Genomic DNA, 56,659 nt, shown 5'->3' with positions numbered 1-56,659 from the left:
CTATCGGCCAGACGGCGGTCGGCGGCGAGACGGTGCTTGCCGAGTTCGGCGGCAAGGAGACCGCGCCCGTGGTGCGCGTGTCGTAGACCGGTCCGATGACCCCACCCTACAGGAAATTCGAGCCACACGGATCCGGGGGACCCCGCATCCGCGAAATCCCCTTGCGGATGGTGTTCCCGAACCTGCTCACGGTTCTCGCCATCTGCGCTGGCCTGTCCGGCATCCGATTTGCCTTTGAAGGACGGTTCGAGACGGCGGTGGTGATGGTGCTGATCGCCGCGTTCCTCGACGGGTTGGACGGCCGGGTGGCACGCCTTCTCAAGGCGACCTCCAAATTCGGCGCACAGATGGATTCCATCGCTGACATCGTCAATTTCGGTGTCGCCCCGGCCTTGGTGCTCTACGCTTTCCTGCTCGACCGCGCGGGGTCGCCGGGCTGGATCGCGGCGCTGCTCTTCACCATTGCCTGCGGCATGCGGCTGGCCCGCTTCAACGTGCTGGAGGAGGCGCAGGACAGGCCGTCATGGCAGGCTGAGTATTTCGTCGGGGTTCCTGCTCCTGCGGGTGCCGCGGTGGTGATGCTGCCGCTGTACCTCTCCTTCATCGGCTTCGAGCCGACCCGCTACGGCGCTTTCCTCGCCACGGGCTTCACTGTCATCGTGGCCTTCCTGCTGGTCAGCCGCCTGCCGGTCTATTCGGGCAAGAGCCTCAAAGTGCCGGGCGACCGCATGCTGCTGGTTATCCTGGCCATCGTGCTCGTGTTCCTGCTGCTGGTCAGCTATCCGTGGTACACGCTCACCGCTTCGGTCATCGGCTATCTCGTTTTCCTGCCGCTCAGCGTTCTGGCCTATTCCCGCCGCGCCAAGCGGGAGGGAGAGACGGAACTGCCGCCGGATGTGGATGCCCGCATAAGCGAGTGACCGAAACTCACGAAGCGCTCACGGGCGGAATCGGCCGTGCGGGCTTCATTTTTCATAATCCGATGTTTGAAAATGCAGCTGCAGCGGTGCGAGCCCTGCCAGCGTGGCCAGAGCGTTTCCAGGAAACGTGGAAACGTTTTTCCGGTTCGGAAACACGACAAACCAAAGACTTGAAGCCGTTCAAGTGATTCCCTGAAACAACTGAACGGCTCCAAAAAAACTACGCCGCGTTTCCGGCTGCCAGATGCCGGATGGCAAGTTCGCGGGTGGCGCGATAATCCGTCTTGCCGGAACCCAGAACCGGAATCTCTTCTACTTTGACGATGTCTCCCGGCACCGCCAGTTCGGCCAGCCCCGCCTGCTTGCCGGGCTTGCGCAGGCTTTCCGGATCTGCCGCCGCCGCGGTGGTGACGAGCACGATACGCTCTCCGCGTTTGGCATGCGGCACGGACACCACCGCGTGGCTCTCTTCCGGCCACAGCGACTGCACCAGCATCTCGATGGCCCCCAGCGGCACCATCTCGCCGGCGATCTTGGCAAAGCGCGCTGCCCGCCCGGTGATGGTGATGAAGCCTTCGCGATCGACCTTCACGATGTCACCGGTGTCCTGCCATCCCGATGGCAGGGGCTGGATTTCACCCGGACGATCCGCCGACATGTATCCCATCATGACGTTCGGGCCGGAAAGAAACATTCTCCCGCCTTCGGCGATACCTTCCACGGGCTCGATACGCATCTTCATGCCGGGCAAAAGCCGCCCGACCGTGCCGTCGCGGTTATGGATAGCGGTGTTGACTGCGGCGACGGGCGCGGCTTCGGTAAGCCCGTACCCCTCTATGATCGCGGTGTCGAAGCGCTCGCGCCAGACGCGGCGGGTCTCCGGCTTCACCGCTTCCGCTCCCGCCACGACAAAGCGCAGGCTCGAGAAGTCGCCCTCTGAGGCGGTGCGCGCGTAGTGGGCGAGGAAGGTGTCGGTGCCGAACATGACGGTCGGCTTCAGCCGCCGGGCAACCTGCGGGATCAGCTTGTAATGCAGTGGCGAGGGATAGAGGAACAGTCGCATGCCGGCCACCAGAGGCAGGATGGTTCCCGCCGTCAGGCCGAAGGAATGGAACATCGGCAGGACGTTCAGCGCCACGTCCTCGGTGGTGATGGTAATGCGGGCTTCCGCCTGCATGGCGTTGGTGATCAGGTTGCGGCTGGAAAGGACCGCCGCTTTCGGCAGCCCTTCGGTGCCGGACGTGAACAGGATGGCCGCAGGCTTTCGTGCATCCTGCCTGCCAAGCGGATAACGCCAGAGCAGCGCAGCTGCGAGCTTGTCCATTGCGGTGATGCCGGCTTGCAGGTCTTCTAGCCACACCAGCTTCGCGCCCGCCTCTTCCACGGCATGGACGATGTCGCCGAGCGCCGCCTTTTCAACGAAGGTTCGCGACGACACCACGGTACGGATGACGGCCATGCCCACGGCGGCGGAGACATTAGCGGGGCCGGAGGTGTAGTTGATGAGCGCCGCCGTCCGCCCTGCGCTGGAAAGGCCGAGCAGGGTGAGCACCGCGCCAGTCGTGTTGGGCAGCATGATGCCGACAGCTTCGCCCGGTTCGGCGAGGGCTGAGAAGCGCTTGCCCAGAATATGCGCACCGCCAAGCAGCGCGCGATAGCTCAGGCTGCTGCCGGTGGCGTCTTCCACGGCGATGCGGCCGGGCCCGAAGCGCTCGGCGGCGTCGCGCACCGCCTGAAACACGGTAAGAGCCGGATCGGTGGCGGCAAGCCGGGCCTCCGCCATTCTGTCGAACAGGGCATGTGCGTTTCTGGTGGCGGGGCTGCCGTTGCGCGCGACCAGATCCTCGGCGGTCATCGGTTCGAGCACTGACATCGAAAGGCGGGGAAACCAGCGCCGCGGCGATGGGGATCTGCCATCGATCTGGAAGGGCAGGAGATTGGCGTTGCCGATGAAGATCGGCACGATGCGCGCGTCCGCCTGCATGGCGATGCGGATCACGGCCCGATAAAGCCGGAAGGAGCGGGTATCCGGCTCGACCGCCGCCGGAATGTAGACAGCCAGCCGCCCCTTGCCCCTGAGCACCCTTACCAGCCGGCGCGAAACGAAAACATGCTCGGCATTGAAGGCGATGGTGCGGGCGAGTTCCCGCCATGGTTCGAGCCACAGCGATCTGGCCGAATAGGGATCGAGAATGTGCAGCGTGTTTTCAGGCAGCAGCGACAGCATCAGTGCCGGGTCGAGGCGCGACTGGTGGGTAACCACATAGATGACGGGTGCTGTTGCCTCCGTGGCGATACTGATCCGCGAATCGGAGATGCGGTAGATGAGCTTCAGCGGTGCATAGAGGATGGCCTGCGAAAGGCTGAGCCCCAGCCGGAACTTCTCGACTATGGCAGTCAGGCCCCAGATCAGGGCAATGGCAGCCAGCAACGCGAGGATCAGGACCATATGCGGTGGTGCTCCGGCCTTTGTTCTTAGATCGCCCTGCGTCCATTCGGACGCACAAAGGACGATCTGAATTATAGATCGAGCATCGGTCCGAAAACCGGAGTCCACTTTTCGGACCGATGCTCCGAAAGATTGTCCGAGCCCGATTAAGCCCGGAAAGTAACCGAACCCCGGTTCACGTCAACATGCCTGTCTGGTCCTGCGATGAGGGCAGCAACAAGGGGAACACGCAAACCGCGATGCCCGGATGTACGTCGGATCGCAACGGAAGCGGATTATTCCGGCATGCGGTAGGAAACCCAGCGGTTGTGTCGTGCCTGATAGATTTCGCCGGTGCGGGTCAGTTCGGGGCTGGCAAGCCCCACGATGCGCTGGGCGATCTCTGACGGATGCGGCAGCGTGTTGGGGTCTTCGCCGGGAACGGCAAGGGCGCGCATGGCGGTGCGGGTGGCGCCGGGATCGACCGCGTTGACGCGCAGCGGATAGTTGCGCGTCTCATCCGCCCATGAACGGACCATGGCTTCGACGGCCGCCTTCGACGCTGCGTAAGGTCCCCAGAAAGCCCGCGCGGAATGGGCGGCCCCCGAGGACAGCACGATGGCGCGGCCTGCATCCGACTGGCGCAGCAGCGGGTCGACGGAGCGGATCAGGCGCCATGTGGATGTGACGTTGACGGCCATAACCTTGTCGAACACCTTTGCCTCGACATGGCCGAGCGGGGCGATGACGCCCAGCACGCCGGCGTTGGCCACCATGATGTCGAGCTTGCCCCAGCGCTCATGAAGAGCGCCGCCGAGGCGGTCGATGCCCTCCATGTCGGTGAGGTCGAGCGGCACCAGCGTGGCTTCGCCTTTGCCTGTGCGGGCGTTTTCGGCCTTGATCTCGTCGTCCAGTTCCTCAAGCCCGCCCACTGTGCGGGCCACGGCAACGACATGTGCGCCGCGCTTTGCCAGTTCGCGCGAAAGAAAATAGCCGATGCCGCGCGAAGCGCCCGTCACAAGAGCCAGACGGCCCGTCAGGTCGATGCTCATGCCTGTCCTCTGAATGCGTGTAAGGAAATCAGCCGTTACTGGCCAGCAGCGAAAGCGTGTGCACATTGCTTTCGCCATCCTGATCGACGAGGCGGGTGGGATACTCGCCCGTGAAATAATGATCGGTGAAGGCAGGAGCCTGCGGATCGCGTGGCTTGCCTCCTACGGCCCTGTAAAGCCCGTCAATGGACAGGAAAGCCAGCGAATCCGCGCCGATATAACGGCACATGGAGGCAAGGTCCTTGTGCTGATTGGCGAGCAGCTTTTCGGCATTCGGGGTGTCGATGCCGTAGAAATCCGGATGGTAGATCATCGGGCTCGCCACGCGGATATGAACCTCTCTGGCGCCCGCGTCGCGGATCATCTGCACGATCTTGACCGATGTCGTGCCGCGCACGATGGAATCGTCGACAAGCACCACGCGCTTGCCTTCGATCATGGCGCGGTTGGCGGAATGCTTCAGCTTGACGCCAAGCGCTCTGATCTGCTGCGTCGGTTCGATGAAGGTGCGGCCGACATAATGGTTGCGGATGATGCCGTATTCGAACGGGATGCCGCTGGCCTGCGCGAAGCCGAGCGCGGCCGGGGTGCCGCCATCAGGCACCGGCACAACCACGTCGGCTTCGACAGGTGCTTCCTCTGCCAGGTTCGTGCCCATGTTCTTGCGCGCCACATAGACGCTGCGGCCTCCGACCACGGAATCCGGCCGGGCGAAATAGACATATTCGAACAGGCACAGCCGTTCCGGCTGCGGATTTTCCGGCTTGATGCACTCGGTTGTGATCGATCCGTCCTTCTGGATTTCGCAGATGACGATTTCGCCGTTTTCCACGTCGCGGATATATTTCGCGCCGATGATGTCGAGAGCACAGGTTTCCGAACAGAAGATCGGTTTTCCGTCCAGTTCTCCCATCACCAGCGGACGGATGCCGACCGCATCGCGCGCGGCGATCAGCTTGGTGCGGGTCAGGGCGACCATAGCGTAGCCGCCCTCGGCCTGCCGGATGGCATCGACGAAACGCGCGCTGGAGGAGGTGTGACGCGAGCGGGCGATCATGTGAAGCACGACCTCGGTGTCGGAGGTCGCCTGAAAGATCGCGCCGGAAGCGATCAGCTGCTTGCGCAGGGTAATGCCGTTGGTGAAGTTGCCATTGTGGGCAATGGCGATGCCGCCAACTTCCAGCTCCGCGAACAGCGGCTGCACATTGCGCAGAATGGTTTCGCCGGTGGTGGAATAGCGCACATGGCCGATGGCGCGGTCGCCGGGCAGGCGGTGCAGGGTGGCGGCATCGGTGAAATGATCGCCGACAAGGCCCATATGGCGTTCGGAATGGAAGCGCCGGTTGTGGTAGGAGACGATACCTGCGGCTTCCTGCCCTCGGTGCTGGAGAGCATGCAGGCCAAGCGCGGTCAGCGCGGCGGCATCCTCGTGGCCAAGAATGCCGAATACGCCGCATTCTTCGTGCAAATGATCATCGTCTTCGGCGACGAAAGCGCCAAGTCCATCTGCCATAAGCTCAAGCTCCGCTAAAGCCGGTATATAGAACCTGGGCCGCTCCGGGGCAATGTGGAAGTTTGCCCCGCCTCCCGGCCGCTTTTCTCAATCAGTTGGCGTCTTCAGCAGGCGGCGCACCGGCGCCGTCGTCCTCGCCTGTGCCGGAGGCGGCAGGTGCTTCCGGGGAGGGCGCTGTTGCAGCGCCCGGTTCGGCTGCCTGTCCGTCACGGTGAAGACGCTTCAGTATAGCATTTTCCGGGTCTTCTGGCAGCAGGCTTTCGAGTTTGGCGCCAACAGATTCCAGCAAAGGCCGCGACTTGGCTTCGGCAATCCATGCCGGCGTGCGCTCGCCCGCAAGCCAGTTGAAGAACAGAAGGCCGACTGCGACCACCAGAATGCCGCGCGCCGCGCCGTAGAGGAAGCCCAGCGTGCGGTCGAGTGCGCCGATGCGCGAATCGATGATGAAATCCGCGATCTTCATGGTGATGAGGGTGACGAGGATCAGCGCGACCACGAACACGATCGCCGCCGCGGCTGCCATGGCAAACTTTTCGTTGTCGATATAGGGCTGCACATAGGGCAGAACGGGCTTGTAGAAGAAGAAGGCCGCCGCCGCCGCCGCTGCCCACGAGGCTATCGAAAGCACCTCGCGCGAGAAGCCGCGCACCATGGCCAGCATGGCGGAAACCAGAGTGAAGCCGACGAGAATTCCGTCAAGCAGCGTAATCGGCATGGTTCTCGCCCCACTTCATGGACCGTATCATTCATCGTCCGCAGCACGGCTGCGGCGTGAGCCGGCTATGCGTGCCACGAGGTCGGCAAGCTCGCCGGGCCGGAACGAACCGTCTCCCATGCCGCCGGAAACCTCCTCGCTGCCTCTGGATCTCGCCAGCGGCAGAACGGCATTTGCGAACCCCAGCTTTTCGGCTTCCTTGAGGCGCTGCTGCGCATGCGCAACCGGCCTTATGGCTCCCGAAAGGCTGATTTCGCCGAAATAGACGCAATCGGGCGGCAGGGCAAGACCGGTAAGGGAGGAAACCAGAGCTGCCGCCACGGCGAGGTCCGCCGCCGGCTCCGAGATGCGGTAGCCACCCGCGACATTGAGGTAGACATCGTGCTGCGAGAACCGCACACCGCAATGGGCTTCAAGCACGGCCAGCACCATCGACAGGCGCGCGTTGTCCCAGCCGATCACGGCGCGGCGCGGCGTGCCCAGCGGCGAGGGGGCGACCAGCGCCTGGATCTCGACCAGAACCGGCCGCGTTCCTTCCATGCCGGCAAACACGGCAGCACCCGGCGCCTTGGCATGGCGCTCGCCGAGGAACAGTTCGGAGGGGTTCGCCACCTCCCGCAGGCCCTTGTCGGACATCTCGAACACGCCGATCTCGTCGGTCGGCCCGAAACGGTTCTTCACCGTGCGCAGGATGCGGTAGTGATGGCCGCCTTCGCCTTCGAAATAAAGCACCCCGTCCACCATGTGCTCGACCACGCGTGGGCCGGCAATCTGCCCTTCCTTGGTGACGTGGCCGACCATGACGATGGCTGCCCCCGTCGACTTGGCGTAGCGGATCAGCGCCTGAGCCGAAGCGCGCACCTGCGTGACCGTGCCGGGGGCGGAATCGGCAAGGTCGGTCCACAGCGTCTGGATCGAATCGAGGATCACCAGATCCGGCCTCCGGCCGTCGGCGATGGTGGCCAGAATGTCCTCGACATTGGTCTCGGCGGCAAGCTCCACGGGAGCCTTGGCGACGCCAAGCCTTTGAGCGCGCAGCCGGATCTGGGCGACGGCTTCTTCGCCCGATACATAGACGATGCGGTGTCCCTGGCTGGCGAGTGCCGCCGCAGCCTGCGTCAGCAATGTCGATTTCCCGATGCCGGGATCGCCGCCCACCAGCAGGGCCGAACCGCGCACGAAGCCGCCGCCGGTGGCGCGATCAAGCTCGCCGATGCCGGAAACGATTCGCGGAGCATCCTCGATGTCACCGTCGAGCGAGGTGAGGGTGACGGCGCGCCCCTTGCGCGTGCTGCGCAGGGATGCAGGTCCCGCGCCGATGCCGCCCGCCGTACCTTCCTCGATCAGCGTGTTCCATTCGCCGCAGGAATCGCATTTGCCGGCCCAGCGCTGGTGCACCGCGCCGCAATTCTGGCAGATGAACTGGGTGCGCGGCGCCTTAGCCATGCGGAGCGCTCCCTTTCAGGAGGCCACAGCCTGTTGCCGCCGGATGGAGAGCGTGCAGCAAAATCCTACTCGAACCTCTCCGGCAGGTGGCTTTCTTCCGCCAGATCGAAGAAGCGGGTGAACTGACCTTCGAAGCCCAGCGAAACCGTGCCCGTTGGTCCGTGACGCTGCTTGGCGATGATCACCTCCGCCTTGCCGCGCACCTCGTTCATGGCGCCTTCCCACTTGATGTATTCCTCGGTGCCGAGCTTAGGTTCCTGATTTTTCAGGTAATATTCTTCACGGTACACGAACATCACAACGTCCGCGTCCTGCTCAATCGAGCCCGATTCGCGCAGGTCCGAAAGCTGCGGGCGCTTGTCGTCGCGGTTTTCAACCTGACGCGAGAGCTGTGAGAGCGCGATGATGGGAACGTTGAGCTCCTTGGCCAGCGCCTTCAGGCCGGTGGTGATTTCCGTCACTTCCTGCACGCGGTTCTGGCTGGCCTTGGCGGAAGAGCCCTGCATCAGCTGAATATAGTCGATGATGATGACATCGAGGCCGCGCTGGCGCTTGAGCCGGCGCGCGCGCGCGGCAAGCTGAGCGATGGAAATGCCGCCGGTGGAATCGATGAACAACGGAATGCGCTGCAGCGTCTGGGTGCAGTTGACCAGCTTGTCGAAATCGGCCTCGGTCAGATCACCGCGGCGGATCTTGGAGGAGGGCACTTCCGCCTGCTCGGAAATGATACGCGTCGCGAGCTGCTCGGCCGACATTTCGAGGGAAAAGAAGCCGATCACGCCACCGTTCTTGGCCTTGAACGAGCCATCCGCCTGCTGCTCGGGCTGATAGGCATCGGCAATATTGAAGGCGATGTTGGTGACAAGCGAGGTCTTGCCCATACCCGGGCGGCCGGCGAGCACGATCAGGTCGGACTGCTGAAGGCCGCCCATGCGCTTGTCGAGGTCGCGCAGTCCTGTCGCGACACCGGAGAGCCCGCCATCTCGCATATAGGCGGCGCTGGCCATGTCGATGGCCGTCTTCAGGGCGGTTGAGAAATCCTCGAAGCCACCATCGTAACGGCCGGTTTCGGCCAGTTCGAACAGGCGTCGTTCCGCCTCCTCGATCTGGGAGGACGGCGACATGTCCACCGGCGCGTCATAAGCGACGTTGACCATGTCTTCGCCGACAGTGATCAGGGCGCGGCGCGTGGCCAGATCATAGATGGCGCGGCCATAATCTGCAGCGTTGATGACGGTCACCGCTTCCGCAGCCAGCCGGGCGAGGTACTGAACCACCGTCATGTCGCCCACCTTCTCGTCGGCGGGCAGGAAGGTCTTCATCGTCACCGGGTTGGCCATCTTGCCCATCCGGATGAGTTCGGATGCGACCTCGAAGATCTTGCGGTGCAGGGGTTCGTAGAAGTGGTTCGCTTTCAGGAAATCCGAAACGCGATAAAATGCGTCGTTGTTGACGAGCATGGCGCCAAGCAAAGCCTGCTCGGCCTCAATGTTATTGGGTGCCTCGCGATAGAGCGGCGTGTCCGCCGCAGCCAGTTTGCGTGCTGCCTCTGCCATGATTCCCTCGGGTTGCCGATGCCTGTGGTTAGCAGACGAAGGATCGCCTGAGTCCATCTCTTCCCGACAATCTGTCCGCTACGCCCGTGATCCACAGCCTGCACGCGCCATCCACAGGGGAGGCCGGCGAAAGGCGGATTTCCGGCAGAATCAGGTTGACTCGGGAACGAGATGGAAATTTTAACAGCCGCCGCCGAACGTATCAAGAACATGCCGCTCAGTCGGTAAGGGCATCGCCCCAGTCGGCGCGCTTCGCTCTTTTGAAAGTCTCGCCGTTGCGTTTGGTGAACAGCCTTGTCGCGGCAATGCCGTCCGGGCAGCACAGCTTCAGCTCGACCTTTCCGGAGCCTGCCCTCTGCGGCGCAAGAACGCGCATCCTCTGTGATTCATCATCGGGCCTGTGACGGGAAACGGCAATATAGGCGAATTTCTCGTCTTCCCACGGAACCTCCGCATCCTTGGCGAGGCGGTGAATGCGCGAACGCGCGACGCGGCGTGAAAAATGGCACCAGTCGGGCGAGGTGAGCGGGCACGGAGCGGCATGGACGCAGGGGGCCAGAACATGTGCGCCGGCCTCGATCAGCCGCGCGCGGCAGGCGAGGATGCGCTGCCATCCGGCCGGAGTGCCGGGCTCGACGATCAGCAGCGTATCGGCTGCGAGCCTCCAGAGCTGGTCGACCAGAGACACGCGGGCAACCGGTTCGAGTTCGTCCAGAACATAGACGCAGGTTACAAGATCGGCAGGCGCAAGATCGCTGAGGTTCCGGGTCGCGTCACCGCTTTTCCATTCGCTTTGAAAGGGCAGGTGGCCGGCGAGATTCTGGCCGATTCGTCGTGCCGGGTCGCTGGCCTCAAGAAGCGTCGCGTGGTTCAGCTCAGGCCATGTATCGGCTGCTGCCCACAGCGCCGTTCCGGGGCCGGAACCGATGTCGAGCAACGAGGCGGGGGACCAGTCGGGACGGGCCTCTGCTACGGCATCGAGGCTGGCCCACACGGCGGCATAGGTGGCTGGCAGGCGGGTCGCCAGATAGGCTTTCACCGCGAGATCTTCCGACATATGCAGGCGACCGTCACGCAGTTCCGCACGGTAGCGCTCGGAAAGCCGGCGCGCCGCCTGTTTCAGCACATCGATTGGCGTGTCTTCAAGAAGCGCATCGACGGCAGCTCTGAGTTGCGAAGGCAGTTGCACGCTCAGGCTCCGCGGGGCGCAAGCAGGATCAGCGAGGCTCCCGCAAGGCAGATGAGTGCGCCCGCGACATCCCATTTGTCTGGCCGCAGCCCTTCCGCGAACCACAGCCAGCCGAGCGAAGCCGCGATGTAGATACCGCCGTAGGCCGCATAGGTGCGCCCTGCCGCTTCGCTTTCCACCTGCGCGAGCAGCCACGCAAACAGGGCAAGGGAGAGGATTCCCGGAACCAGCCAGAGCGCGGATTTGCCAAGCTTCCACCACGCCCAGAAAGCGAAGCAGCCGGCGATCTCGGCAAGGGCGGCGGCGGCGTAGATCACATAGATCATGGAGGAATTCCGATGATGGGTGTCAGCCCCTATTCATCGCAATTCCTCCATTTTACAACCCCGCTAAAGGATGACTGCGCAGGGGGCCGGGTTATTTTCCGCCGGAAACGCGGCGTTTTGCCGTTGGCTTTGCTGCCGGCTTCTTTGCTGGTGCATCCGGGCTATGCGCCTTTTCGTGCATTTCCAGCGCCTTTTCGCACTTGGACATGTAATCGCGAGTGATCGGCAGGGCATCGTTCCTGCGGGTGAGCTGGATCTGGAAATTGACCAGATCCTGCCAGCGGAACGAGGCTTCCGAGCCCGAAAGATAAAACTCCCACATGCGGCAGAAGCGCTCGTCGTAGATGTCCTTCACCTTGTCGCGATTGGCGAGGAAACGCTCGCGCCAGTGCTTGAGTGTCTCGGCATAGTGCAGGCGCAGGATCTCAACATCGGTGATCGCCAGTCCGGACTTTTCGATCGCGGGCATGATCTCGGACAGAGCGGGAATGTAGCCTCCGGGGAAAATGTGCTTGCGGATGAAGGCATTCGTCGTTGTCGGCGGGGCCGTGCGCCCGATCGTGTGCAGCAGCATCACGCCGTCCGGCTTCAGCAATGTGGCGCATTTGTCGAAGAATGTCTGGTACTGGGTGATGCCGACATGCTCGAACATGCCGACCGAGACGATGCGGTCGAACCGTTCGGACAGATCGCGATAGTCGCGGATTTCGAAATGCACATGCTGGTCGAGCCCCTCCGCCTGCGCCCGCTCCGTGGCCACCTGATGCTGCTCATGGGACAGCGTGACGCCAAGCACATCCGTTTCGAAGGCTTTGGCGATATAGAGGCTGAGGCCTCCCCAGCCGCAACCGATGTCGAGCACCGTCTGGCCGGGCTTTATGCGCAGCTTGGCCGCGATGTGCCGCTTCTTGGCGAGTTGTGCCTCTTCGAGAGACATGTCCGGCCGCTCGAAATAGGCGCAGGAATACTGCATGTCGTCGTCGAGGAAGAGTTTGTAGAGCTCGCCTGAAAGATCGTAGTGATGTTCGACATTCTTCCTGGAGCGGCGGTGCGTGTTGAATTGCTGCAAGGGCCGGAAGGCGAGACGCGCGGTGTTGAGCAGCTTGCCCCAGTTCGAATCGGTCCAGGAGATGCCCATGTTCTGGTAGACCAGATGCAGGAAGCTCAGCACGTCGCCTTCGACGAAATCGAGTTCCTGCTCCATGAAGGCTTCCGGAATGGCGAGTGACGGATGCAGCGCGATAGCGCGTTCTGCCCGTCTGGTGTGGATGACCACATGGGTCTTGGGGCCGGTTCCGTCGCCGAAGGTCCGGGTTGCGCCGTTGGGTCCGGTCACGGTCAGAGTCCCGGTGTGGACGATCTTGTCGATTATGCGTTGCAGAAGAATATTCATCGCCAGCCTCTTCCTGCGCGAATCCTGCGGCCGGAAACTGGCGCGGGAGATCGCTCTTTGCCAAAGAGTTGGACAGCTTCATCGCTACACTGGAACGATGGAACGGTCCAAGACAGCACTGATATGCAATCTTGCAGAAATGATTCCGGTTTGAAAAGTTCCAATGTGGCACAAAAAAACCCGGGCAGAGCCCGGGTTCTTGGTCCAGATTGAGCTGGAAGGCGAAGCTTACGCTTCTTCCTCGCCCTCTTCGAACTCTTCGTTCGGGTCGAAGAAGTTGTCCGGACGGGCATTTTCGTTGATGTCGTCGCCATAGATGGCTTCGGCAGTTGTCAGCAGCTCGCCGCGGGACTGACGCTCGGCTTCGTCGGTCGAACGAGCGATGTTGAGCGTGATCGTGACCTCGACTTCCGGGTGCAGCGCGATGGCGATGTTGGTCAGACCGATGGTCTTGATCGGATGGTTGAGCTCGACCTGGTTGCGGGCGACGTTGAAGCCTTCGTCAGCGAGGAAGTCGGCGATGTCGCGGGTCGAAACCGAACCGTAGAGCTGGCCCGTTTCACCGGCGGAGCGCACGACGATGAAGGTGGTGCCGTCGAGCTTCTCGGCAACGGCCTCGGCTTCGGTCTTGCGCTCGAGGTTGCGGGCTTCCAGCGTGACGCGCTGGGCTTCGAACTTCTTCTTGTTGGCTTCGTTGGCGCGCAGGGCCTTGCCCTTCGGCAGAAGGAAGTTGCGTGCGAAACCGTCCTTGACCTTGACGGTGTCGCCCATCTGGCCGAGGCGCGCGATGCGTTCGAGGAGAATGACGTCCATGTGCTGTCCTTTCAGACGTGTGATCAGGGCCGGGGAACGGCCGATTGAATCAGGGACAGTCAGGGAAAGCCGGTGGTGCCTCGGCACCTTGTTCGCTGTCCTGCCTGTCCAAGGCAGTTAGGGACCGAAACGGACCCAACCCGGGATTTTCATGCGTCTCAAACGTGCCCGTCACGAATGAGAGGAGCGGACGGAGAACCGTCCGCTCCAAAAGTTTTTAGCGTACCAGATAAGGCAGCAGGCCGAGGAAGCGGGCGCGCTTGATTGCCTTAGCGAGCTCGCGCTGCTTCTTCTGGCTGACGGCGGTGATGCGCGAAGGCACGATCTTACCGCGCTCGGAAATGTAGCGCTGCAGCAGACGCACGTCCTTGTAGTCGATCTTCGGAGCATTGGCGCCGGAGAACGGGCAGGTCTTGCGGCGGCGATGGAACGGACGCCGGGTCGGGATCTGGTTGATGTCGACCATCGTTTACTCTCCTTCGCCTTCGCGGGGGCGACGCGGGCCACGGTCGCCACGATCACCGCCACGGTCGCGATCACCACCACGGTCACGGTCGCCAAAGCGGGGACGGTCACCGAAATTGCCGCGCTCGGAGCGCTCTTCGCGCTTCTGCATCATGGCGGAGGCGCCTTCCTCGTGCTGCTCGACCTTGATGGTCATGAAGCGCAGGATGTCTTCCGACAGGCCCATCTGGCGCTCCAGCTCGTTCAGAGCTGCGGGCGGGCAGGTGAGATCCATCAGCGTGTAATACGCCTTGCGGTTCTTGTTGATGCGGTAGGTGAGGGACTTCAGTCCCCAGTTCTCAACCCGGCCAACCGAGCCGCCGCCTTCGGAGATGATGCCCTTGAAACGTTCAACGAGCTCATCGACCTGCTGCTGCGACAGATCCTGCCGGGCAAGAAACACATGTTCGTAAAGAGCCATAGTCTTGCCTTTCTTCGTTTCTCTCCCGGTTCCCGACGGCTAAGCCTCTGCAACTTCTCTTGACCCGGAACGGGGAAGAAAGGAGCATGGACGAGACGGTCGAGAGCGGAGACACGGGAGGCAGAAGCGCTTCAGGCTTCCTGTCGATGGCTCTCACGAACCAGCGGCCCTCCGTTCAGCCCCCAATCGGGACCGGCAGATTGAGCGCGTCTATAAAGCAAAACGGCGCGAACACAACCCCGGCCGTTCGTTATCAGGCATGAAATGCCGTCAAATCAGCCTTGTCAGCCCTGCAGAGCCCCGATCCATGGATGCCCGGGATGAACCAGATCGAGGCATCGCTTCAGCCATTCCTTTTCGGAGGCGTTCATCCGGGGCAGGGCTCTCGCAAAGTCCGCTTCATCCTTTGCCCGCATGTGCTTTGCCTTGAACAGCAGCACGATTGACGGCTTCAGATAGGGCACGCCATCCGGTGTGATTGCGAAAACCTCACTGCGTGGGCGGCTGATGCGCGCATCGCGCCGGCAGACCCACATGTCAGCGTCACCCGGTTCCAGCATCATGTCGGTGCGCCAGCAGTGTTCTGCTGTGTCCAGACACCATATCTGGAACACGTCCGGCCCTGGCTCCCGATGCGCAGGCAGAAGCTCGACGATTCCGCTCGACGCGGTGCAGAACTGCAACGGGAACAGCGCCTTGCGAAATATCGGCAAATCGCTGCGGATGATCGTGAACTCTATATCTTCATGGTCCCGGGTCTGCCGGCCATGCCACAGATCCAGCGCCCATCCCCCGGCTATGCACCATGGGGCTTTCACATTTCGGAGTTTTTCCGCAAGTTCATGCGGTTTCCACGCTTGCCATGCGTCGTGGGGAGGCAGATCCGGGGTGGTCACCCGGTACGGATCCTGAACAGCAGCCGGCCGATCGACAGCACCATATAGGCGCCGAAGAACAGGGCGAGCGACCAACCGAAGCCGGGCGGGCCGAACAGATCCATGCCGATACCGATGGCCTGCGGCCCCAGCACCATGCCGATGCCGTAGCACAGCACGAAGGCGGCGTTGGCGGATGCCAGTTCATGGCCTGAAAGCTGCGAGCCGAGGTGGGCGAGGCCCACCGTGTAGAGCGCGGCGACAACGCCACCCCACAGGAAGAGCAGCCCGGCCATGAGGTGCCAGTTCTGCGCGAACAGCGGCATGAAGGCCGTTCCCACCATGCCGACGCTGGCGCACAGCAAAAGCAGGTAACGACGGTCCGACACCTTGTCGCTGAGCATGCCGATCGGGATCTGCAAAAGCACGTTGCCAAGGCCGATCATGGTCAGGAGCAGTGCCGCATCGGCCTCGGAATATCCGATCCGGCTTCCGTAAACCGGGAAAAGGGCAAAGCCGCCTGTTTCGACCGCGCCGAACACCAGAACCGCTGCTGTGGCCGTGGGCACCAGCCAGATGTAGCGCAGGAAACCGGTTTTCGTCTCACCATCGCGGTGAATGGGCGGGCTTTCGTTGCGCGCGGCAATGATCGGGATGGCGGCGAGTGCGACAAGCGCCACTGTTGTTCCGAACGGCATGAAGCCGGTGCTTCCCAGCTTGGAGAAAATCCACGGGCCGGCGGCGAAGCCGAGGGAAAGCACGGTGGCGTAGATGCCCAGCACCAGACCACGCCGGTGCGGCGGGGCGGAAGTGCTGATCCAGAATTCGGAAAGGATGAAAAGCACCGTGAGCGAAAGGTGCAGCAGCGCGCGCAGCGGAAACCACATCCAGAAATAGGGCACGAAATAAAAGCCGGTGAAGGCAAGCGCGCCCGTGGTGATCATGGCGAGCATCGTCCAGGCCACGCCTAATCGGGCGGCAAGCGGTGTGGCCAGCGGCGCCGCTGCAATGGAGGCGATGCCGGCGATAGCCGTGTTAAGCCCGATCATCGAGGCCGAATAGCCTCTCGTTTCCAGAATGACCGACAGAAGCGGCATTCCAAGGCCGATGGCGATGCCGACAACGCTGATTGCCGAGATCGCGGCGATCATTGGAAGCCATTGCACCCGCTCGTCGTCGCGGGTTTCCACCTGTGCGGTCATTGCAGGATCATCCTGCATGCAGGCAGCGGGCTGCATCCGGACAGGATAGGGAAGCAGTGAAACGGCAACGCAGGCACCCCGGTCAAAGCAGATCGCGCACGAAGCGATTGTTGAGCATTCGGTAGAAAGGCACGGGCCCGCCAGGGCTCAGTCGCGGGTCGCCGGCCAGCCTTTGCTGCACCTCTCCCAGAATCGTGCGGGTGATGGCCGGCACATCCGCCGCGCGCGCTTCATCGAGCGAAAGCCAGACAAGCTCTTCCAGTTCGTTGGTCGGTCCGCCTTGCGGAAGCTCCACGGCCACGTCATCGCGAAAGGCTGCCAGAAAGCGCGTGTCGAAACGGCGGACCCTTCCGGGCGGCGTGATGGCGCGCGCCACAAAGCGAAGCCCGGTGAGAGAAGGCATGACACCGTGTTCGGCAAAGCCTTGCCAGTCCGGGCGTGACGTGGAGAACGAACCCTTGTTGCCGATCAGCAGCCCGGCTTCCTCGTAAGTCTCGCGGATCGCCGACAAGGCGATGGCGCGTGCGCGCGTTGGCGTGGTGCGGCTTGCGCGAATTGTCAGCTTGGCTTCTTCCTCGGGATGCAGCCCGTCGGCGACAACGACGCGGCCGTCGCTGGGATCAGTGCGTCCGCCCGGGAAGACGAATTTCCCCGGCATGAAGACGTGGCTGGAGTGGCGCCTGCCCATCAGCACGCGGAATTCTCCGCCCTGCCGGTCGAGAAGAAGAAGGGTGGCCGCGTCACGCGGGCGCAGGGGAGGCGCCTTCGTTTCCATCTCGGCACCTTCCACCTTGTCGACTTCAGCTTTGCTCATGCCCTGCATGCAACGCACCTAGCCGAAAGCCGCCCATTGCGAAAGAGTCGTTTTCGCATTTGCCATTGCACCAGTCGACGGACCTGACGGACCGAAGGCCCTAATGTTCCGGATGCGGCTCAAGCTGGTCCGGCTCATCGCCAAAGCCATGCATGTAAAAGGCCCATTGCAGCCCGATGACCGCGCCCTTGATCGGCTGCAGGAACAACAGGGCGAGGATCAGGGTGAGCGGCGCCCAGACGGCGAAATGCGCCCACATCGGCCACACATAGCGCATTTCAACCGCCATGAAGCCGGCGATGACGATATGGCCGACCACCACGATATCGAGATAGGCCGGCAGGTCGTCCGCCCGGTGATGGCTGATTTCCTCGCCACAGACCGAGCATGTGTCGACGGATTTCACATAAGCGCGAAAAAGCTTGCCTTCGCCGCAGGCGGGGCATCGGCCAAGAAAACCCCGCTTCATCGCTTCGCCAACCGGCCGTGTCGGCCGTTGCGGCTTGCTGTCGCCGCCGAAAACCTGCTGTTCGGTGCTGCCTGTCGTCATGTCATCGTCTCCTGCCGCGCGAACCTGATCTGTTTTTCAGGGCGCGGATACGGCCTTTCGCCTTGTGATACGACCGGGTGGAGCCTGACAGAGGCTTGGGTTCGCTCAACATCTCGAAGCGCATGGCTCCGGCCATTGGCGCTACATCGACGAGACGGACCTCGACATTGTCCGCGAGCTGATAACCTTTGCCGCTTCGTTCTCCAAACAGCGATCGTGCCGTTTCGTCGTATATATAGTAATCCCCTCCCAGGGACGACACCGGGATGAAACCATCTGCGCCAAATTGCGGCAACTGGACAAAAAGTCCCGCTTTCGTGACGCCCGAAATGCGGGCCTGAAAACTCTCGTTGATATGTTCCGCCAGATGCGCCGCAATCAGGCGATCCACGGTTTCGCGCTCTGCCGCCATGGCCCGCCGCTCTGCGGTGGAGATGAGGGCGGCGATCTCGGCAAGCTGCGACTCCTCGTCACGGGTGAGCCCGCCCTGTCCAAGCCCAAGCGCGCCGATCAACGCACGATGCACGATCAGATCGGCATAGCGGCGGATCGGAGAGGTGAAATGCGCGTATCGTTTCAGGTTGAGGCCGAAATGGCCGATATTGTCCTGCGTGTATATGGCCTGGCTTTGCGTGCGCAGCACGACTTCGTTGACCAGCGCGTCGTTGTCGGTCCCGCGCACCTGCTCCAGAAGCCCGTTGAACTGGGAGGGGCGCATCTGCGCACCGCGCGCCAGTGACAGTCCGATGCTTTGCAGGAATTCGCGCAGCGCCTCCTGCTTGGCGAGCGAGGGCCCGTCATGGGTGCGGTAGATCAGCGGCTGCTTTTTGCCCTCAAGCGTTTCCGCCGCGGACACATTGGCCTGGATCATGAACTCCTCGATCAGCTTGTGAGCGTCGAGGCGCTCCGGCACGATCACGCGGTCGACGGTGCCGTCTTCCTTGAGGATGATCTTGCGCTCCGGGAGGTCGAGTTCGAGCGGCTGGCGATGTTCGCGACCTCGCTTCAGCACCGCATAGGCTTCCCAGAGCGGCTTCAGCACCGTGTCGAGCAGCGGCCCGGTCTTGTCATCCGGCGTGCCGTCAATGGCCGCCTGAGCCTGCGGATAGGCGAGCTTCGCCGCCGATTTCATCATCACGCGATGGAAGGAATGGCGTATCTTGCGGCCTTCGGCCGAAAAGGTCATGCGAACCGCCATTGCAGGCCGCTCCTCGCCCTCACGCAGCGAGCACAGGTCGTTGGAGATGCGCTCGGGCAGCATGGGCACGACCCGATCCGGGAAATAGACCGAATTGCCGCGCTTCAGGGCCTCGCGGTCGAGCGCGGAGCCCGGCGTCACATAGGCCGCCACATCTGCGATCGCCACGGTGACGATCACCCCGCCGGGGTTCTTCTCGTCGCTGTCAGGTTCGGCGAAAACCGCATCGTCATGGTCCTTTGCATCGGCCGGATCGATGGTGACGAGCGGGAGGGCGCGCCAGTCTTCGCGGCCTTCGGTCCGCACCTCCTGCAGCGCCTGCGTTTCAGCCAGCACGTCTGCCGGGAAGATATGGGGAATGTCATGGGCGTGGATGGCGATCATCGAGACCGCCTTCTCGTTCAGCGGCGAGCCCAGAACGGAGATGACCTTTGCCTTGGGCAGGCCATAGCGCGGCGTGCGTGAAGGCTCGACCTCAACCAGATCGCCATTGTTGGCGCCGTTGCGGAATTCCTTGTCGACGATGAGTTCCGGCTGGCGCCGTTCGACCGGCTCGATGCGGAACGTACCATCGGAAAGCGTGCGGAAGATGCCGAGCACGGCCTGCGCGCGCTTCTCGAATATCTTGATGATCCGCGCGGTATAGGCCGGGCCTTCCTCCTTGCCGGTTGAGAAGGTCTTGGCCAGCACACGGTCGCCGATGCCGGGAGCCGGCCCGCCGCGCGGCGGCTTTATGGCAACCGTGGGAGAATTCCCGTTTTCGTCCTGCTCGGCCGGTCGGGCCAGAAGGCCGCCATCTTCATCGCGTGCGAAGATGTCGAGAACGGCGATGGTGGGAAGATTGCCGGGGCGCGACAGCCGCTTGCGCTTCTTTTCCAGAAGCCCTTCGTCTTCGAGGTCGCGCAGCATATCCTTCAGCCATACGCGGTCGTCGCCACGCAGGGCAAACGCCTTTGCGATCTCGCGCTTGCCGGAACGGTCGGGGTTCTCGGCGATGTAGCGAAGGATTTCGTCACGCGAGGGGCGATACTGGTCCTTTGTCCCGCGCCGCGTGTCACCGGCGCGGGGATCGCCGTGGTTTCTTCCGGAGATCCCTCGCGCCAAGCTTCTATTCCTTCTTCTTTGCTGCGGTTTTTTTGGCCGCCGTAGTCTTCTTTGCTGCCGCCGCAGGCTTCTTCGGTGCCGCCGCCTTGCGGGCCGGTTTCTTCGCTCCGCCGCCCTTGGCTTCCTTTTCAGCGATCAGCACAAGCGCTTCTTCCAGCGTGATCGCCTGAGGGTCCTTGCCCTTGGGCAGGGTGGCATTGATCTTGCCGAAGTTCACATAGGGCCCGTAGCGGCCGTCGCGAACCGTGATCTTGCCGCCGCCATCGGGATGGTCGCCCAGTTCCTTGAGCGCTGCCGCCGCGGCACCGCCGCGTGCGCCACGCCCCTTGGACTGCTTTTCCGCCAAAACGGTGACGGCGCGGTTGAGGCCGATGGTGAACACGTCCTCGATGGACTCCACATTGGCGTAGGTGCCATCATGCAGGACGAAAGGCCCATAGCGCCCGAGACCTGCCGAGATCATCTTTCCGGTCTCGGGATGGTTGCCGACCTCGCGCGGCAGTGCCAGAAGCGCCAGAGCCTTCTCAAGGTCGATCGACGGAGCCGACCAACCCTTTGGGAGGCTGGAGCGCTTGGCTTCCTTGCCGTCGCCGCGCTGTACATAGGGACCGAAACGGCCGGTGCGCAGGGTGACTTCTTCCTGCGTCTCGGGATCAGTGCCCAAAACCTTGTTGCCGTTCTCCATCCCGCCGGCATCAGTGTCGCCTTCGCCATTTTCACCGAACTGGCGCGTATAGCCGCATTCGGGATAGTTCGAGCAGCCGACGAATGCGCCATATCTGCCGAGTTTCAGCGACAGGTTGCCGGTGCCGCATTTCGGGCAGATGCGCGGGTCCGATCCGTCCTCGCGTGCCGGGAACAGCAACGGGGCGAGATCGTCGTTGAGCGCGTCGATGACATCCGAAACGCGCAGTTCCTTGATATCGTCGACCGAGGCCGAAAAGTCGTTCCAGAAGTCGCGCAGAACATCCTTCCACTCGAGCTTTCCGTCGGAAATCTCGTCCAGCTTCTCTTCCAGCGAGGCCGTGAAGTCGTATTCGACATATTTGTCGAAGAAGCTTTCAAGGAAGGCAGTGACGATGCGGCCCTTCGAGTGCGGGATCAGCCGGCGCTTGTCGATGGTGACATATTCGCGGTCTTCCAGCGTCTTCAGCGTGGCCGCATAGGTGGAAGGGCGGCCGATGCCGAGCTCTTCCAGCTTCTTGATGAGCGCGGCTTCCGAATAGCGCGGTGGCGGCTCGGTCGAGTGCTGCGTGGCGTTGATCGCATCGCGCGCCATCTCCTCGCCGGAGCGGATTTCGGGCAGGCGACGATTGTCCTCGTCTTCCGAATCCTCTTCCTTCTGATCTGTGTAGGCCGCGATGAAGCCGTCGAAGCGGATGACGGAGCCGACAGCACGAAGACCGGCGGTCTTCGCTCCGTTGACCGCCTCGATCTCGACGGTGGTGCGCTCGATCTCGGCCGGATTCATCTGGCTGGCGATGGCGCGCTTCCAGACCAGTTCGTAAAGGCGGGCCTGATCCGCATCCAGATATTGGCGCACGGAGGCCGGCGTGCGGAAGAAGTCGGTCGGGCGGATCGCCTCGTGCGCTTCCTGCGCGTTCTTGGCCTTGGTTGTGTAGTAGCGCGGCTTCTCCGGCAGGTACCTGTCGCCGAATTCCTTGCCGATGGCGGCGCGGGCGGCCGAGATCGCCTCGGGGGCCATCTGCACGCCGTCGGTTCTCATATAGGTAATGAGACCGGCCGTTTCGCCGCCTATGTCCATGCCTTCATACAGGCGCTGTGCGACCTGCATGGTGCGGTTGGCGGAAAAGCCGAGGCGCGAGGACGCCGCCTGCTGCAGCGTCGATGTGGTGAAAGGTGGGGCGGGGTTGCGCTTTGTCGGCTTGGCTTCCACCGAAACCGCGTTGAAACGCGCGCCTTCCAGCATCGCCTTGATGCCGTCGGCCTGTTCCTTGTTCTTGATGTCGAGCTTCTGCAACTTCTTGCCGTCGAAGGCGGTCAGACGTGCCTCGAAACTGTCCTTGCGCGGCGTGTCGAGAATGGCCGCGATATTCCAGTATTCCTCGCGCACGAAACGCTCGATCTCGGCTTCGCGGTCGCAGACGAGCCGCAGCGCCACCGACTGGACGCGGCCGGCCGAACGGGCGCCGGGCAGCTTGCGCCACAGCACGGGAGAGAGCGTGAAGCCAACCAGATAGTCGAGTGCGCGCCGTGCCAGATAGGCGTCCACCAGCGGCGTGTCGATCTGGCGCGGATTGGCCATGGCATCGAGCACGGACTGCTTGGTGATGGCGTTGAAGACTACCCGGCTGACAGGCTTGTCCTTCAGCACCTTCTTCGCCCGCAGAACATCGAGCACATGCCAGGAAATGGCTTCGCCCTCGCGATCCGGGTCGGTTGCGAGGATCAGGCCATCGGCGTCCTTGACCGCCTTGGCGATGTCGGCGAGGCGCTTGGCGGAGGCACCATCCACTGTCCAGGACATGGCGAAGTCCTCGTCCGGGCGAACTGATCCGTCCTTGGCGGGAAGGTCGCGGACATGGCCAAAGGAAGCCAGAACCTTATAGTTGCGACCAAGATATTTGTTGATTGTCTTCGCCTTTGCGGGCGACTCGACGACGACGACGTCCATATTTACCGTGTATGCTGGGTCTGCGGCGGGGAATGTTTCCTGTGACCGCGACGGGAAAATCTTCAGGTACCGTCAAATGGCCGTGCTTTTGCGCCGGGTCAAGGGGCAGGGCAAAAACCTGAGCTTTAATGTTATGCAACTTATGAGTGATTATAAATTTGTATTGCACTTTTTAATATAGGTGACATAAGATTGGAACATCTTGGCAACCCGGACTGGGTACCGGATTACTCATGGGGCCCCCGAACGAGACCGCGTGGTTCATTCGGCGGGGAGGAGTGTGATTTTCGATGGCCAACATGTACAGCAGGCGACGGACCGAAACCCTCGATTATCTGCAATCCATGCTTGGTCAACTTCGCGCCATGGCAGAAGCTGAACGCTGTGACATGCTGACTTATCTTATCGAGATGGCGTATCTGGAGGCGAGCGACATTATACGTGGCGAACGTCCTGCAAATGTGCATCAGGCCAGACGCACGGATGCCCTGTAGGCTCCGTGCATCACGCAGCCGGCGACGGTGAACGAGCCCCATCGCACAAGCGACCGCAGGAAGGGTGTGCGGGCTTTGGCGTAGTCGGTCCTGTTCACTCGGTCGCTTCACCCGGCGCGATGTCGTGCGCCTCCGGATTTCAGTCTGCCTTCACGATGTGCCAGACGTCGTTCACGCCGTCGCCGGTCGTGTCGCCGGGCTTCTGGTCCCTTGCGAAGGTATAGACAGGCTTGCCTTCATAGGCCCACATTCGCGACCCGTCGGTGCGTTCGACAATGGTCCAGTCGCCCTGCGGCTGTGCATCCGCGGCTGTCGGAAGCGGCGGCCAATTGGTTGCGCACGCATCATAGCAGTTCGATACGCCGTTGCTATCCTTGTCGTAGGTGTAAAGCGTCATGCCGTTGGCGTCCGTATATATCTTTGCGCCGCCGGCTTCGGCCTCCTTCCAGGCTTCCGCTGCGAGCGATACAGCCGTTCCGGAAAACAAAACGGCCAGCGTGAATGCGAATGATCGTGCGAATGCCTGCGTCGTCATGGCAAATCCTCCCTGAGCCAAAAGTTTCGCTATGAGATAGAAGCGGATGCGCGATTGGGTCGCACCCGTCTTTACCAACGTGGAGGTAAACTGCTTTGTTCCGGCCTGCCTTCCGGTACATAACCACGCAATGGTGATTGGAGGAGCGGGCAGCCGGCCGCTATAGGGCGGCGAAATCGCGGGAATGCAGGATATGGCACTGGACATCGGATATGTGAGCGCGGTCGGGGCCGGTGCGCTGTCTTTTCTCTCGCCATGTGTCCTGCCGCTGGTGCCACCCTATCTGTGCTACATGGCCGGCGTTTCGGTCGACGATTTCCGCGGCGATCAGGCCGTGGCTGCCAAAGCTGGTGCGCGTGCACCGTTGCTGGCGGCATCGCTGGCTTTCGTGCTGGGCTTTTCAACCGTCTTCGTCGCCCTTGGGGCCGGCGCTTCGACGATCGGCCGCCTGCTCAGGGTGTGGCAGGAGCCGCTGGCCATGGCCGCCGGCGTGCTGATCATCATCATGGGCCTGAACTTCCTCGGCCTTATCCGCATTCCGCTGTTGTCGCGCGAGGCGCGCTTCCAGAGTCAGGGCAAGCCCGCCAGCGCCATTGCCGCCTATGTCATGGGGCTGGCGTTCGCCTTCGGATGGACACCATGCATCGGTCCGGTGCTGGGGCCGATCCTCACCCTTGCCGGGGGACGCGACACCGTGGGCGAGGGCGCCTTGCTGCTTGCCGCCTATTCGCTTGGCCTTGGCATCCCCTTCCTCATCGCTGCGATGTTCTCGGGCGCATTCATGCGCTTTCTCGGGCGCTTCAGGGTGCATCTCGGCCGGGTCGAGAAGGTCATCGGCGCGCTGCTGGTGATCGCGGGCATCTTCTTCCTTACCGGCGGTGTGCAGACGTTGGCGTTCTGGCTGCTGGAAACCTTTCCTGTTCTGGGCAGGCTGGGTTGATATTTGCAGGGGCGATGCTTTAAGTGTCGCGCTCTGTAGCCAATACTTGACCCGAATGCATTGGCATCAGCGCTTCACCAGCGTTCCACAGTCTCGTTTCTGCAATCAGCATGCGGTTGTTCCAGATGAACCAGCGAACCTGCCTCTCGATCATCCTCGCAGCCGGCGAGGGAACGCGCATGAAGAGCACCTTGCCAAAGGTGCTTCACGGAATCGCCGGCCTGCCGCTGGTCGCGCATGTCGCAAAGGCCGCGCAGAGTGCCGGTGCCGGGAATCTGGCGCTGGTCGTTGGGCACGGCGGCGAGAAGGTGCGCTCTGCGGCCGAAAGCTTTGCGCCGGAAGCCGAAATCTTCGAGCAGACCGAACGTCTCGGCACCGCCCATGCGGTGCTGGCCGCCCGCAAGGCGATAGAGCGCGGCCATGACGATGTGCTGGTGATGTTTGGTGATACGCCGCTCATCGATGCCACCGCCCTTGCCACCGCCCGCCAGCGGCTGGCCGATGGAGCCGCCGTCGTCGTTCTTGGCTTCCGCACCGAAAATCCGACCGGTTACGGCCGTCTCATCGAAAGCGAGGGCAAGCTGCTCGCCATCCGTGAGGAAAAGGACGCCAGCGACGATGAGCGCCGCATCACCTTCTGCAACAGCGGGCTGATGGCCATTTCCGGCCGCCATGCGCTCGAACTTCTGGATGGGGTCGGCAACGCCAATTCCAAGGGTGAATACTATCTCACCGACATCGTGGAGATCGCCGGAGCCCGGGGGCTTCCGGTGGTTGCCACCGAAGCGAGCTTTGAAAACGCGCTCGGCATCAATAACCGTGCTGAACTGGCGGAAGCAGAAGCCATCTGGCAGAAACATCGTCGCCGCGAAACCATGCTTGCAGGCGTGACCCTGATCGCGCCGGATACGGTTTTCTTCTCGCATGATACGCTGATCGAGGCCGATGCGCTGGTGGAGCCCAATGTCTGGTTCGGGCCGGGTGTCCATGTCGCGTCGGGGGCCACCATCCGTGCCTTCAGCCATCTGGAGGGCGCGAAGGTTGCTTCCGGTGCTGAGGTCGGCCCGTTTGCCCGCCTGCGCGCCGGCACCGATCTGAAGGAAAAAGCCAAGGTCGGCAATTTCTGCGAGGTCAAGAAGGCCGTCGTGGAAAAGGGTGCGAAGGTGAATCACCTTACCTATATAGGCGATGCGCATATCGGCGCGGGCGCCAATATCGGTGCCGGAACCATCACCTGCAACTATGACGGCTATTCGAAATTCCTCACCGAGATTGGCGAAGGCGCCTTCATCGGCTCCAACTCCTCGCTGGTCGCCCCGATCTCCATCGGCAATGGCGCTTATGTGGCTTCCGGTTCGGTCATCACCGAAAGCGTGCCCGACGATGCGCTGGCCTTTGGCCGCGCCCGCCAGAAAACGTTGCCGGACAAGGCGCGCGAACTGCGCGAGCGCCGGGCCGATGCAGCAAGGAAGAAATAACAAACGCCGCCTGCATGTTGCTACGCGGCGCAACGCAATTTGATTTTCCGTCTGCAGCGGGCGTCTCTAGAAGGCGGCCGGGGCCATCAGGATCAGGGACAGAGCATATATGTGCGGCATAGTTGCAATCGTGGGCAAAACGTCGGTGGCTCCGCTGATCGTGGATGCGCTGAAGCGTCTGGAATATCGGGGCTACGATTCCGCCGGGGTTGCCACCATCGAGCACGGTGCGCTGGCGCGTCGCCGCGCCGAGGGCAAGCTCGTCAATCTGGAAAACCGCCTGAAGAATGAGCCGCTGGACGGAACCATCGGCATCGGCCACACCCGCTGGGCAACGCATGGCGTTCCCAACGAGACCAATGCCCATCCCCATTTTTCCGGCGACGTCGCGGTGGTTCACAACGGCATCATCGAGAATTTCGCTGAACTGCGCGATGAACTTGCCGCAGATGGCTACGAGTTCACCTCGCAGACCGACACGGAAGTGGTGGCGCATCTGGTCGCGCGCGAGCTGAAGCGCGGTGCCGCGCCCGTCGATGCTGCCCATGCTGCCGTCAAGCGGCTGCAGGGTGCCTTTGCACTGGCCATCATGTTCAGGAACGATGAGGATCTGGTGGTCGGCGCCCGCAATGGCCCGCCGCTGGCCGTCGGCCATGGCGATGGCGAGATGTTCCTTGGGTCAGACGCCATCGCGCTGGCGCCGTTCACCAATTCCATCACCTATCTGGAGGATGGCGACTGGGCGGTCGTGCGTCATGGCGGCGTGTCCATCTTCGACATCGACGGCCAGCCGGTCGAGCGCCGCCGCCAGCAGTCGATGGGCGCTGCCTATCTGGTGGACAAGGGCAATCACCGCCATTTCATGGAAAAGGAAATCCATGAGCAGCCGGAAGTGATCTCGCACACGCTGGCGCATTATCTCGATTTCGCCAACGGCACCGCCAGGGATCTCGACCTGCCGTTCGACTTCAACGCCATCGACCGGCTTGCCATCTCGGCCTGCGGCACGGCCTATCTTGCCGGTCTCGTCGGCAAATACTGGTTCGAGCGCTATGCGCGGCTGCCGGTGGATATCGATATCGCCTCGGAGTTCCGCTACCGCGAAATGCCGCTGTCGGCGCGCGATGCGGCGCTCTTTATTTCCCAGTCGGGCGAAACCGCCGATACGCTGGCCTCGCTGCGCTACTGCCGCAAGGCCGGCATGAGCATCGGCGCCGTTGTCAACGTGCGGGAATCGACCATCGCACGCGAATCGGACGTGGTGCTGCCGACGCTGGCCGGCCCTGAGATCGGTGTCGCCTCCACCAAGGCCTTCACCTGCCAGCTTTCGGTGCTGGCTTCGCTGGCCGTCCGCGCCGCTGCTGATCGCGGCAAGGTCTCGGCCGAGGAAGAAAAGGCGCTGGTGCGCGCGCTTTCGGAAACGCCGCGCTATACCAATCAGGTTCTCCAGAAGGTCGAGCACCAGATCGAGAAACTGGCGCGCGAACTGTCTCACTACAAGCATGTGCTCTATCTCGGCCGCGACACCAATTTCCCGCTGGCCATGGAAGGAGCGCTGAAGCTCAAGGAAATCTCCTACATCCATGCCGAGGGCTACGCGGCCGGCGAACTCAAGCACGGCCCCATCGCCCTTATCGACGAAAAGATGCCGGTGGTGGTGATCGCGCCGCATGACCGTATCTTCGAAAAGACGGTCTCCAACATGCAGGAGGTCGCCGCGCGGGGCGGCAGGATCATCCTCATCACCGACGCAAAAGGCGCGGCAAACGCCACGGTGGAAACGATGGAGACCATCGTGCTGCCGGATGTGCCGGAGATCATCTCGCCGATCGTCTATGCGGTGCCGATCCAGTTGCTGGCCTATTACACGGCCGTGTTCATGGGCACCGATGTCGACCAGCCGCGCAATCTCGCCAAGTCGGTGACGGTGGAATAGGATTCTGCATCGGCTGGCCGGCAAGTTCGGTGTTCCAAAGCAGCTTTCACTCGCTTAATGTTGCGGCGCAACGAAGCGAGTGAGCATGTCGGACATTATAAGAACATCGGCAATGACACGGCTCAGGAACTATTTCCTGACCGGATTCATCGTCTGCGCCCCGCTGGCGATCACCGCCTATCTGACATGGTCATTCGTGGGCTGGGTCGATTCATGGGTAAAGCCCTATATTCCGACCCGCTACAGCCCCGACACCTATCTGCCCTTCGCGGTGCCCGGTTTCGGGCTCATCGTGGCGCTGGTGCTCATCACGCTGATCGGCTTTCTTGCCGCCAACATCGTCGGCCGCGCCATCGTCAATTTCGGCGAGCGGCTGCTTGGCCGCATGCCGCTGGTGCGCGGCATCTATCGCTCGCTGAAGCAGATTTTCGAAACGGTGCTGTCCAATCACGGCGACATGTTCAAGCATGTCGGCATGGTCGAATATCCGCGCAAGGACGTGTGGTCGCTGGTGTTTTTGTCCGGTGAGAAGGAAACAGAGATCAACGAGAAGCTGGATGTCGAGGGCGATCCGCTGATCGGCGTGTTCATGCCCTGCACGCCCAACCCGACCACCGGCTTCCTGATGTATGTGCGCAAGTCCGAGATCGTCATGCTGGACATGACCATCGAGGAAGGCGCGCGCCTGATCGTTTCGGCCGGTCTCGTCGCGCCAAAGGTGAAGCGCAGGCACGGCCCCGAGGCGGAAGCCGTCACAATCGCCAATCCGAAGCTGGAAGAGGTTCAGCCGGCGCGCAGCAAGCGCACTGCCTCGTCCTTGCCGAACACATAAAGCAGAAGCCTGAGAGCTTCGCCGCGCGGGGTCTGCAATTCGGGATCTGTGGCGAGGATCAGCCGGGCATCGTCGCGCGCGGCTTCGAGCAGATCGGCATGGGTGTCGATGCGCGCGATCCGGAATCCCGGGGTGCCCGACTGGCGGGTGCCGAGCAATTCACCTTCGCCGCGCAGTTTCAGGTCTTCCTCGGCAATGAGGAAGCCATCCTCGGTCTCGCGCATCACTGAAAGCCGGCGCTTGGCCGTTTCCCCCAGCGGGTCCTTGTAGAGAAGCACGCAGGAAGAAGGCTTCGATCCGCGCCCCACGCGCCCGCGCAACTGGTGAAGCTGGGCAAGGCCGAAGCGCTCGGCGTGCTCGATGACGATAATGGTGGCGTCGGGAACATCGACGCCCACCTCGATCACCGTGGTGGCGATCAGAACCCGCGTCTCGCCGTCCTTGAAAGCACGCATCGCCTCGTCCTTTTCCGCACCCTTCATGCGGCCGTGGACAAGGCCGACACGGTCGCCGAAGACAGGCTGAAGGGAAGCGAAGCGGTCTTCCGCCGACATCAGCTTCACCTCTTCCGATTCCTCCACCAGTGGGCAGATCCAGTAGACTTTCTGTCCTTCCGCGACCGCATCGCGGATGCGCCCGACCAGTTCCGAAAGCCGCTCCAGCGGCAGCGTAACGGTACGGATCGGCTGGCGGCCGGCTGGCTTCTCCGTGAGGCGCGAGACGTCCATGTCGCCGAAGGCGGTCAGCACCAGCGTGCGCGGAATGGGCGTCGCCGTCATCACCAGCATGTCGGGCGCATCGCCCTTAGCCGTCATCGCCAGCCGCTGATGCACCCCGAAACGGTGCTGCTCATCGACCACGGCCAGCACGAGGTTGTTGAAGCTCACGCTCTCCTGAAACAGCGCATGAGTGCCGATGACCATGTTGATGCCGCCATCGGCCAGTCCCTCAAGCACCTCCCTGCGCTCGCGGCCCTTTTCGCGGCCGGTCAGCACAGCGACCTTCAGCCCGACGCCTTCGGCCAGCGGCGCGATGGTGGCGAAATGCTGGCGGGCGAGGATTTCCGTCGGCGCCATGAGCGCCGCCTGCCCGCCGGCCTCTACTGCGCGCGCCATGGCCAGCAGTGCCACCACCGTCTTGCCGGAGCCCACATCGCCCTGAAGCAGGCGCAGCATGCGCTCAGGCTCTGCCAGATCGGCATGGATTTCGGCAAGTGCGGCTTCCTGCGCGCCGGTCAGCGCATAGGGCAGGGCGGCCCGCAATGCCTGCACCAGCCGCCCGTCGCCGGTGAGGGGGCGGCCCGAGAGCTTGCGGACCCGTGCCCGCACCAGCGCAAGCGAAACCTGTCCGGCCAGAAACTCGTCATAGGCGAGCCTGCGCCAGGCGGCGCTGTCGGGGGCGGCGTCTATGGGCGAGTCCGGGTTGTGGATACGCTCCAGCGCTGCGTCGAAGCCGGGGAAGGACTGGCGGCGCAGGAACGCGGCGTCCTGCCATTCCGGCATTGCCGGCACGCGCTCCAGCGCCTGCCCGATGGCACGGCGCAGCACCTTGCCCGACAGACCGGCGGTGAGCGGATAGACCGGCTCGACCAGCGGCAGGCCGGCGGCATCCTCCGCAAGCGCGATGTGATCGGGATGCACCATGGAGGGGCGGCCGTTGAACCACTCCATGCGCCCGGAAACGATCACCTGCGCGCCTTCCGGCATCTGCTTTTCCAGATAAGCGGCATGGGCGTGAAAGAAGGTCAGGGTGATGTCGCTGGTGTCGTCATGGGCATAGACCCGGTAGGGCACCGAACGGTTGCCGCGCGGCGGCGGCTGGTGTCCGTCGACGGTGAGATCAAGCGTCACGATGGCGCCGGGAGCTGCATTGGCGATGCCCGGCCTGCTGCGCCTGTCGATCACCGAGTTCGGCAGCACGAACAGCAGATCGGCGGCGCGTGCTTCACGGTCACCCAGATCGACCGGCAGCACGCGTTCGATCAGCGCCGCCACCTTGGGGCCGACGCCGGCCAGCGACGTGATGGGCGCAAACAGTGGATCGAGCAGGGAAGGGCGCATGCGCGCAGATTAGAAACTCCGCTCCGCGTTGCAAGGCTGACACCGCCTTCTATCCACGCTATATGCGCCACAACCTGAAAAAGGAGCTGCCATGACCGGAACGACGAGAACAAGCGAAGGGCTGGATACCCGCCGTCGCAAGCTGCTGTTTCGTTCCTGGCATCGCGGCATGCGTGAGATGGACCTGATCCTCGGCAGCTTCGCCGATGCGGAAATCGAGCGCCTGAGCGAAGACGAACTCGACCAGTTCGAGCGGGTGCTGGAAATCAACGATACCGAGCTGCTGCCATGGATCACCGGGCAGACGCCGATCCCGACCGGTATTGATCTGCCCCTGCTGGGGCGGGTTCTTGAATGGCGCGGCAGGGTTGCGTCCCAGACCGTCTGAACTATCTGAGTTCCGCACGCCGCAACCATCCCCCCGGACAAAGTCGCAAGCCATGAGCCTCATTCCGAAAATCGGCCTGCCAAAAAGCGGCATCGGTTCCTTCGTCATCGATGGCGTGGCCGATGGCTATGAGGCATTTGCGCTGGCGCAGTCTGCCCGTGAAATCGCGCCTGAGCGGCCGCTGATCTTCGTTGCCCGCGACGGCCAGCGCCTGCCGGCCATCATCGAGGCGCTGGCTTTTGCCGAGCCGGGCCTGCCGGTTCTGGAACTGCCGGCATGGGATTGCCTGCCCTATGACCGCGTCTCGCCGGGTTCGGATGCCGCCGCACGACGGCTGGATGCGCTGGGAGCCATGGCAGCGCTTGGCAAAAACCCGCACCGGGCCGTCATCCTCACAACCGCCAACGCCTTGTTGCAGCGCGTGCCGCCGGCCGAACTGATCGAGGCGCAGACCTTCAGCGCCAAGCCCGGCAATCAGGTCGATATGGACAAGCTGGCCAGACGGCTGGAAATGTCCGGTTTCGAGCGTGTCGCAACGGTGCGCGAAGTGGGCGAGTTCGCCGTGCGCGGCGGCATCCTCGACCTGTTCGCGCCGGGTGCGGAAGAGGCGCTGCGTCTCGATTTCTTCGGCGATACGCTGGAATCGATCCGCGCCTTCGATGTCGCCAGCCAGCGCACCACCGGCCAGCGCAACGCGCTGACCCTGCAGGCGATGAGCGAGGTTGCCCTTACACCGGAAACGATCAGCCGCTTCCGCCGCGCCTATATCGAAGCCTTCGGCGCGCCCTCGCGCGATGATGCGCTTTACGCGGCGGTGAGCGAAGGCCGTCGTTTCGCCGGCATGGAGCACTGGCTGCCCTTCTTCTACGAGCAGCTCGATACCGTGTTCGACTATCTGCCGGATGCGCCGGTCGTCTTCGACCATCTGGCTCATGAGGCGCTGTCGGAGCGTCACGTCCTGATCCTCGACCACTACGAATCGCGCAAACAGCAATCAGAAGGCGCGCTGAAGGACGCGGTGCCCTACAAGCCGGTGGCGCCGCAACTGCTTTATCTGTCGCCGGACGAGGTGAAGGCTGCAACCGGCACGCGCACGGCCATCGAGTTCACGCCTTTCACCGCACCCGAGGCGGGTGACAGGAAGGTGTTCCATGCCGGTGCGAAGGCCGGCCGCAGCTTTGCCGAGGAACGCGCCGACCCCAACGCCAATGTCTTCACCGAGGCGGTGAAGCATATTGCCGACGAGCGCGCCGCCGGTCGCCGTGTCGTCATTGCAGGCTGGACGGAAGGTTCGCTCGACCGTCTGGGACAGATTCTGGCCGAGCATCACCTGGGCAATCTCAGGCGGGCCGCCACGCTGGCCGAAACCGAAAAGCTGGAGAAAGGGCAGGCGGCACTTGCCGTTCTGCAACTTGAAACCGGCTTCGAGACCGACGGCATGGTCGTCGTGGCCGAGCAGGACATTCTCGGCGACCGGCTGGTGCGCCGCTCGAAGAAACGCAAACGCGCCGCCGATTTCATTTCCGAAGCCGCATCGCTGTCGGCCGGCGACATCGTCGTTCATGCCGATCACGGCATTGGCCGTTTCATCGGCCTGAAGACCATTCAGGCCGTTGGCGCACCGCATGATTGCCTTGAAATTCACTATGCCGGCGATGACCGCCTGTTCCTGCCGGTGGAGAACATCGAGCTTCTGTCGCGCTATGGCTCGGATTCGGCCGAGGCGACGCTGGACAAGCTCGGCGGCGGCGCATGGCAGGCCCGCAAGGCCCGGCTGAAGAAGCGCCTGCTCGACATGGCGGGCGACCTCATACGCATCGCGGCCGAGCGTCAGATGCGTGCTGCGCCCACCATGATCCCGGCCGAAGGCATCTATGGCGAGTTTGCCGCGCGCTTCCCTTATGAGGAAACCGACGACCAGCAAAGCGCCATCGATGCGGTGACCGAAGATCTGTCGGCAGGGCGGCCCATGGACCGTCTGATCTGCGGCGACGTCGGCTTCGGCAAGACCGAGGTGGCTTTGCGGGCCGCCTTCATTGCCGCCATGGAAGGGTTTCAGGTCGCGGTCGTTGTGCCGACAACGCTCCTGTCGCGCCAGCATTACAAGACCTTCTCGCAGCGCTTCGCCGGCCTTCCGGTCCGGGTTCGGCAGGCCTCGCGGCTGGTCGGCACGAAGGAGCTGGCGGAAACGAAGAAGGGGCTGGAGGACGGCACCGTCGATATCGTCGTCGGCACCCATGCGCTGCTGGGCTCTTCGATAAAGTTCCGCAATCTCGGCCTGCTGATCGTCGACGAGGAACAGCATTTCGGCGTCAAGCACAAGGAGCGGCTGAAGGATTTGAAGAGCGATGTGCATGTGCTGACGCTGTCGGCCACTCCGATCCCGCGCACTCTGCAACTGGCGCTGACGGGGGTGCGCGAACTGTCGCTGATCGCAACGCCCCCGGTTGATCGCATGGCGGTGCGCACCTTTATCTCGCCCTTCGATCCGCTGGTCATCCGCGAAACCCTGCTGCGCGAGCGCTATCGCGGCGGCCAGAGTTTCTATGTCGTGCCGCGCATCAGCGACCTTTCCGAGATCGAGGAATTCCTGAAGGCGGAAGTGCCGGAACTGAAGGTGGCCGTGGCGCATGGCCAGATGCCGCCGGGCCGTCTCGACGACATCATGAACGCCTTTTACGAAGGCCAGTATGATGTGCTGTTGTCCACCACCATCGTGGAATCCGGTCTCGATATTCCGACCGCCAACACCATGATCGTGCACCGCGCCGACATGTTCGGTCTCGCCCAGCTCTATCAGCTTCGCGGCCGGGTCGGCCGCTCCAAGGTGCGCGCCTATGCGCTGTTCACGCTGCCGGCCAAGCGCAAGCTGACCGACACGGCGGATCGCCGCCTCAAGGTGCTGCAATCGCTGGATTCGCTGGGCGCAGGCTTCCAGCTGGCCAGCCATGACCTCGATATTCGCGGTGCCGGCAACCTTTTGGGCGAGGAGCAGTCGGGCCACATCAAGGAGGTCGGCTTCGAGCTTTACCAGCAGATGCTGGAGGAGGCCGTGGCCGAGGTGAAGGATTCGGGCAGCGTCGCGGCAGACACCGGCTGGTCGCCGCAGATTGCGGTTGGCACGGCTGTGATGATCCCCGAAAGCTATGTACCCGACCTGCAATTGCGTCTGGCGCTTTATCGCCGCCTTGGCGATCTGGAGACGCCGGAAGAAATCGACGCCTTCGGGGCCGAACTCATCGACCGTTTCGGCGCTCTGCCTGACGAGGTGAAGCACCTGCTCAAGATCGTCTTCATCAAGGCGCTGTGCCGCAAGGCCAATGTCGAGAAGCTGGATGCGGGGCCGAAGGGCGTGGTCATCCAGTTCCGCAACAAGCAGTTTTCCAATCCGGCCGGACTGGTGCAGTTCATCGGCGAGCAGGGCATTCTGGCGAAGATCAGGCCCGACCAGAGCGTGGTCTTCATCCGTGACTGGCCGAACGCCGACAAGCGTCTGGCGGGTTCGGCGGTGCTGATGACCCAGCTTGCAAAACTGGCCGCTGCCTGAGGTTGCTCTGGATCGGGCGGAAAAATTGCCCTAACTCTGCAAGCTGATACCGGAGGCAACAGTGCCGGCCGGTTGCGGGCGGAGGCCTGATTGTTCCGAAATCTCGATTTCAGTTCCTGGCAGAGCGTTCTGTTCACCGTGGTCGGCCTGGCGCTGTTCACGCTCATCAGCATGGGCATCAGGCTCATCATGATGTTCACCATCCAGCAGCGGCGTGAACGCATGAACCGCCAGATCAACGAGCGGCTGCGCACGCTGATCGCTGCCTACAAGGTGCTGGGCGGGTCCTTTACGGGCGACCTGACGGTCGATCCGCGCCACATGCGGGATCTGCGCCGGCAGGACCCGCTTGCCCTCGATCCGCCGGATGCTGACGATGAGGACCCGGAAGAGGTCCGGACCGTCAGCGTCGTTGTTCCGGGAGCGGAGCAGGGTTCGGACCGCAGCCGGCGCATCCGCGATGCGGTGGAGGCGGCACTCTCCGACATCATTCTGCTCGGCACCGAAGAGCAGGTGCGGCTGGCCGAGAGGGCAGCCCGCGAACTGGTCGCCGGCCATCCCGTGCATACGCACGAGCTTGTCGTCTCGCTGCGCGATTTCATCCGCGAAGCGCTCGATATCGGACCTATACCCGCCGACCTTTCCCTGCCCATGCAGGGCCCGACCCGCCCCTCGGGCGCTGGCGGGCGCGGCAAGGGCGAAGGTGGACAAGGCCAGCGTTCCGGTGGTGGTGGAGGTGGCGGAATGGGGGGTGGCGGAATGGGCGGCGGCGGGATGGGAATGGGCGGTGGCATGGGCAGCCTCGATGACACGCCCGGCTCCGGTCACCGCTCCTGAAAGTCTGCCGCTGCCAACCGATAGCTCCCGCGATCAGCCCGCGTCGTTCAGTTCCCCGCGCGCTTTTGCGGCAGAGACCTGCCGGATGGCGTCGGCGAGCGTGTCTGCTTCCTGAGCGCCCACGATCGCATAGCGCCTCTCCAGCAGGAAGCACGGCACGCCGGTAACGCCCATCTGCGCCGCGGTGGCGATCTCCTTGCGAACTTCCTCCAGTCCGGTATCCGTCGGCAACAGGGCTTCGACCACGGACGCATCCATGCCGGCCTCGCGCGACGCTTCGACCAGAACAGCCCGGTCGCCTATATTCGCGCCCTTCTCGAAATAGAGGCTGAACAGAAGCGCGACCAGCCTGCCCTGAACGGCGGCACCGCTGGCGCCGGCCCAGCGGATGAGGCGATGCGCATCCAGCGTGTTGGGAGCGACGGTGATGGCGTCGAAATCGAAGGCGATGCCTTCAGCACGGCCCAGCGGTTCGATGCGGCCGTGGATCTCGCGGATCTTATCCTCGCTGCCGAATTTGCCCAGCATGTAGGCCTTGCGATCAAGACCTTCGGCCGGAACCGTGGGATCAAGCTGGTAAGGCCGCCAGTTGACCTGCACCTCGACGCCTGCCGCCGCGACGGCCTTCTGCAGTCGCTTCATGCCGATGAAACACCATGGACATACGACGTCCGAAACGACATCGATGGTCAGGGGGGCGGTGGGGGTCATGGCCTGCTCCTTTTCGCGGGCTGTCAGTTCGGTTTAACCCACCATGTCGGCAGCTGGAAACCAAACAGCGGCTCCTTGCCGGGATGAGCGAGCTTGTTCCAGTAGGCGATCCATTGCTGCGGATTGTGCTGCATCGGCACCATGTAGTTGCCGGAGATCAACAGCCGGTCGAGCACCCGCACGGCGGCGACAAAGTCGTCCTTCTCGCGCGCATTCAGCATCGCGGTGATGGCGGCATCGACAGCTGGATCGGACACGCCGGCCAGATTGAACGAACCCTCGATATCTGCCGCCTCCGAGCCCCAGCGCCCGATCTGCTCGATGCCGGGCGACAGCGAATTGTTGAAGCCGCTGGAACCGATCAGCACCTCGAAATCGAAACGCTGCTTGCGCGACTGGATCTGGTCGCCGTCGAGCGCGCGGATGGTCACGGCAATGCCGAGCTTGCCCAGCGTGCGCTGGTAAAGGGCCGCCAGCCGCTCCTCGTCCTGCGATGCGGTGAGGATTTCGAAGCCGAAGGGCTGGCTGTCCGGATCGAGCATGACGCCATTCTCGATCCTGAAGCCGGCGCTTTTGAGAAGGTCGAGAGCAGCCTTGAGGGCCGCGCGGTCCTGTCCCGATCCGTCATTGACCGGAGGCCGCCATGTGCCGTCCATGACATCGGCCGGAACCCGGCCGGGGAAGGGGGCAAGCAATGCCTTCTCCTTCTCGCTGGCCGGGTGGCCGAGCGCGGAAAGCTCCGAGCCCTGCCAGTAGCTTGTGGTGCGGGCAAGCTTGCCTCCGAACATGTTCTTGTTGGCCCACTCGAAATCGTAGAGCATGCCAAGCGCGCGCCGCACGGCCGGGTCGGCGAATTTGTAGAGCCGCGTGTTGAACAGGAATCCGGTCACCACCGGCGGAATGCCGAGATTGAAGGCCTCGACGGTAATCCTGCCGTCCTTTGCGGCGGCGAAATTGAACTCGCGCTCGACCTGCAGCGGCCCCATGCCCGTATAGAGCGGCCCGGCATAGGCGGTGCAGATACCCTTCTTGAAGGCTTCGAACTGGGCCGTGGCGTTGAGGAAATATTCGATGGTGATCTTGTCGAAATTATCGAAGCCGCGTTTGGTCGGAATATTGCGGCCCCAGTAATTGTCGTTGCGGCGGAACACGATGCGCTGGCCCGGCACCACCTGCTCGATGACATAGGGCCCGGAGCCGGTCACCGGTTTCAGCGTGCCACGATCGAAACTCTCCTTGTCGAAGAAGTGTTTCGGCACGATCGGCGTGGCGGCGATGATCAGCGGGAATTCGCGGTCGGCATGCTCGTTGAAGGTAAAACGCACGCTGCGCTCGCCGGTCTTTTCCAGCTTTTCCACGCGCTTCATGCGGTCGGAATAGGGTGGGCGGCCCTTGTCGGTGAACACGTCGTAGGTGAACAGCACGTCCTCGGGCGTAACAGGTTCTCCGTCCGACCACTTCGCCTGCGGGTTGATGTGGAACTCGATCCATTTGCGGTCTTCGTCCATCTCCACGCTTTCGGCCAGCAGGCCGTACAGGCTGAAGGCCTCGTCCATATTGCGCTGCATCAGCGATTCGAAGACGAAATTGCCGAAGATGGTGTCGATGACGCCGCGCGCCGTGGTGCGCAGGCTTTTCAGGATGAACGGATTGAGATTGTCGAAAGTGCCGACCACGCAATAGGTAACCTCGCCACCTTTCGGCGCATCGGGATTGGCATAGCCGAAATGCGTGAAGTCGCGGGGCAGGGCCGGTTCGCCCTGCATGGAAATGGCGTGGCGCGGCTCTGCCCCTGTATGCTGGGCCACCATATGCTGGGCCCCGGCATTCTGGGGCGCTATCGACAGCAGCGAAAGGGCGGCGGTCAGCCAGAAAGCGGTGCGGCTCATGACGGGTCTCTGTGCAAGGCTTGATGATTCGGTGGCCAAGTTACCACGCGATGCGCAAATACGGTGGTCACAGTCAAGAAATGCGTTGCGCAGGCTGGATTCGGCGAAGCCGGCGGTGTAACACGCGGCCGAGCCATCCTGTTGCCGCATTTGCGCAACAGGTAACGTTGCGGTGCGGCGTGGGCCAGCGCCGCGGGCACAAAGTCGAGAGGAAGCGCACCTAATGTCCAGCCTGAAATCCAAAGCATACCGTCTGTCGGTCATGGCCGCTGGCGTGGCCGGGTTCCTCGCAGCCGGGTTGCCGCAGGCTTCGGCACAGCAGATTCCGCAGGGCTGGTTCAAGGCCTGTTCCAAGCAGGAAGATGTCGATATCTGCAACGTGCAGAACATCGTGACCGCCGGCAATGGACAGCTCGTCACCGGCGTCAGCATGATCGACCTGCGCGGCAAGGTAAACCGCAAGGTCTTCCAGGTCACCGTGCCGAGCGGCCGTCTCGTGCCTCCGGGCATCGCCCTCCAGGTCGATGGCGGCAAGGCGCAGAAGCTTGATTACGTGATCTGTTTCCCGGACCGCTGCGTGGCCGAGGTTCCGATGACCGATCAGCTCGTTGCGTCGTTCAAGAAAGGCTCGGTTATTCAGCTGACCTCTGTCAATTTCCAGAATCAGCCGAACCCGATCCAGATTTCGCTGGAAGGCTTCACCGGCGCCTTCGACGGCCCGGCTCTTCAGCAGTCGGATCTGGAAGATCGCCAGAAGAAGCTTCAGGAGTTCGTGAGCAAGAACAACGAGGACTTCGCCAAGAAGCTCAAGGAAGAGCAGGAAAAGGCGAAGGCCGGCGGTAACTGATCGCAATTCTCCCCGAAATTCAAAAAGGCCCCGCTTGTCGGGGCCTTTTTCATATCCTCATAAGCCGGCTTCGTTCACGCGGGCGTCATGGTGTCCGCATAGATCACACCCGACACGTTTGGCCTCTACACGTTCGGCGGAGTGATTCTGATGCGAATGTTCTGGAAAAGCCTGCTGCTCGGTTGCACCTGCCTGATTTCTGCTAATGCAAGTGCGGTGGCAGAAAACCGGGTCGACCAGATCCTTCAGCGCTTCGAGCAGGCCAACCTCTGGCGCGATCATGTGATGATTGTGGCACACCGGGCAGGGGGCCTGCGCTCAGCCAAGGCGCTTTACCCAGAAAACTCGCTGGCGGCGCTGGAAGCGTCGATCGCCGATGGCGCCGAAATGGTGGAGGTCGATGTCCGACGCTCGGCTGACGGCATTTTCATCGTCATGCACGACAGTTGGCTCGACCGCACCACGACCTGCAAGGGCGAGGTCGCCCCGCGCACGCTGGCGGAGTTGCGGCAATGCCGCCTCGTGGTCGAGGGAACCGGAGCCGCAACAGCGGAACATGTGCCGACGCTGACCGAATTCCTGATGGCCGCAAAGGGACGCATTCTGGTCAATATCGACAACAAGCTCGACAGGCAGGCATTTCCCGAAATGGTTGCCGTTGCACGCGGGCTCGGTGTGGCGCACCAGATCGTCATCAAGGAAAACCTGTGGAACGAACAGCGCCTTGCCGGGGCGCAGGATATGGTCCGTCAACTGGGCGGCGACGTGCATTTCATGCCCATCATCGCCGATGATGCCGTGCACGAACCGGCTTTTGCCGAGACGGTCCATTCAGGCCTGCCATCGAATGCGATGGAACTGATCAACTGGCGCAATGGCGCGGATATGCTGACGCCCGCCGGCGGTCCCCTGTTCTCGAACCGCATGCGCGCGGCGGCGGTTCGCGGGAACTGGCATATCTGGGCGAACACCTATGCCATCGTCAACAAGCCGGGCGGTTTCCTGTCCGGGGGACGCGGCGATGAGCTGGCCACGCTGGCCGGAATGCCGGCGGAAAGCTGGGGCTTCTGGGCCGAGCGCGGCGCCACCATCATCCAAACCGACGAGCCCGGTCTCGCCATCGAATGGCTGGCCGCGAACGGCTATCGCATCCCTTATGATGGCAAAGGCGACGGCCCCGAGGAAACCGAGCGGACGGCGCGGATCAACTGAGTTTCGTCACAGGATCCGGCCTGAGCACGGGATCCAGCCTGAGAGGGGCGCAAACAAAAAGGCCGCCCGAAGGCGGCCTTTTCGATATCTGAAACCGGAAGCGGATCAGCGCTTCGAGAACTGGAAGGAGCGGCGAGCCTTGGCGCGGCCGTACTTCTTGCGTTCCACCACGCGGCTGTCGCGGGTGAGGAAACCACCCTTCTTCAGCACGCCGCGCAGCGTCGGCTCGTAATAGGTGAGAGCCTTGGAAATGCCGTGACGCACGGCGCCGGCCTGACCCGACAGACCACCACCGGCGACGGTAGCGACGATGTCGTACTGGTCGACGCGGCCAGCGGCGACGAGCGGCTGGTTCAGGATCATCTGCAGGACCGGACGAGCGAAGTACTTGTCGTACTCCTTGCCGTTGATGGTGATCTTGCCGGAGCCGGGCTTGACCCAGACGCGGGCGATGGCGTCCTTGCGCTTGCCGGTGGCATAGGCGCGGCCCGACTTGTCGAGCTTCTGGACATGGACCGGCGCGGCCGGCTGCGAAGCCTGGGCGACGGAGCCGAGTTCTGCGAGCGAGGAAAGCTGCTCAGCCATTACGAGGCCCTCTTGTTCTTGGCGTTCAGCGCGCCGACGTCGAGCGTTTCGGGCTGCTGGGCGGTGTGAGGATGATCGGTGCCTGCATAGACGCGCAGGTTCTTCATCTGGCGGCGGCCGAGCGGGCCACGCGGAATCATGCGCTCAACGGCCTTCTCGAGAACGCGCTCCGGGAAGCGGCCTTCGATGATCTGGCGCGCGGTGCGCTCCTTGATGCCGCCGGGATGGCCGGTGTGCCAGTAGTACTTCTTGTCGGTGTACTTCTTGCCCGTGAGCACCACCTTGTCGGCATTGATGATGATGACATTGTCACCGTCGTCGACATGGGGGGTGAAGGTGGGCTTGTGCTTGCCGCGCAGACGGTTGGCGACGAGAGAGGCGAGACGGCCGACGACGAGACCTTCGGCGTCGATCAGCACCCACTTCTTCACCACGTCCGCAGGCTTCTGCGAAAAGGTTGTCATGGTTTTGTTTCCGTTTGAGACCCTGCCTGCCTTGCGGCCGACACGGCGTTTCTTGTTGCTTGGGTTGGAAGCTTGCGCAGCCAACAGCAAACAGCAGCCTGCAAGGCCACTGTCAGCAAGGGGCTTATAGGAGAGGGCGACAACCCCGTCAAGCAGGCTTAATTGGGTGAATTCCAAAAATATAAAGTAAAAACAATATCTTATATTTGAGGTATTATTTTACCTCACCCAGTGATCGGAAACCCGGTCCTGAATGTCGCTGATGAATGTTCGAATTTCTTTCTGCAATTTCCATACGCCGTGATTGTCGTTCTTTGATAATGGAAACTGGAAATGTTCGCCGTTGGCAAGTTTAGTCAGATCATCAATGGCTTTGAGGGCATTGGGGCATTCTCCCTCGCTGTGGTTTCCGGAAATTCGGAAGAGCAACTCACCTTCCCCTTTTAGTGCATAAAGTGCTGCCCGTAATTCGCGCCGCTTCTGGGTAAACGCATCTTGGCAAATCTCATCTTTTGTTAGGATGCGAAGGGATACGAGGGATGATGCGCAGCCGAGCACGCGCTGTCCCCATTCGATGAGTTGCTTGTCCGCTTCCAGTCGGATCGCCTGCTTCGAAATCTGATTTGAATGATCGGCGAGCTCGTTGGCGTTCTGGGAGATCGAATTGGCGTTGCGGGCGATGACGACAGCGGCAACCGCCAGCACGGAGGTCGCGATCAGGTTCATGAGGTCGAGCATCATGTGGATCTGTCCTCCGTTCAGACGGGTCTCTTCCCGGCAGGGGGGATGGAATAGGTGCCCGTCGCGTGCGCGACCGTCAGCCTGTCGGGCCCGGCCACGATGTCGGCATCGAACACCATGAGGCTCCTGCCGAGCTTCAGAATCCGGCAGTGCGCATCGATGGGGCCTGCCTCGGCCTTGCGCGTGAAATTGATGTTCAGGTTGGTCGTCACCGAAAGCGCATCGGCGCCCGCATGGGTCAGCACCAGGACATAGCCGCCAATATCGGCGAGGGTGAACAGCGTGGGGCCGGATACCGTGCCGCCGGGGCGCAGATGGCGTTCGTCGGCATTAAGGCGCACCGTGCATCCGCCGGAAAACACCTCGATGGCTTCATAATCGCGTCCGCCTTCGTTGAGTTGGGGATAGATGGACCCCATCAGTTCGTTGACCTGATCGACTGTCAGGCCGGGGTTATGCGTCGTCTGTGCTGGCATGGCATGGCTCCGGTCGAATGCCGCCTATGAGAAGCACATTTGCCGTGAAACTTCCAACAGGAGCATGCAGACCTCACCAGGCAGGCGGCTGGGAGAGGTGGCGGAATATGAAATGACCGGGGATGGAATTTAATTCTTCGTATCCGGGCAAAATGGGGATTTTCATTCCAAACAAATTGCATGGATGGAGTTTTCCGCTTTGCAACTTGCCTTGTTGGTCTCAATGATAGCATTGAGTTTCCGGTTTTCCCTTTCTGGAGGAATGAAATGTCGCAGAATGCCCCCGGCTTCAACACGCTCGCCGTTCACGCCGGTGCAAAGCCAGATCCGACCACAGGAGCCCGCGCGGTTCCGATTTACCAGACCACATCCTACGTCTTCAACGATGCCGATCATGCGGCCTCGCTGTTCGGCTTGCAGGCATTCGGGAACATCTACACCCGCATCATGAACCCGACGCAGGGCGCGCTTGAAGAGCGGGTGGCGGCACTTGAGGGTGGCACGGCAGCACTTGCCGTCGCGTCCGGCCACGCCGCGCAGCTTCTCGTCGCGCATACGCTGCTGAAGACTGGCGAAAACTTCATTGCGGCACGCCGTCTCTATGGCGGCACGATCAACCAGTTCGGCCATGCCTTCAAGAATTTCGGCTGGGAAGTGCGCTGGGGCGACCCGAAGGATCTGTCGACATTCGAGTCCCAGATCGACGAGAACACCAAGTTCATCTTTGTCGAGAGCCTTGCCAACCCGAATGGCGAGTTCGTCGATATCGCGGCCATTGCCGACATCGCCCACAAGCACGGTCTGCCGCTGGTGGTCGACAACACGCTGGCCTCACCCTATCTGGTGCGCCCGATCGAGCATGGCGCTGACATCGTCGTCCATTCGCTGACCAAGTTCATCGGCGGTCACGGCAATTCCATCGGCGGCATCATTGTCGATGGTGGCACCTTCGACTGGTCGAAGTCCGGCAAATATCCGATGCTGTCGGAGCCGCGCCCGGAATATGGCGGCATCGTGCTGCACCAGACTTTTGGCAATTTCGCCTTCGCCATCGCCACGCGCGTGCTTGGCCTGCGCGACTTCGGCCCGGCCATCTCGCCCTTCAACGCCTTCATGATCCTCACCGGCCTTGAAACCCTGCCGCTGCGCATGCAGCGCCATTGCGACAATGCGCTGGCGGTGGCCGAATGGCTGTCAAAGCATCCCAAGGTGTCGTGGGTTTCCTATCCGGGCCTTGCCTCCGATCCGAACAATGCGCTGCAGAAGAAGTATTCGCCGCAGGGCGCGGGCGCCGTGTTCACCTTCGGCCTGAAGGGCGGCTACGACGCCGGCGTGAAGTTCGTCGAGGGACTGGAGATGTTCTCGCACCTCGCCAATGTCGGCGACACCAAGTCGCTCGTCATCCACCCCGCCTCGACCACGCACCGCCAGCTTTCCGACGAGCAGAAGACGCTGGCCGGCGCCGGCCCCGATACGGTTCGCCTGTCGGTCGGCATCGAGGATGTGAAGGACATCATCGCCGATCTGGAACAGGCTCTGGCCAAGGCCTGATCTTCACGCCAATAAGGGCTCCGGTTCGGACCGGAGCCCTTTTTTCAGGTCTGCATACGATATGTCGGAACAGAAATTCCTCACGCTCGACATTTCCGGCATCGAGCCGGAAACCGGTGCGCCCGCGCCGGAACGCATCATATCGGGGGCACCCGTGTTCCGCACCTGGAGCGCCGAGGAGCGTGACGGAGGCCTTTACGCGGGCGTCTGGGAATCGACGCCCGGCAAGTGGCGCATCGAATATGACGAATGGGAGTATTGCCGTATCCTGTCCGGCGTTTCGGTGATCTCCGGGGAGGGTGGTGAAGCCAGAACCGTACGGGCCGGCGATTCCTTTATCCTCAGGCCAGGCTTCAGAGGAAGCTGGGAAGTCCTTGAAACGACTCGCAAGGAATATGTGATCCGCCTCTGAGCGATCGGCTGATCGTCACCCGGATGTCATGACCGGCAGGTAGCTGCGGCTTGTCCTTCCAACAAGCCAAGGAGGCCTCTCATGGTCACCCGCAGAAACATCATCAAGGGCGGCGCTGCGGCCGCGTTTTTCGCACCCTTCGCCGGTTTCACCGTCACCGGCGCTGCCGCGCAGGGCGGGCCGCTGTTCCGCTTCGGCATCGTCGCCGATCCGCAATATGCGCCCGTCGTCCCCAACCTGAAGTCCAACCGCTACTACGCCAACAGCCTCTGGAAGCTGTCCGAAGCCATCGAGGCCTTCAATAAGGAAGACCTTCAGTTCGTGGCCACGCTCGGCGATATCATCGATCGCCACTGGGAAAGTTTTTCCCATATCCTGCCGCTTTACGACAAGCTGAAGCACGAGCACTTCTTCGTGCTGGGCAACCACGACTATGACATCGCCAAGGAATATCTGGCCTCGGTCGTCCGCACCGTGGGCATGGACAAGGCCTATTACGACTTCACCGGCGGCGGCTATCGCTTCATCGTGCTCGACGGCAACGATGTCAGCACCTTTGCGCCGCCGGAAGGCGATCCGCGCCGCGAAATCGCCACCAAACGTCTGGACGAACTGAAGGCGCAGGGCGCCGAAAACGCGCAAAGCTGGAACGGCTCGCTGAGCGACGAGCAGTTCGCATGGGCCGAGGAAACCATGAAGAAGGCGCAGACCGCCGGCGAGAAGGTGATCGTTCTCAATCACTACCCCGTCTATCCGGCCAATGAGCACAACCAGTGGGATTCCGAGCGCATCGTGAAGATGCTGGCCGACTACGACAACTTCGTCGCCTATTTCAACGGCCACAACCACGCCGGCAATTATGGCGAGACCGGCGGCAAGCATTTCCTCAATTTCAAGGGCATGGTCGATACGCCCGACACCACCGCCTATGCGGTCGTCGAGGTTTATGGTGACCGCCTCGAAGTGCGTGGCGTCGGCCGCGAGGAAAACCGTACGCTCAAGATCTGACGCTTCCTGCCTGTCGAAGATATGCGCCGGCCTTCATATGTGGGCCGGCGTTTCGTTCCGGCTTGCGGCAATCTTAACGATAACTGCATCAGTCTCACCCTTGCGCAAGGGTGAGAGGCCATCCTATTTACGGGATGAGAAGCCAGAATGATTCAATGCCGGCCTTGCCATCGTTCCGTGCCGGACCATCTCGACAAGGACACTTCATGAGAGACCCGATCGAAACTTATATGAACCTCGTTCCGATGGTGGTCGAGCAGACCAATCGCGGCGAGCGGGCCTACGATATTTTCTCCCGCCTCCTGAAGGAGCGCATCATTTTCATCACGGGTCCGGTTGAGGACGGCATGGCGACGCTGGTTTGCGCGCAGCTTCTGTTCCTTGAAGCCGAAAACCCGAAGAAGGAAATCTCCCTCTACATCAATTCGCCGGGCGGCGTGGTGACGAGCGGCATGGCGATCTACGACACCATGCAGTTCATCAAGCCGGCCGTTTCGACGTTGTGCATCGGCCAGGCCGCCTCCATGGGCTCGCTGCTGCTTTGCGCCGGTCACAAGGACATGCGCTTTGCGACGCCGAACGCCCGCATCATGGTTCACCAGCCATCGGGCGGCTTCCAGGGCCAGGCATCCGACATCGAGCGCCATGCCCAGGACATCATCAAGCTCAAGCGCCGTCTCAACGAAGTCTACGTCAAGCACACAGGCAAAGACTACGAGACCATTGAAAAGACGCTCGACCGCGACCATTTCATGACTGCGGAAGAGGCGTTGGCCTTCGGCCTGATCGACAAGGTTCACTCCACGCGTGAGGCCGCTGAGGCAGACACCGCTTCGGCATAAGGCAGGCTTGGGCCGGGATGACGCGCTTTTGAGAAGATTTGCGGCATTTCGGCCACAATTTGCTGTTCCCACGGCTCGCGCGATTGCCTACGTTAAGGCAATGTTGATTTTCGACGGCTTAGCTTCAGCAAAGGCTTTAAGAGAATCAATGCCGCGTTTTCTGATTGGTGTTTCGTACGGAATACGTTGCAGGTGCTGGACAGGTCGGTAAAGGCGGATTTCCCGGGCTCATGGGAATGCGCCTGCTGATCGGGGCCCCGGTGGACGGTCATGAAAGGACTGGAAGATGAGCAAGGTCAGCAACAGCGGCGGCGGAGATTCCAAGAACACGCTCTACTGCTCGTTCTGCGGCAAGAGCCAGCACGAAGTGCGCAAGCTGATCGCCGGTCCCACGGTGTTCATCTGCGACGAGTGCGTTGAACTGTGCATGGACATCATCCGCGAGGAGAACAAGACCTCGATGGTGAAGTCGCGCGAGGGTGTGCCCACGCCGCAGGAAATCATCACGGTTCTTGATGATTATGTGATCGGCCAGCCGCACGCCAAGCGCGTGCTGTCGGTTGCAGTTCACAACCACTACAAGCGCCTTGCCCACGCCGGCAAGAGCAACGACGTCGAGCTTTCGAAGTCGAACATCCTGCTCATCGGCCCGACGGGCTGCGGCAAGACGTTGCTGGCCCAGACGCTGGCGCGCATCATCGACGTTCCCTTCACCATGGCCGACGCCACCACGCTCACCGAAGCGGGCTATGTCGGCGAGGATGTCGAGAACATCATTCTCAAGCTGCTCCAGTCGGCCGACTACAATGTGGAACGTGCCCAAAGGGGTATCGTCTACATCGACGAAATCGACAAGATCAGCCGCAAGTCCGACAATCCCTCGATAACCCGCGATGTCTCGGGCGAGGGCGTGCAGCAGGCGCTTCTGAAGATCATGGAAGGCACCGTTGCCTCCGTGCCGCCGCAGGGCGGCCGCAAGCATCCGCAGCAGGAATTCCTGCAGGTCGATACCGCCAACATCCTGTTCATCTGCGGTGGTGCTTTCGCGGGCCTCGACCGGATCATCTCCGACCGCGGCCGCAAGACCTCGATCGGTTTCGGCGCCAGTGTCGCCTCGCCGGAAGAGCGCCGCACGGGCGAGTTGTTCCGTCAGGTCGAGCCGGAGGATCTGCTCAAGTTCGGCCTGATCCCCGAGTTCGTCGGCCGCCTGCCGGTTCTGGCGACGCTTGAGGATCTTGACGAGGCCGCGCTGGTTCAGATCCTGTCCGAGCCGAAGAATGCGCTGGTGAAGCAGTATCAGCGCCTGTTCGAGATGGAAAATGTCGAGCTGAGCTTCCACGAAAACGCGCTTGCCGCGATCGCCCGCCGCGCCATCGAGCGCAAGACCGGTGCACGCGGCCTGCGTTCGATCATGGAAGCGATCCTGCTGGACACCATGTTCGAGTTGCCGGCGCTGGAAGGCGTGCGCGAGGTCGTCATCTCCGAGGAGGTGGTGTCCGGCAATGCGCGTCCTCTCTACATCTACTCGGACGCCAAGGAAAAGAAGGGTAACGTCAGCGCCTGACGTTATCAGGCCCGGAAGCCGCCAGGCGGTCTCCGGGCTCTTGTCTCGCAGGCGCAATGACGGGCTCATCCGCAAGGCAGACAGACCGGCCGGCCCCATAAACGGGCCAGAGTGAAGCGCGCCAGAGCCGCTTTAAGACCTCCACCCGGTTTATGGCGCATATCGCCACTTGATCTTTGCTTTGCCGGCATCCACCTAACGGGTGAGTTCGGGTATCAAGTCCGCGCTGCATGAGCCTCCGTCGCAAACGGTGGTAGGCGGAACGATCCCCGGTCGTTAATATAGGATTCGCGTTCGGCTAAAAGCGTGCGCGAAGGAAAGGTTTGACAATGGCCAAAACAGCCCGGTCCGCAGGCAGCGGTGTGTTCGCAGTTCTCCCGCTGCGCGACATCGTGGTCTTTCCGCACATGATCGTGCCGCTCTTTGTCGGCCGTGAAAAATCGATCAAGGCTCTCGAAGAGGTGATGGGTCAGGAAAAGCAGATCCTGCTCGCCACCCAGATGAACGCCGCTGACGATGATCCCGAAGCCGACGCCATCTATGAGGTGGGCACGCTCGCCAATGTGCTGCAGTTGCTGAAGTTGCCCGACGGCACCGTCAAGGTGCTGGTGGAAGGCACTTCGCGTGCCCGCATCGACAGCTTTACCGATCGCACGGATTTTCACGAGGCACATGCTTCCACGCTTGAGGAGCCTGCCGAGGACGAGGTCGAGATCGAGGCGCTTGCCCGGTCCGTGGTCTCGGACTTCGAGAACTACGTGAAGCTGAACAAGAAGATTTCTCCCGAGGTGGTGGGTGCCGCCAGCCAGATCGACGACTATTCCAAGCTCGCCGATACGGTTGCCTCGCATCTGGCCATCAAGATTCCCGAAAAGCAGGAAATGCTCTCCACGCTTTCGGTGAAGGAGCGTCTTGAACGCGCCATGGGCTTCATGGAGGCGGAGATTTCCGTGCTTCAGGTCGAGAAGCGCATCCGCAGCAGAGTCAAGCGCCAGATGGAGAAGACCCAGCGCGAATACTACCTCAACGAGCAGATGAAGGCGATCCAGAAGGAACTCGGCGAGGGCGAGGACGGCCGCGACGAAGCCGCCGAACTGGAAGCGCGCATCAAGAAGACCCGGCTTTCGAAGGAAGCCCGCGAGAAGGCGGAAGCGGAGCTGAAGAAGCTGCGCACCATGTCGCCGATGTCGGCGGAAGCCACCGTCGTGCGCAACTATCTCGACTGGCTGCTGTCGATTCCGTGGGGCCGCAATTCCAAGGTCAAGCAGGACCTCGAATTTGCCGAGGGCGTGCTCGACGCCGATCACTACGGGCTTGAGAAGGTCAAGGAGCGCATCGTTGAGTATCTGGCCGTGCAGAGCCGCCAGAAGAAGCTCAAGGGTCCGATCCTGTGCCTCGTCGGCCCTCCCGGCGTCGGCAAGACCTCGCTTGGCAAGTCGATCGCCAAGGCAACGGGTCGTGAGTTCGTGCGCATGGCGCTTGGCGGCGTGCGTGACGAGGCCGAGATCCGTGGCCACCGCCGCACCTATATCGGCTCGATGCCCGGCAAGGTTATCCAGTCGATGAAGAAGGCGAAGAAGTCCAACCCGCTGTTCCTTCTCGACGAGATCGACAAGCTGGGGCAGGATTTCCGTGGCGATCCGTCTTCGGCCCTGCTGGAAGTGCTGGATCCCGAGCAGAACTCCGCCTTCATGGACCATTATCTCGAGGTCGAATATGACCTGTCGAGCGTGATGTTCGTGACGACGGCAAACTCGCTCAACATCCCGGCGCCGCTCATGGACCGCATGGAGATCATTCGCATCGCCGGTTACACCGAGGATGAGAAGGTCGAGATCGCTAAGCGGCACCTGCTGGCCAAGGTGGTGCGTGACCATGCCCTTCAGCCGAAGGAGTTCTCGGTTGCGGACGACGCCATCCGCGCGATCATCCAGACCTACACCCGCGAGGCGGGCGTGCGGTCTCTGGAGCGCGAGCTGATGAAGCTCGGCCGCAAGGCGGTGACGGAGATCCTGCGCACCAAGAAGAAGTCGGTGAAGATCACCCGCGAAAACCTCGACCAGTATCTTGGCGTCGAGCGCTATCGCTTCGGCATGGCCGAGACGGACGATCAGGTCGGTGTCGTCACCGGTCTGGCATGGACCGAGGTTGGTGGCGAGCTGCTGACCATCGAGGGCGTCATGATGCCGGGTAAGGGTCGCATGACCGTGACCGGAAACCTGAAGGACGTGATGAAGGAATCGATCTCGGCGGCGGCATCCTATGTCCGCTCGCGGGCTATCGATTTCGGCGTGGAGCCGCCGCTTTTCGACAAGCGCGACATTCACGTCCACGTGCCGGAAGGTGCTACGCCCAAGGACGGTCCTTCGGCCGGTATCGCCATGGTCACGGCCATCGTCTCGGTGCTGACCGGCATTCCGGTGCGCGCTGATATTGCGATGACCGGCGAGGTGACGCTGCGTGGGCGTGTTCTGCCGATCGGCGGGCTGAAGGAGAAGCTGCTGGCAGCACTTCGTGGCGGCATCAAGAAGGTGCTGATCCCCGAAGAGAACGCCAAGGACCTTGCCGAGATTCCGGACAACGTGAAAAACGGTCTGGAAATCGTCCCGGTCAGCCGTGTGGGCGAGGTTCTTCAGCATGCGCTGCTGCGCATGCCGGAGCCGATCGAGTGGGTCGAGCCGGTTGGTACGCCGGCTGCCGTCGATACTTCTGACGACGCCGGAAAGTCGCTGGCGCATTAGAAACTGCTCACATTGCAGTGCATGAATCGAAAGGCCGGGCAAAAAGCCCGGCCTTTTTTGCTGAAAAGCCCGGAAAACAGGGGATTTTCGGGGCTGAAAGCCGTGATTTCGCTTGGTTGCGGCCTCGCTTCTTTTTAAAGTTCAGCTCCTGCCGGATGAGTCTTTCGTCCCGGTTTTCTCATGAAAGGGAAAGTTTATGAACAAGAACGAACTGGTGTCCGCTGTCGCCGATGCTGCGAAACTCTCCAAGGCTGACGCACAGTCGGCGGTTGATGCGGTTTTCTCCGTCATCACCGGCGAACTGAAGAACGGTGGCGACGTCCGGCTTGTCGGTTTCGGCAACTTCTCTGTGTCCAAGCGCGCGGCTTCGACCGGCCGTAACCCGCAGACCGGCGCCGAAGTTCAGATCCCCGCCCGCACCGTGCCGAAGTTCACTGCCGGCAAGGGTCTCAAGGACGCTGTCAACTAAGGTGCAGCCATCTCCTCGGGGCAGTGCATGCCTCGTTCGGGACTTGCTAAAACCCCGTCGACTGATCGGCGGGGTTTTTTCCGTTTGGGCTCAGTGTTGCCACGCAGGTGCAAGGGGGGCTGTGGCAATTGACCGGTGTCGGATTGTGGCGAGGCCGCAGGTGTCCGGACTGATTTGCCGCAAGCTTGGATTTCGGCGGCAAAAGCTGCTATCTGGCGCATCATGAATGATCTGGTCCGCCCTGTTCTCACCCCGCCCGACGGTCACCGCAAGGTGCTGCTGCACTCATGCTGCGCGCCCTGTTCCGGTGAGGTAATGGAAGCGATGCTCGCCTCCGGCATCGACTACACGATCTTCTTCTACAATCCCAACATTCACCCCGAGCGTGAATATCTCCTGCGCAAGGACGAGAACATCCGCTTTGCCGACAAGCATGGCGTGCCATTCGTGGATGCCGATTACGACAAGGACAACTGGTTTGCCCGCGCCAAAGGCATGGAGTGGGAGCCGGAGCGGGGAATCCGCTGCACCATGTGCTTCGATATGCGATTTGAGCGCACGGCCCTCTACGCTCACGAGCATGGCTTTCCCATCATGACCAGCTCGCTGGGCATTTCGCGCTGGAAAAACATGGCCCAGATCAATGATTGCGGCAAGCGCGCCGCTGCTCCCTATGAGGGGCTGTCTTATTGGGAATACAACTGGCGCAAGGGTGGCGGTGCCGCCCGCATGATCGAAATCAGCAAACGCGAAGAATTCTATCAGCAGGAATATTGCGGTTGTGTCTATTCTCTGCGTGACACGAACATTCACCGCCGCAATCAGGGCCGCTCACCGGTCGTGCTTGGCGAGAATTATTATCACGAAGCGCCTGAAAGCAAGGACGACTGAGTTCGGGCTTTGTAACCCCCGTCACGGCATGGAACGGTCACGCAGCATTGCAGGGACGTGAGCCGGATGATGTTGTCGTGATCTGGAGAGAGCTGCTGGCGAGCCTGTGAGGGTGCGCTTGCGCCAAAGCCTTGCAGCGGGCTACCTGAGACGGCAGGGGGCGGTTGGCTGCATATCTCCCAGGGAGCCGCAAGGCATAACCCATGCGCTGTGCCGCCTCTGAATTCCTGTGAGTTCGCTTATCCAGTCAAGCAGCATATTCTGCTTGCCTCGAGACCTTCACTTCCGGCGATCAGTAGCCGTGAAGGGAGATCGCCGACCTCAGAACCCATCCGCGCTTGCGGTTCTGCGTTTCAACGTAGCAGTAGCCATTGCGACAGGGTGGTGACCTCAGCAGATGGATGGTCTCGCCACGGGGCACAATACCGAGCTTGTTGTCATACTCGCTGGGACCTGACCTCAGATTGAGCGGATTGCGTGACACCGCATATCCGATGATATCGCTTCGGGTGCCTTTTCCGGCCCGGCTGTCAGGCGTCCGCGCGACAGCTTCGGCAAGGACCCAGCCGCGAACGCCGCGCGGACCCTGCACAAAGCAGTATCCGTCGATGCATCCGGGAGGAGACAGGAATACGAGAGAGCTTCCTTTGGGAAACTCGCCCAGCCGGGTGAAGGATTTCCCCGGTCCCTTGCGAATGACAAGCGGATGCATCGCGGTGCCGCGCACATCGTGGCCACCGGATGAAGGTGTTTCGGACGAAGGCGTCCGCCCGAGCAGCTGCTCAACGGCATGTGCGGGAAGAGCGGTGGATGCAATGATAATGGAGACAAGTGCAAGGCCGGTTCTGGCAAATTTCATCGGCGGTTCCCCCCAAAAGCCATGCCACCAGATATGAATCTGCTTCGCCTGTCGAGCGTCAACTGATTCATGGCCCGCGCATTGAAGAACAGACAGCCTGCGAATCGGAATTGGATGCTCTCGAAGGGATACAAGCCAAGCGGAAACGGACCTCGGCCAGCTTATAGAGATGACCACCGGCTCGCTTCCACGAGACAGATATGCCTAAAAGAAAACTACTAAGAGGGGGAAAATATCAAACTCTGAATTGCCATCCGGCATTCAAAGCTCTGCTTCAACAATATGCTTCTAAGCCATTGTAAAATGGCGCGAGTGACGGGGCTCGAACCCGCGACCTCCGGCGTGACAGGCCGGCACTCTAACCGACTGAGCTACACCCGCGCTTCGGACGGACACCGTTGATGTGTTCGTCGTTGGCGGCTGAATAGGGGGTTCCCTGACAGGTGTCAAGCGCTCCGGTGACGGTTCTGTGAAAAGATCGAATGTTTTTCCCGAAAGCCTGTTCAGGCCCTGTTTTACCACAGGCAGAGAGGGGGAATTGCCTGTTGGGGCTTGCGAAGCAGAACGGAACTTCGTATTGCTCCGCCCCGCTATGGGCGATTAGCTCAGTTGGTAGAGCGCTTCGTTTACACCGAAGATGTCGGCGGTTCGAGTCCGTCATCGCCCACCATAGCTTTCAGGATTTTTCGGTTTTGTCGCGAAGCGCTCTGCGGGTTCATTGGACCAGCGAAGACGCGCCAATATCGCGCCGGTAATCCGGTGGATGACATGCACTTGCAGTTGCACTGGGGCAGGGCATGGCCTCGATTGTGCCCTATGATGCGGAACGGCACGGGCAATCATCCCCTGTGGGAATGCTCTCGTCTTGAAGGCAGAGAAGCTCTGATGCTTTGATGCGGCTGGTAATATCGGGAAAGGGGCCGGACGATGATCAGTGATGTGGACAGGAAGCATCTGAGGCGCTGCGTTGAGCTGGCGGCCGAGGCGCTTTCTTCTGGCGACGAGCCTTTCGGATCGCTTCTCGTATCCCGGGATGGCGTGGTTCTGTTCGAGGATCACAACCACGTGGCTGGCGGCGATCACACGCAGCATCCAGAATTCGCGATTGCCCGCTGGGCAGCGGAAAACATGACGCCTGATGAAAGAGCGGCTGCCACCGTCTACACATCCGGTGAGCACTGCCCGATGTGCGCGGCGGCACATGGATGGGTTGGGCTGGGAAGGATCGTCTATGCCTGCTCTTCAAAGCAGCTGACCATCTGGCTGACGGAGCTCAACGTTCCTGCATCGAGAGTGCGCCCGCTGCCGATTGGCGAGGTGATCAGGGGCACGGCTGTTGATGGGCCTGTCGAGGAATTCGCAGACGACGTACACAGCCTGCATGTCAGATTTCACCGATCGTAGACGGCCCTGAACAGGTCAGCCGGTCACGGAAAACGAAAACCCCGGCCGGAACCGGGGCTTCATTTTCGGATAATCAAACGTCTCAGCGGCCGGGAGCAATCTGCTTCTTTGGAGCCGCCTGCGCCTTCGGTGCAGCGTCGCCCTTGTTCGTCGTCATGCTGCTGCCCCGGACCTTGCAAAAATAGGCCGCCTGCGCGTGGGAAACCTGCAAAGTGGTTCCGGTCGAGGTCACGCCGTTTTCGCACTTGATCGTGTAAACGCCGTTGAGCACGTGGATTGAATACGCATAGGCGCCGGTGACCGGAGCGAGAAGTAAGACGGACGCAATGGCGGCTTTGGCGATGGTTTTGATGGTCATGGTTCATTCCTCCTCTTGAACATGCCGGAGGATGCCTGCCTCTGTTTGAACCTTCGCTGTAAACGCCATTCAGGAGGCGTTCAGCATGCGGTTCGCTTTCGGCCGGCCTGAAATCGCATGCTGATGCCGGCCGCCGAACGATGCGCGAATGCTACAGATATTTCTCGATTGCCTTACCGGCCTTGAGGAAGCGCAGCGGATTGAGCGGTGTGCCGTTCTGGCGGACTTCATAGTGGAGGTGCGGGCCGGTCGACCGGCCGGTGTTCCCGGTGCGTCCGACAATGTCACCAGCCTCAACCTTCTGCCCTTCGCTCACCGAGATTCGGCTGAGATGAGCGTAACGGGTTGAGAAACCCTGACCATGGTCGATCTCGACCATGCGCCCATAGCCGCCACTCCATTCAGCTTTGACCACGGTTCCCGCCGCGGATGCTCTGGCCTCCATTCCCACGGGGGCTCGAAAATCCATGCCCGAATGGAAAGCAGCCGAACCGATCAGCGGATCCCTGCGCACACCGAACGTGCTGGTTACGGCATGGCCGGGCGCGGGATTGGATAGAGGCAGCCGTCGCACCTCGCTCTTGACGTGGCTCAGCGTTTGCAGGGCTTCATCGAGTTCCCTGAGCCTCAAGTCGAAAAGATTCGCCGTGTCGACCGGAATCAGCGGCCCACCGACATCGGTTCTGGCCATGCCGTCGGCCGGAAGATCCAGATCGACCGGCAGGCCTGCCGTTTCGAGGGCGTTGGAGATAGCATCGGCGCTCAATGAAGCCGCATCGGCCAGCTGCGTGATGTGGGCAAGCTGATCGTCCTCGATCTCTTTGAGCGAGCGGTTGATGGTGACGAACAGCTCGTCGGCACGATCGGCTTGCGATCCAGTCTGTGCAGGCGAGGCATAGGCTGTCATGACCGGCATGGACGCCGGATCCGCGCCACGCGTGGTCCAGTTTGCGAAGGGATTGGCCCCGACAGCAGCGGCTCTGACCGGCTTCTCAGGTTTTTCGATCGAGCCGGTGATTTCAGGAACGGCGCTGTTGCGCTGCGAGGGCAGGGGAGCGCTGAGCGGCAACGGTCCGGAGATCTCGCGGCCGGCACGGTCGAGGATCGGCCCCAGCCGGCCATGGCGATCGCTCAGTCGGCTCTGACGCTCGATCAGTTCGGTGACCCTGGTTTCCATGAGCTGCTGGTCCAGCAGCTGCCGGCTGGTTATGCGATCCACCTGCGCGCGAAGCGCAGAGATGCGATCCTCATAGGCTTGCTGCACCCGCGCCTGTCGCGCTGTGGCGGCGCTGATGATGTTGTCGCGCAATACCAGATAGGATGTGGCGCCCAGATAGCCGATCGACAGTGCAATGGCCAGGGACCCGGCCAGCGCCGCGATCCATGGCCGCACGGTAAAATGCCGGATCTCATCGCCCCGGGCGATGATCACCGTGTGCGGCTCCCTGCGCTTGCCAAATACCGATGACTGAACTGCGGTCACGATACGCCCCGTTAACCATTCCCACCTCCGATTTATGCGGTGTTAGGGTTAACAAAGCTTTGCCTCTTGATGGCGAAGGGCAGGATGGCCTTGCGAAATGAAAAAAGCCCGCTGTCGAAACAGCGGGCCATTGACGGGGAGGCAGTCGTAAAAAGCTTACCCGAATATCCACCACAGTATGATGATCGGGATCGGAACTCCAATCGCCCACAACAGCACGCTTCGCATATAGTCCTCCTTGGCTTGTTGCGGTCTCAACGTCTCTTGCGGAGGAAAGGTTCCCGCTACAAAGCGCGGGTTGCCTCAAGAACGGCTTCGGCATGGCCTTTCACCCTTACATTTCGCCAGATCTGCGCGATGCGTCCGTCAGGACCGATCAGAAATGTCGAGCGTTCGACGCCCATGTAGCTGCGCCCGTACATCTGCTTCTCCACCCAGACCCCATAAGCTT

52 protein-coding genes and 2 tRNA genes (2 of these 54 only partly in view) are annotated in these 56,659 nt (G+C 61.9%); 23 read left to right on the top strand and 31 right to left on the bottom strand.

Annotation, left to right across the window (positions count from 1 at the left end):
- The 3 genes in view from AC5XE7_RS12465 to AC5XE7_RS12455 are tightly spaced (at most 9 nt apart) and all read left to right on the top strand, a layout consistent with a single transcriptional unit that may run on beyond the window.
- A protein-coding gene (locus AC5XE7_RS12465) for a phosphatidylserine decarboxylase (RefSeq protein ID WP_280200160.1) crosses the window boundary here: on the top strand, positions 1–86 show its 3' portion. It extends 613 nt beyond the left edge of the window; 86 of the gene's 699 nt are visible here — the last part of the coding sequence; the start codon falls outside the window, past its left edge; the stop codon is at positions 84–86.
- A gap of 9 nt (positions 87–95) precedes the next feature.
- Positions 96–920, top strand: coding sequence for a CDP-diacylglycerol--serine O-phosphatidyltransferase (pssA, locus tag AC5XE7_RS12460; protein ID WP_239798409.1), 825 nt, complete (start codon positions 96–98; stop codon positions 918–920).
- The gene (locus AC5XE7_RS12455) at positions 917–1,108 is read left to right on the top strand and encodes a hypothetical protein (protein ID WP_280200162.1); all 192 of its coding nucleotides are present in this window, start codon (positions 917–919) and stop codon (positions 1,106–1,108) included. The genes pssA and AC5XE7_RS12455 overlap by 4 nt, the downstream gene beginning before the upstream one ends.
- A 32-nt stretch (positions 1,109–1,140) precedes the next feature.
- On the opposite strand, the gene AC5XE7_RS12450 is transcribed toward AC5XE7_RS12455, so the two are convergent.
- The 18 genes from AC5XE7_RS12450 to topA form a co-directional block, all read right to left on the bottom strand.
- The gene (locus tag AC5XE7_RS12450; protein WP_495366268.1) at positions 1,141–3,369 is read right to left on the bottom strand and encodes an AMP-binding protein; all 2,229 of its coding nucleotides are present in this window, start codon (positions 3,367–3,369) and stop codon (positions 1,141–1,143) included.
- A 275-nt stretch (positions 3,370–3,644) separates the two neighbouring features.
- Positions 3,645–4,400, bottom strand: a complete 756-nt coding sequence (locus AC5XE7_RS12445; protein ID WP_495366267.1) for an SDR family NAD(P)-dependent oxidoreductase — start codon at positions 4,398–4,400, stop codon at positions 3,645–3,647.
- Between the two features lie 28 nt (positions 4,401–4,428).
- Positions 4,429–5,913 (bottom strand): amidophosphoribosyltransferase, encoded by a 1,485-nt coding sequence (purF, locus tag AC5XE7_RS12440; RefSeq protein ID WP_495366266.1) that lies wholly within the window; start codon positions 5,911–5,913, stop codon positions 4,429–4,431.
- Positions 5,914–6,004: 91 nt separating this feature from the next.
- A complete protein-coding gene (locus AC5XE7_RS12435) occupies positions 6,005–6,628 on the bottom strand; it encodes a CvpA family protein (protein ID WP_183828936.1) in 624 nt (207 codons plus the stop codon).
- A gap of 27 nt (positions 6,629–6,655) precedes the next feature.
- Positions 6,656–8,074: a DNA repair protein RadA gene (gene radA / locus AC5XE7_RS12430; RefSeq protein ID WP_183828939.1), complete on the bottom strand. Its 1,419-nt coding sequence runs from the start codon at positions 8,072–8,074 to the stop codon at positions 6,656–6,658.
- A gap of 65 nt (positions 8,075–8,139) precedes the next feature.
- Complete coding sequence (locus AC5XE7_RS12425) at positions 8,140–9,630, bottom strand: replicative DNA helicase (protein ID WP_239798414.1); 1,491 nt, start codon at positions 9,628–9,630, stop codon at positions 8,140–8,142.
- A 217-nt stretch (positions 9,631–9,847) separates the two neighbouring features.
- Positions 9,848–10,819: a small ribosomal subunit Rsm22 family protein gene (locus AC5XE7_RS12420; protein ID WP_495366265.1), complete on the bottom strand. Its 972-nt coding sequence runs from the start codon at positions 10,817–10,819 to the stop codon at positions 9,848–9,850.
- 2 nt (positions 10,820–10,821) lie between these two features.
- A complete protein-coding gene (locus tag AC5XE7_RS12415; RefSeq protein WP_495366264.1) occupies positions 10,822–11,145 on the bottom strand; it encodes a YnfA family protein in 324 nt (107 codons plus the stop codon).
- A gap of 91 nt (positions 11,146–11,236) precedes the next feature.
- Entirely contained in the window at positions 11,237–12,538 is a 1,302-nt protein-coding gene (locus AC5XE7_RS12410) for a cyclopropane fatty acid synthase (protein WP_495366263.1), read from the bottom strand.
- Positions 12,539–12,766: 228 nt separating this feature from the next.
- Positions 12,767–13,351: a 50S ribosomal protein L9 gene (rplI, locus tag AC5XE7_RS12405; RefSeq protein ID WP_183828954.1), complete on the bottom strand. Its 585-nt coding sequence runs from the start codon at positions 13,349–13,351 to the stop codon at positions 12,767–12,769.
- Between the two features lie 217 nt (positions 13,352–13,568).
- Entirely contained in the window at positions 13,569–13,817 is a 249-nt protein-coding gene (gene rpsR / locus AC5XE7_RS12400) for a 30S ribosomal protein S18 (RefSeq protein ID WP_035025637.1), read from the bottom strand.
- Positions 13,818–13,820: 3 nt separating this feature from the next.
- Entirely contained in the window at positions 13,821–14,276 is a 456-nt protein-coding gene (gene rpsF / locus AC5XE7_RS12395; protein ID WP_183828957.1) for a 30S ribosomal protein S6, read from the bottom strand.
- Positions 14,277–14,560: 284 nt separating this feature from the next.
- Positions 14,561–15,172: a nucleotidyltransferase domain-containing protein gene (locus AC5XE7_RS12390; protein WP_495366262.1), complete on the bottom strand. Its 612-nt coding sequence runs from the start codon at positions 15,170–15,172 to the stop codon at positions 14,561–14,563.
- Entirely contained in the window at positions 15,169–16,353 is a 1,185-nt protein-coding gene (locus tag AC5XE7_RS12385) for an MFS transporter (protein WP_495366261.1), read from the bottom strand. Before AC5XE7_RS12385 ends, AC5XE7_RS12390 begins: the two co-directional genes overlap by 4 nt.
- Before the next feature lie 82 nt (positions 16,354–16,435).
- Positions 16,436–17,176 (bottom strand): NUDIX hydrolase, encoded by a 741-nt coding sequence (locus AC5XE7_RS12380; RefSeq protein WP_495366260.1) that lies wholly within the window; start codon positions 17,174–17,176, stop codon positions 16,436–16,438.
- Between the two features lie 91 nt (positions 17,177–17,267).
- Positions 17,268–17,717, bottom strand: coding sequence for a DUF983 domain-containing protein (locus AC5XE7_RS12375; RefSeq protein ID WP_183828968.1), 450 nt, complete (start codon positions 17,715–17,717; stop codon positions 17,268–17,270).
- 1 nt (position 17,718) lies between these two features.
- Positions 17,719–20,019 (bottom strand): ribonuclease R, encoded by a 2,301-nt coding sequence (gene rnr / locus AC5XE7_RS12370; RefSeq protein WP_495366259.1) that lies wholly within the window; start codon positions 20,017–20,019, stop codon positions 17,719–17,721.
- 4 nt (positions 20,020–20,023) lie between these two features.
- Positions 20,024–22,654, bottom strand: a complete 2,631-nt coding sequence (gene topA / locus AC5XE7_RS12365; protein WP_495366258.1) for a type I DNA topoisomerase — start codon at positions 22,652–22,654, stop codon at positions 20,024–20,026.
- 290 nt (positions 22,655–22,944) lie between these two features.
- Between topA and AC5XE7_RS12360 the strand changes: the two genes are divergently transcribed.
- Complete coding sequence (locus tag AC5XE7_RS12360; protein ID WP_239798422.1) at positions 22,945–23,148, top strand: hypothetical protein; 204 nt, start codon at positions 22,945–22,947, stop codon at positions 23,146–23,148.
- 139 nt (positions 23,149–23,287) lie between these two features.
- On the opposite strand, the gene AC5XE7_RS12355 is transcribed toward AC5XE7_RS12360, so the two are convergent.
- A complete protein-coding gene (locus AC5XE7_RS12355) occupies positions 23,288–23,683 on the bottom strand; it encodes a COG4315 family predicted lipoprotein (protein ID WP_495366257.1) in 396 nt (131 codons plus the stop codon).
- 193 nt (positions 23,684–23,876) lie between these two features.
- On the opposite strand from AC5XE7_RS12355, the gene AC5XE7_RS12350 reads away from it, so the two are divergent.
- From AC5XE7_RS12350 to AC5XE7_RS12335, 4 genes are all read left to right on the top strand, one after another.
- Positions 23,877–24,623, top strand: coding sequence for a cytochrome c biogenesis CcdA family protein (locus AC5XE7_RS12350; RefSeq protein ID WP_183828977.1), 747 nt, complete (start codon positions 23,877–23,879; stop codon positions 24,621–24,623).
- Between the two features lie 125 nt (positions 24,624–24,748).
- Entirely contained in the window at positions 24,749–26,101 is a 1,353-nt protein-coding gene (glmU, locus tag AC5XE7_RS12345) for a bifunctional UDP-N-acetylglucosamine diphosphorylase/glucosamine-1-phosphate N-acetyltransferase GlmU (RefSeq protein ID WP_495366256.1), read from the top strand.
- 109 nt (positions 26,102–26,210) lie between these two features.
- Positions 26,211–28,037 carry a glutamine--fructose-6-phosphate transaminase (isomerizing) gene (glmS, locus tag AC5XE7_RS12340; protein ID WP_495366255.1) on the top strand — a complete coding sequence of 609 codons (1,827 nt, stop codon included), beginning with the start codon at positions 26,211–26,213 and terminating at the stop codon, positions 28,035–28,037.
- Positions 28,038–28,122: 85 nt separating this feature from the next.
- On the top strand, positions 28,123–28,869 hold the full coding sequence (locus tag AC5XE7_RS12335) for a DUF502 domain-containing protein (protein ID WP_495366254.1): 747 nt from the start codon (positions 28,123–28,125) through the stop codon (positions 28,867–28,869).
- Here the strand turns inward: AC5XE7_RS12335 and recG are convergent.
- Positions 28,821–30,929: an ATP-dependent DNA helicase RecG gene (gene recG, locus AC5XE7_RS12330; protein ID WP_495366253.1), complete on the bottom strand. Its 2,109-nt coding sequence runs from the start codon at positions 30,927–30,929 to the stop codon at positions 28,821–28,823. The two genes, AC5XE7_RS12335 and recG, sit on opposite strands and share 49 nt — an antisense overlap.
- Before the next feature lie 91 nt (positions 30,930–31,020).
- Between recG and AC5XE7_RS12325 the strand changes: the two genes are divergently transcribed.
- From AC5XE7_RS12325 to AC5XE7_RS12315, 3 genes are all read left to right on the top strand, one after another.
- Positions 31,021–31,317: an FAD assembly factor SdhE gene (locus AC5XE7_RS12325; protein WP_495366252.1), complete on the top strand. Its 297-nt coding sequence runs from the start codon at positions 31,021–31,023 to the stop codon at positions 31,315–31,317.
- Positions 31,318–31,369: 52 nt separating this feature from the next.
- The gene (mfd, locus tag AC5XE7_RS12320; protein ID WP_495366251.1) at positions 31,370–34,864 is read left to right on the top strand and encodes a transcription-repair coupling factor; all 3,495 of its coding nucleotides are present in this window, start codon (positions 31,370–31,372) and stop codon (positions 34,862–34,864) included.
- A 90-nt stretch (positions 34,865–34,954) separates the two neighbouring features.
- On the top strand, positions 34,955–35,701 hold the full coding sequence (locus AC5XE7_RS12315) for a hypothetical protein (RefSeq protein ID WP_495366250.1): 747 nt from the start codon (positions 34,955–34,957) through the stop codon (positions 35,699–35,701).
- A 33-nt stretch (positions 35,702–35,734) separates the two neighbouring features.
- Here AC5XE7_RS12315 and AC5XE7_RS12310 read toward each other — a convergent pair whose 3' ends face one another.
- Together AC5XE7_RS12310 and AC5XE7_RS12305 are read right to left on the bottom strand one after the other, a co-directional pair.
- Positions 35,735–36,412, bottom strand: a complete 678-nt coding sequence (locus tag AC5XE7_RS12310) for a DsbA family oxidoreductase (protein ID WP_495917782.1) — start codon at positions 36,410–36,412, stop codon at positions 35,735–35,737.
- A 23-nt stretch (positions 36,413–36,435) separates the two neighbouring features.
- Entirely contained in the window at positions 36,436–38,301 is a 1,866-nt protein-coding gene (locus AC5XE7_RS12305; protein ID WP_495366247.1) for an extracellular solute-binding protein, read from the bottom strand.
- 223 nt (positions 38,302–38,524) lie between these two features.
- Between AC5XE7_RS12305 and AC5XE7_RS12300 the strand changes: the two genes are divergently transcribed.
- Positions 38,525–39,148: an invasion associated locus B family protein gene (locus AC5XE7_RS12300; RefSeq protein ID WP_183829004.1), complete on the top strand. Its 624-nt coding sequence runs from the start codon at positions 38,525–38,527 to the stop codon at positions 39,146–39,148.
- Positions 39,149–39,298: 150 nt separating this feature from the next.
- Positions 39,299–40,360, top strand: a complete 1,062-nt coding sequence (locus tag AC5XE7_RS12295) for a glycerophosphodiester phosphodiesterase family protein (RefSeq protein WP_495366246.1) — start codon at positions 39,299–39,301, stop codon at positions 40,358–40,360.
- A gap of 105 nt (positions 40,361–40,465) precedes the next feature.
- On the opposite strand, the gene rpsI is transcribed toward AC5XE7_RS12295, so the two are convergent.
- From rpsI to AC5XE7_RS12275, 4 genes are all read right to left on the bottom strand, one after another.
- The gene (gene rpsI, locus AC5XE7_RS12290) at positions 40,466–40,945 is read right to left on the bottom strand and encodes a 30S ribosomal protein S9 (RefSeq protein ID WP_183829010.1); all 480 of its coding nucleotides are present in this window, start codon (positions 40,943–40,945) and stop codon (positions 40,466–40,468) included.
- Positions 40,945–41,409, bottom strand: coding sequence for a 50S ribosomal protein L13 (rplM, locus tag AC5XE7_RS12285; protein WP_183829013.1), 465 nt, complete (start codon positions 41,407–41,409; stop codon positions 40,945–40,947). Before rplM ends, rpsI begins: the two co-directional genes overlap by 1 nt.
- Before the next feature lie 219 nt (positions 41,410–41,628).
- Positions 41,629–42,150 (bottom strand): hypothetical protein, encoded by a 522-nt coding sequence (locus AC5XE7_RS12280; RefSeq protein WP_495366245.1) that lies wholly within the window; start codon positions 42,148–42,150, stop codon positions 41,629–41,631.
- A gap of 17 nt (positions 42,151–42,167) precedes the next feature.
- Positions 42,168–42,626 (bottom strand): PaaI family thioesterase, encoded by a 459-nt coding sequence (locus tag AC5XE7_RS12275; RefSeq protein ID WP_495366244.1) that lies wholly within the window; start codon positions 42,624–42,626, stop codon positions 42,168–42,170.
- A gap of 267 nt (positions 42,627–42,893) precedes the next feature.
- Between AC5XE7_RS12275 and AC5XE7_RS12270 the strand changes: the two genes are divergently transcribed.
- The 8 genes from AC5XE7_RS12270 (at position 42,894) to AC5XE7_RS12235 (ending at position 52,104) form a co-directional block, all read left to right on the top strand.
- The gene (locus AC5XE7_RS12270) at positions 42,894–44,177 is read left to right on the top strand and encodes an O-acetylhomoserine aminocarboxypropyltransferase (RefSeq protein ID WP_495366243.1); all 1,284 of its coding nucleotides are present in this window, start codon (positions 42,894–42,896) and stop codon (positions 44,175–44,177) included.
- A 61-nt stretch (positions 44,178–44,238) separates the two neighbouring features.
- Entirely contained in the window at positions 44,239–44,589 is a 351-nt protein-coding gene (locus tag AC5XE7_RS12265; RefSeq protein ID WP_495366242.1) for a cupin domain-containing protein, read from the top strand.
- 81 nt (positions 44,590–44,670) lie between these two features.
- Positions 44,671–45,597, top strand: a complete 927-nt coding sequence (locus AC5XE7_RS12260) for a metallophosphoesterase (protein ID WP_495366241.1) — start codon at positions 44,671–44,673, stop codon at positions 45,595–45,597.
- A gap of 206 nt (positions 45,598–45,803) precedes the next feature.
- Positions 45,804–46,439, top strand: coding sequence for an ATP-dependent Clp protease proteolytic subunit (locus AC5XE7_RS12255; RefSeq protein ID WP_183829031.1), 636 nt, complete (start codon positions 45,804–45,806; stop codon positions 46,437–46,439).
- A gap of 286 nt (positions 46,440–46,725) precedes the next feature.
- Entirely contained in the window at positions 46,726–48,003 is a 1,278-nt protein-coding gene (gene clpX / locus AC5XE7_RS12250; RefSeq protein ID WP_183829033.1) for an ATP-dependent Clp protease ATP-binding subunit ClpX, read from the top strand.
- A 329-nt stretch (positions 48,004–48,332) separates the two neighbouring features.
- Positions 48,333–50,744, top strand: coding sequence for an endopeptidase La (gene lon, locus AC5XE7_RS12245; protein WP_495366240.1), 2,412 nt, complete (start codon positions 48,333–48,335; stop codon positions 50,742–50,744).
- Between the two features lie 196 nt (positions 50,745–50,940).
- On the top strand, positions 50,941–51,213 hold the full coding sequence (gene hupB, locus AC5XE7_RS12240; RefSeq protein ID WP_183829038.1) for a DNA-binding protein HupB: 273 nt from the start codon (positions 50,941–50,943) through the stop codon (positions 51,211–51,213).
- 222 nt (positions 51,214–51,435) lie between these two features.
- On the top strand, positions 51,436–52,104 hold the full coding sequence (locus tag AC5XE7_RS12235; protein WP_495366239.1) for an epoxyqueuosine reductase QueH: 669 nt from the start codon (positions 51,436–51,438) through the stop codon (positions 52,102–52,104).
- Between the two features lie 292 nt (positions 52,105–52,396).
- On the opposite strand, the gene AC5XE7_RS12230 is transcribed toward AC5XE7_RS12235, so the two are convergent.
- Positions 52,397–52,963 (bottom strand): SH3 domain-containing protein, encoded by a 567-nt coding sequence (locus tag AC5XE7_RS12230; RefSeq protein WP_495366238.1) that lies wholly within the window; start codon positions 52,961–52,963, stop codon positions 52,397–52,399.
- 304 nt (positions 52,964–53,267) lie between these two features.
- Positions 53,268–53,344, bottom strand: a tRNA-Asp gene (locus AC5XE7_RS12225).
- 213 nt (positions 53,345–53,557) lie between these two features.
- On the opposite strand from AC5XE7_RS12225, the gene AC5XE7_RS12220 reads away from it, so the two are divergent.
- Together AC5XE7_RS12220 and AC5XE7_RS12215 are read left to right on the top strand one after the other, a co-directional pair.
- A tRNA-Val gene (locus tag AC5XE7_RS12220) sits at positions 53,558–53,633 on the top strand.
- A 257-nt stretch (positions 53,634–53,890) separates the two neighbouring features.
- Complete coding sequence (locus AC5XE7_RS12215; protein ID WP_495366237.1) at positions 53,891–54,367, top strand: nucleoside deaminase; 477 nt, start codon at positions 53,891–53,893, stop codon at positions 54,365–54,367.
- 82 nt (positions 54,368–54,449) lie between these two features.
- On the opposite strand, the gene AC5XE7_RS12210 is transcribed toward AC5XE7_RS12215, so the two are convergent.
- From AC5XE7_RS12210 to bcp, 3 genes are all read right to left on the bottom strand, one after another.
- Entirely contained in the window at positions 54,450–54,725 is a 276-nt protein-coding gene (locus AC5XE7_RS12210; protein ID WP_495366236.1) for a hypothetical protein, read from the bottom strand.
- 151 nt (positions 54,726–54,876) lie between these two features.
- Positions 54,877–56,211 carry a M23 family metallopeptidase gene (locus AC5XE7_RS12205; RefSeq protein ID WP_495366299.1) on the bottom strand — a complete coding sequence of 445 codons (1,335 nt, stop codon included), beginning with the start codon at positions 56,209–56,211 and terminating at the stop codon, positions 54,877–54,879.
- 281 nt (positions 56,212–56,492) lie between these two features.
- A protein-coding gene (gene bcp, locus AC5XE7_RS12200; RefSeq protein WP_183829050.1) for a thioredoxin-dependent thiol peroxidase crosses the window boundary here: on the bottom strand, positions 56,493–56,659 show its final stretch. 316 nt of this gene lie beyond the right edge of the window; the window shows 167 of its 483 coding nt (coding positions 317–483); the start codon falls outside the window, past its right edge — the gene reads right to left on this strand; the stop codon is at positions 56,493–56,495.

It is taken from the genome of Aquamicrobium sp. YD-1-mutant5, from assembly GCF_059509755.1.
This window is presented reverse-complemented; position numbering and strand designations above follow the sequence as displayed.

What these genes read in the sequence shown, in the direction of transcription:
- pssA (WP_239798409.1), top strand. Translation starts at nt 96, where the DNA reads ATGACCCCACCCTACAGGAAATTCGAGCCACACGGATCCGGGGGACCC.
- AC5XE7_RS12450 (WP_495366268.1), bottom strand. Translation starts at nt 3,369, where the DNA reads ATGGTCCTGATCCTCGCGTTGCTGGCTGCCATTGCCCTGATCTGGGGC.
- AC5XE7_RS12445 (WP_495366267.1), bottom strand. Translation starts at nt 4,400, where the DNA reads ATGAGCATCGACCTGACGGGCCGTCTGGCTCTTGTGACGGGCGCTTCG.
- purF (WP_495366266.1), bottom strand. Translation starts at nt 5,913, where the DNA reads ATGGCAGATGGACTTGGCGCTTTCGTCGCCGAAGACGATGATCATTTG.
- AC5XE7_RS12435 (WP_183828936.1), bottom strand. Translation starts at nt 6,628, where the DNA reads ATGCCGATTACGCTGCTTGACGGAATTCTCGTCGGCTTCACTCTGGTT.
- radA (WP_183828939.1), bottom strand. Translation starts at nt 8,074, where the DNA reads ATGGCTAAGGCGCCGCGCACCCAGTTCATCTGCCAGAATTGCGGCGCG.
- AC5XE7_RS12425 (WP_239798414.1), bottom strand. Translation starts at nt 9,630, where the DNA reads ATGGCAGAGGCAGCACGCAAACTGGCTGCGGCGGACACGCCGCTCTAT.
- AC5XE7_RS12415 (WP_495366264.1), bottom strand. Translation starts at nt 11,145, where the DNA reads ATGATCTATGTGATCTACGCCGCCGCCGCCCTTGCCGAGATCGCCGGC.
- AC5XE7_RS12410 (WP_495366263.1), bottom strand. Translation starts at nt 12,538, where the DNA reads ATGAATATTCTTCTGCAACGCATAATCGACAAGATCGTCCACACCGGG.
- rplI (WP_183828954.1), bottom strand. Translation starts at nt 13,351, where the DNA reads ATGGACGTCATTCTCCTCGAACGCATCGCGCGCCTCGGCCAGATGGGC.
- rpsR (WP_035025637.1), bottom strand. Translation starts at nt 13,817, where the DNA reads ATGGTCGACATCAACCAGATCCCGACCCGGCGTCCGTTCCATCGCCGC.
- rpsF (WP_183828957.1), bottom strand. Translation starts at nt 14,276, where the DNA reads ATGGCTCTTTACGAACATGTGTTTCTTGCCCGGCAGGATCTGTCGCAG.
- AC5XE7_RS12385 (WP_495366261.1), bottom strand. Translation starts at nt 16,353, where the DNA reads ATGACCGCACAGGTGGAAACCCGCGACGACGAGCGGGTGCAATGGCTT.
- AC5XE7_RS12380 (WP_495366260.1), bottom strand. Translation starts at nt 17,176, where the DNA reads ATGCAGGGCATGAGCAAAGCTGAAGTCGACAAGGTGGAAGGTGCCGAG.
- AC5XE7_RS12375 (WP_183828968.1), bottom strand. Translation starts at nt 17,717, where the DNA reads ATGACGACAGGCAGCACCGAACAGCAGGTTTTCGGCGGCGACAGCAAG.
- topA (WP_495366258.1), bottom strand. Translation starts at nt 22,654, where the DNA reads ATGGACGTCGTCGTCGTCGAGTCGCCCGCAAAGGCGAAGACAATCAAC.
- AC5XE7_RS12360 (WP_239798422.1), top strand. Translation starts at nt 22,945, where the DNA reads ATGGCCAACATGTACAGCAGGCGACGGACCGAAACCCTCGATTATCTG.
- AC5XE7_RS12355 (WP_495366257.1), bottom strand. Translation starts at nt 23,683, where the DNA reads ATGACGACGCAGGCATTCGCACGATCATTCGCATTCACGCTGGCCGTT.
- AC5XE7_RS12350 (WP_183828977.1), top strand. Translation starts at nt 23,877, where the DNA reads ATGGCACTGGACATCGGATATGTGAGCGCGGTCGGGGCCGGTGCGCTG.
- glmU (WP_495366256.1), top strand. Translation starts at nt 24,749, where the DNA reads ATGAACCAGCGAACCTGCCTCTCGATCATCCTCGCAGCCGGCGAGGGA.
- glmS (WP_495366255.1), top strand. Translation starts at nt 26,211, where the DNA reads ATGTGCGGCATAGTTGCAATCGTGGGCAAAACGTCGGTGGCTCCGCTG.
- AC5XE7_RS12335 (WP_495366254.1), top strand. Translation starts at nt 28,123, where the DNA reads ATGTCGGACATTATAAGAACATCGGCAATGACACGGCTCAGGAACTAT.
- recG (WP_495366253.1), bottom strand. Translation starts at nt 30,929, where the DNA reads ATGCGCCCTTCCCTGCTCGATCCACTGTTTGCGCCCATCACGTCGCTG.
- AC5XE7_RS12325 (WP_495366252.1), top strand. Translation starts at nt 31,021, where the DNA reads ATGACCGGAACGACGAGAACAAGCGAAGGGCTGGATACCCGCCGTCGC.
- mfd (WP_495366251.1), top strand. Translation starts at nt 31,370, where the DNA reads ATGAGCCTCATTCCGAAAATCGGCCTGCCAAAAAGCGGCATCGGTTCC.
- AC5XE7_RS12310 (WP_495917782.1), bottom strand. Translation starts at nt 36,412, where the DNA reads ATGACCCCCACCGCCCCCCTGACCATCGATGTCGTTTCGGACGTCGTA.
- AC5XE7_RS12305 (WP_495366247.1), bottom strand. Translation starts at nt 38,301, where the DNA reads ATGAGCCGCACCGCTTTCTGGCTGACCGCCGCCCTTTCGCTGCTGTCG.
- AC5XE7_RS12300 (WP_183829004.1), top strand. Translation starts at nt 38,525, where the DNA reads ATGTCCAGCCTGAAATCCAAAGCATACCGTCTGTCGGTCATGGCCGCT.
- AC5XE7_RS12295 (WP_495366246.1), top strand. Translation starts at nt 39,299, where the DNA reads ATGCGAATGTTCTGGAAAAGCCTGCTGCTCGGTTGCACCTGCCTGATT.
- rpsI (WP_183829010.1), bottom strand. Translation starts at nt 40,945, where the DNA reads ATGGCTGAGCAGCTTTCCTCGCTCGCAGAACTCGGCTCCGTCGCCCAG.
- rplM (WP_183829013.1), bottom strand. Translation starts at nt 41,409, where the DNA reads ATGACAACCTTTTCGCAGAAGCCTGCGGACGTGGTGAAGAAGTGGGTG.
- AC5XE7_RS12280 (WP_495366245.1), bottom strand. Translation starts at nt 42,150, where the DNA reads ATGATGCTCGACCTCATGAACCTGATCGCGACCTCCGTGCTGGCGGTT.
- AC5XE7_RS12275 (WP_495366244.1), bottom strand. Translation starts at nt 42,626, where the DNA reads ATGCCAGCACAGACGACGCATAACCCCGGCCTGACAGTCGATCAGGTC.
- AC5XE7_RS12270 (WP_495366243.1), top strand. Translation starts at nt 42,894, where the DNA reads ATGTCGCAGAATGCCCCCGGCTTCAACACGCTCGCCGTTCACGCCGGT.
- AC5XE7_RS12265 (WP_495366242.1), top strand. Translation starts at nt 44,239, where the DNA reads ATGTCGGAACAGAAATTCCTCACGCTCGACATTTCCGGCATCGAGCCG.
- AC5XE7_RS12260 (WP_495366241.1), top strand. Translation starts at nt 44,671, where the DNA reads ATGGTCACCCGCAGAAACATCATCAAGGGCGGCGCTGCGGCCGCGTTT.
- AC5XE7_RS12255 (WP_183829031.1), top strand. Translation starts at nt 45,804, where the DNA reads ATGAGAGACCCGATCGAAACTTATATGAACCTCGTTCCGATGGTGGTC.
- clpX (WP_183829033.1), top strand. Translation starts at nt 46,726, where the DNA reads ATGAGCAAGGTCAGCAACAGCGGCGGCGGAGATTCCAAGAACACGCTC.
- lon (WP_495366240.1), top strand. Translation starts at nt 48,333, where the DNA reads ATGGCCAAAACAGCCCGGTCCGCAGGCAGCGGTGTGTTCGCAGTTCTC.
- hupB (WP_183829038.1), top strand. Translation starts at nt 50,941, where the DNA reads ATGAACAAGAACGAACTGGTGTCCGCTGTCGCCGATGCTGCGAAACTC.
- AC5XE7_RS12235 (WP_495366239.1), top strand. Translation starts at nt 51,436, where the DNA reads ATGAATGATCTGGTCCGCCCTGTTCTCACCCCGCCCGACGGTCACCGC.
- AC5XE7_RS12230 (WP_495366238.1), bottom strand. Translation starts at nt 52,963, where the DNA reads ATGAAATTTGCCAGAACCGGCCTTGCACTTGTCTCCATTATCATTGCA.
- AC5XE7_RS12215 (WP_495366237.1), top strand. Translation starts at nt 53,891, where the DNA reads ATGATCAGTGATGTGGACAGGAAGCATCTGAGGCGCTGCGTTGAGCTG.
- AC5XE7_RS12210 (WP_495366236.1), bottom strand. Translation starts at nt 54,725, where the DNA reads ATGACCATCAAAACCATCGCCAAAGCCGCCATTGCGTCCGTCTTACTT.